Source organism: Ercella succinigenes, assembly GCF_900002895.1.
On sequence record NZ_CDHP01000072.1, the window covers coordinates 1 to 57671 of the forward strand.

General features: G+C 36.7%; 40 protein-coding genes (1 of these 40 running past the window's edge). 28 read left to right on the plus strand and 12 right to left on the minus strand.

Annotated features, from left to right (window positions below; all coding sequences use genetic code 11):
* Positions 1-177: 177 nt before the first annotated feature.
* The 5 genes from AC0KSB_RS14645 to AC0KSB_RS14665 all read left to right on the plus strand — a co-directional run bounded on the left by AC0KSB_RS14645 (position 178) and on the right by AC0KSB_RS14665 (position 5732).
* A complete protein-coding gene (locus AC0KSB_RS14645; RefSeq protein ID WP_472310498.1) occupies positions 178-483 on the plus strand; it encodes a Dabb family protein in 306 nt (101 codons plus the stop codon).
* 85 nt (positions 484-568) lie between these two features.
* Positions 569-1684 carry an FIST signal transduction protein gene (locus tag AC0KSB_RS14650; RefSeq protein ID WP_472310499.1) on the plus strand — a complete coding sequence of 372 codons (1116 nt, stop codon included), beginning with the start codon at positions 569-571 and terminating at the stop codon, positions 1682-1684.
* A gap of 3 nt (positions 1685-1687) precedes the next feature.
* Positions 1688-1846, plus strand: a complete 159-nt coding sequence (locus tag AC0KSB_RS14655; RefSeq protein WP_472310500.1) for a hypothetical protein — start codon at positions 1688-1690, stop codon at positions 1844-1846.
* A 143-nt stretch (positions 1847-1989) separates the two neighbouring features.
* On the plus strand, positions 1990-4683 hold the full coding sequence (locus AC0KSB_RS14660; protein WP_472310501.1) for a response regulator: 2694 nt from the start codon (positions 1990-1992) through the stop codon (positions 4681-4683).
* A gap of 26 nt (positions 4684-4709) precedes the next feature.
* Positions 4710-5732, plus strand: a complete 1023-nt coding sequence (locus AC0KSB_RS14665; protein WP_472310502.1) for a response regulator — start codon at positions 4710-4712, stop codon at positions 5730-5732.
* Positions 5733-5738: 6 nt separating this feature from the next.
* Here the strand turns inward: AC0KSB_RS14665 and AC0KSB_RS14670 are convergent, their stop codons facing one another.
* Entirely contained in the window at positions 5739-8138 is a 2400-nt protein-coding gene (locus AC0KSB_RS14670) for a glycoside hydrolase family 3 C-terminal domain-containing protein (RefSeq protein ID WP_472310503.1), read from the minus strand.
* 18 nt (positions 8139-8156) lie between these two features.
* Positions 8157-10895, minus strand: coding sequence for a glycoside hydrolase family 3 protein (locus AC0KSB_RS14675; RefSeq protein WP_472310504.1), 2739 nt, complete (start codon positions 10893-10895; stop codon positions 8157-8159).
* A 184-nt stretch (positions 10896-11079) separates the two neighbouring features.
* On the opposite strand from AC0KSB_RS14675, the gene AC0KSB_RS14680 reads away from it, so the two are divergent.
* Positions 11080-11850, plus strand: coding sequence for an AraC family transcriptional regulator (locus tag AC0KSB_RS14680; RefSeq protein ID WP_472310505.1), 771 nt, complete (start codon positions 11080-11082; stop codon positions 11848-11850).
* Here AC0KSB_RS14680 and melA read toward each other — a convergent pair.
* Complete coding sequence (gene melA / locus AC0KSB_RS14685; protein ID WP_472310506.1) at positions 11847-13340, minus strand: alpha-galactosidase; 1494 nt, start codon at positions 13338-13340, stop codon at positions 11847-11849. The genes AC0KSB_RS14680 and melA overlap by 4 nt on opposite strands.
* Positions 13341-13598: 258 nt before the next feature.
* On the opposite strand from melA, the gene AC0KSB_RS14690 reads away from it, so the two are divergent.
* Complete coding sequence (locus AC0KSB_RS14690; RefSeq protein ID WP_472310507.1) at positions 13599-14567, plus strand: AraC family transcriptional regulator; 969 nt, start codon at positions 13599-13601, stop codon at positions 14565-14567.
* Here AC0KSB_RS14690 and AC0KSB_RS14695 read toward each other — a convergent pair.
* The gene (locus AC0KSB_RS14695; protein WP_472310508.1) at positions 14560-16056 is read right to left on the minus strand and encodes a glycoside hydrolase family 32 protein; all 1497 of its coding nucleotides are present in this window, start codon (positions 16054-16056) and stop codon (positions 14560-14562) included. The genes AC0KSB_RS14690 and AC0KSB_RS14695 overlap by 8 nt on opposite strands.
* 279 nt (positions 16057-16335) lie before the next feature.
* On the opposite strand from AC0KSB_RS14695, the gene AC0KSB_RS14700 reads away from it, so the two are divergent.
* The 16 genes from AC0KSB_RS14700 to AC0KSB_RS14775 all read left to right on the plus strand — a co-directional run bounded on the left by AC0KSB_RS14700 (position 16336) and on the right by AC0KSB_RS14775 (position 38042).
* Positions 16336-17676: an ABC transporter substrate-binding protein gene (locus AC0KSB_RS14700; protein WP_472310509.1), complete on the plus strand. Its 1341-nt coding sequence runs from the start codon at positions 16336-16338 to the stop codon at positions 17674-17676.
* Between the two features lie 45 nt (positions 17677-17721).
* A complete protein-coding gene (locus AC0KSB_RS14705) occupies positions 17722-18609 on the plus strand; it encodes a carbohydrate ABC transporter permease (RefSeq protein ID WP_472310510.1) in 888 nt (295 codons plus the stop codon).
* Positions 18606-19430: a carbohydrate ABC transporter permease gene (locus tag AC0KSB_RS14710; protein WP_472310511.1), complete on the plus strand. Its 825-nt coding sequence runs from the start codon at positions 18606-18608 to the stop codon at positions 19428-19430. Before AC0KSB_RS14705 ends, AC0KSB_RS14710 begins: the two co-directional genes overlap by 4 nt.
* A gap of 88 nt (positions 19431-19518) precedes the next feature.
* A complete protein-coding gene (locus tag AC0KSB_RS14715; protein WP_472310512.1) occupies positions 19519-20499 on the plus strand; it encodes a LacI family DNA-binding transcriptional regulator in 981 nt (326 codons plus the stop codon).
* A 34-nt stretch (positions 20500-20533) separates the two neighbouring features.
* On the plus strand, positions 20534-21943 hold the full coding sequence (gene gtfA, locus AC0KSB_RS14720; protein ID WP_472310513.1) for a sucrose phosphorylase: 1410 nt from the start codon (positions 20534-20536) through the stop codon (positions 21941-21943).
* 114 nt (positions 21944-22057) lie between these two features.
* A complete protein-coding gene (locus AC0KSB_RS14725) occupies positions 22058-23740 on the plus strand; it encodes a glycoside hydrolase family 13 protein (protein WP_472310514.1) in 1683 nt (560 codons plus the stop codon).
* A 95-nt stretch (positions 23741-23835) separates the two neighbouring features.
* Positions 23836-25656: a sensor histidine kinase gene (locus AC0KSB_RS14730; RefSeq protein WP_472310515.1), complete on the plus strand. Its 1821-nt coding sequence runs from the start codon at positions 23836-23838 to the stop codon at positions 25654-25656.
* 57 nt (positions 25657-25713) lie between these two features.
* Entirely contained in the window at positions 25714-27129 is a 1416-nt protein-coding gene (locus tag AC0KSB_RS14735; protein ID WP_472310516.1) for a response regulator transcription factor, read from the plus strand.
* A 108-nt stretch (positions 27130-27237) separates the two neighbouring features.
* Positions 27238-28638: an extracellular solute-binding protein gene (locus AC0KSB_RS14740; RefSeq protein WP_472310517.1), complete on the plus strand. Its 1401-nt coding sequence runs from the start codon at positions 27238-27240 to the stop codon at positions 28636-28638.
* A gap of 139 nt (positions 28639-28777) precedes the next feature.
* Positions 28778-29875, plus strand: coding sequence for a galactose ABC transporter substrate-binding protein (locus AC0KSB_RS14745; RefSeq protein ID WP_472310518.1), 1098 nt, complete (start codon positions 28778-28780; stop codon positions 29873-29875).
* Positions 29876-29982: 107 nt separating this feature from the next.
* Positions 29983-31485, plus strand: a complete 1503-nt coding sequence (gene mglA / locus AC0KSB_RS14750) for a galactose/methyl galactoside ABC transporter ATP-binding protein MglA (protein WP_472310519.1) — start codon at positions 29983-29985, stop codon at positions 31483-31485.
* 24 nt (positions 31486-31509) lie between these two features.
* Positions 31510-32532: a galactose/methyl galactoside ABC transporter permease MglC gene (mglC, locus tag AC0KSB_RS14755; RefSeq protein ID WP_472310520.1), complete on the plus strand. Its 1023-nt coding sequence runs from the start codon at positions 31510-31512 to the stop codon at positions 32530-32532.
* Between the two features lie 15 nt (positions 32533-32547).
* On the plus strand, positions 32548-34170 hold the full coding sequence (locus tag AC0KSB_RS14760) for a response regulator (protein WP_472310521.1): 1623 nt from the start codon (positions 32548-32550) through the stop codon (positions 34168-34170).
* Entirely contained in the window at positions 34151-35965 is a 1815-nt protein-coding gene (locus tag AC0KSB_RS14765) for a sensor histidine kinase (RefSeq protein WP_472310522.1), read from the plus strand. Before AC0KSB_RS14760 ends, AC0KSB_RS14765 begins: the two co-directional genes overlap by 20 nt.
* Complete coding sequence (locus AC0KSB_RS14770) at positions 35965-36930, plus strand: substrate-binding domain-containing protein (RefSeq protein ID WP_472310523.1); 966 nt, start codon at positions 35965-35967, stop codon at positions 36928-36930. Before AC0KSB_RS14765 ends, AC0KSB_RS14770 begins: the two co-directional genes overlap by 1 nt.
* Positions 36931-36983: 53 nt before the next feature.
* The gene (locus tag AC0KSB_RS14775) at positions 36984-38042 is read left to right on the plus strand and encodes a galactose ABC transporter substrate-binding protein (RefSeq protein ID WP_472310524.1); all 1059 of its coding nucleotides are present in this window, start codon (positions 36984-36986) and stop codon (positions 38040-38042) included.
* A gap of 184 nt (positions 38043-38226) precedes the next feature.
* Here AC0KSB_RS14775 and AC0KSB_RS14780 read toward each other — a convergent pair whose 3' ends face one another.
* Positions 38227-41871, minus strand: coding sequence for a glycoside hydrolase family 3 protein (locus tag AC0KSB_RS14780; RefSeq protein ID WP_472310525.1), 3645 nt, complete (start codon positions 41869-41871; stop codon positions 38227-38229).
* A 309-nt stretch (positions 41872-42180) separates the two neighbouring features.
* Here AC0KSB_RS14780 and AC0KSB_RS14785 point away from each other — a divergent pair, with 309 nt between their 5' ends.
* On the plus strand, positions 42181-44655 hold the full coding sequence (locus tag AC0KSB_RS14785; protein WP_472310526.1) for a preprotein translocase subunit SecA: 2475 nt from the start codon (positions 42181-42183) through the stop codon (positions 44653-44655).
* On the opposite strand, the gene AC0KSB_RS14790 is transcribed toward AC0KSB_RS14785, so the two are convergent.
* Positions 44624-45274 carry a zinc dependent phospholipase C family protein gene (locus tag AC0KSB_RS14790; RefSeq protein ID WP_472310527.1) on the minus strand — a complete coding sequence of 217 codons (651 nt, stop codon included), beginning with the start codon at positions 45272-45274 and terminating at the stop codon, positions 44624-44626. The two genes, AC0KSB_RS14785 and AC0KSB_RS14790, sit on opposite strands and share 32 nt — an antisense overlap.
* Before the next feature lie 328 nt (positions 45275-45602).
* Here AC0KSB_RS14790 and AC0KSB_RS14795 point away from each other — a divergent pair, with 328 nt between their 5' ends.
* The 4 genes from AC0KSB_RS14795 to AC0KSB_RS14810 are packed head-to-tail and all read left to right on the plus strand — an operon-like array spanning position 45603 to position 52548.
* Positions 45603-47090, plus strand: coding sequence for a Wadjet anti-phage system protein JetA family protein (locus tag AC0KSB_RS14795; protein WP_472310528.1), 1488 nt, complete (start codon positions 45603-45605; stop codon positions 47088-47090).
* The gene (locus AC0KSB_RS14800) at positions 47080-47763 is read left to right on the plus strand and encodes a DUF4194 domain-containing protein (protein ID WP_472310529.1); all 684 of its coding nucleotides are present in this window, start codon (positions 47080-47082) and stop codon (positions 47761-47763) included. Before AC0KSB_RS14795 ends, AC0KSB_RS14800 begins: the two co-directional genes overlap by 11 nt.
* A gap of 23 nt (positions 47764-47786) precedes the next feature.
* Positions 47787-51206, plus strand: coding sequence for an ATP-binding protein (locus AC0KSB_RS14805; protein WP_472310530.1), 3420 nt, complete (start codon positions 47787-47789; stop codon positions 51204-51206).
* A 10-nt stretch (positions 51207-51216) separates the two neighbouring features.
* Complete coding sequence (locus tag AC0KSB_RS14810; protein ID WP_472310531.1) at positions 51217-52548, plus strand: Wadjet anti-phage system protein JetD domain-containing protein; 1332 nt, start codon at positions 51217-51219, stop codon at positions 52546-52548.
* A gap of 34 nt (positions 52549-52582) precedes the next feature.
* On the opposite strand, the gene AC0KSB_RS14815 is transcribed toward AC0KSB_RS14810, so the two are convergent.
* The 6 genes from AC0KSB_RS14815 to AC0KSB_RS14840 form a co-directional block, all read right to left on the minus strand.
* Positions 52583-53674, minus strand: coding sequence for an ATP-binding protein (locus AC0KSB_RS14815; protein ID WP_472310532.1), 1092 nt, complete (start codon positions 53672-53674; stop codon positions 52583-52585).
* Between the two features lie 182 nt (positions 53675-53856).
* Positions 53857-54333 (minus strand): chemotaxis protein CheX, encoded by a 477-nt coding sequence (locus AC0KSB_RS14820; protein ID WP_472310533.1) that lies wholly within the window; start codon positions 54331-54333, stop codon positions 53857-53859.
* Positions 54334-54399: 66 nt separating this feature from the next.
* Positions 54400-56370 (minus strand): ATP-binding protein, encoded by a 1971-nt coding sequence (locus AC0KSB_RS14825; RefSeq protein WP_472310534.1) that lies wholly within the window; start codon positions 56368-56370, stop codon positions 54400-54402.
* Complete coding sequence (locus tag AC0KSB_RS14830; protein WP_472310535.1) at positions 56351-56749, minus strand: response regulator; 399 nt, start codon at positions 56747-56749, stop codon at positions 56351-56353. Before AC0KSB_RS14830 ends, AC0KSB_RS14825 begins: the two co-directional genes overlap by 20 nt.
* Positions 56750-56847: 98 nt before the next feature.
* A complete protein-coding gene (locus AC0KSB_RS14835; protein WP_472310536.1) occupies positions 56848-57585 on the minus strand; it encodes an ABC transporter permease in 738 nt (245 codons plus the stop codon).
* Positions 57582-57671: the final stretch of an ABC transporter ATP-binding protein gene (locus AC0KSB_RS14840; protein ID WP_472310537.1), read on the minus strand. 849 nt of this gene lie beyond the right edge of the window; the window shows 90 of its 939 coding nt (coding positions 850-939); its start codon lies off the right edge, out of view; its stop codon occupies positions 57582-57584. The genes AC0KSB_RS14835 and AC0KSB_RS14840 overlap by 4 nt, the downstream gene beginning before the upstream one ends.

Genomic DNA, 57671 nt, shown 5'->3' on the forward strand with positions numbered 1-57671 from the left:
TAATTTAACTATAATAATTAAATTAATTTTTCAAAAAGAGGTTCTTATGATTTTTAAATGTAAAGATTACAGAGTTTCTTTCGTTTTCTGATATACTACTAAAAAATACAAAATTATCGGTGTATACTTATTACAAACAATATTTGACAATTAGAAATGAAAGGATTGATTACAGATATGATTAAACATGTTGTTATGTGGAAATTTCATGATCAGGCAGAGGGTAATAATAAAAAAGATAATATCAATAAGGTGCAGGAAATTCTTATGGCACTTAAAGATAAAATACCGGAGCTGATTAGCATTGAAACTGGTAAAGATATAGGTGTGGGGAGAAACACTTTCGATTTGGTACTTATTACCACTTTTAATACAATTCAGGATTTGGATACTTATCAGAATCATCCGGATCACAAGCAGGTAGCACAGTTTGTAGGTAAAGTAGTTTCAGATAGGGCTTGTGTAGATTTTGAGATGGTATGACTAATGTTATAAATTGATTTTAATATGGCAGATCATTTAACCACAATCTGGCTTTAGATAGTCAAGTGAGAGGATTTATAGTTATATGATTGTTAGGTCTGGTTTTGAAGGTACTATAAAAGAACTTTCGGAAATGCTTAAAGAACTTGATTCTGACCACAGTGTTCAGGGAATAATGGTGCTGACTTGTGATGAGAATCAGTTTACCTCATCAGAGCTTGATCCCGTATTAAAGCGATGCAAAAAAAAACTATGGGGTGGGATTTTCCCGCAGGTTCTTTTGGGGGAAAACAATTATCTTAAAGGTAGTATTGTTATAGGTATAAGGCAGCAGGTTAAAATATCTGTGCTAAGGAATATCAGTAAAATAAATTCTGATATGAGTGAAGAGCTGAATATTTTTAAGGATGAACCTTGCTGTAACAAGACTATGTTTGTTTTTGTTGATGGTCTTAGTTCAGGTATAGTAGCCGTAAAGGATAGCTTATTTAACAATCTAGGGCTGATGCCAAATTATATAGGTGGCGGTGCAGGTTCTCTTTCCTTTCAAAAAAAACCTTGTATTCTAACTAATGAAGGGCTGCTGGAAGATGCTGCTGTTTTGGCTTTAGCTGAAATTGGCAGCAGTATAGGCGTTGCTCATGGCTGGAAACCGATTTCTGAAGCTCTTAAAATAACTGAAGTTGATCGTAATCGTATTATTTCTATTAACTGGCGACCTGCATTTGAAGTTTATCGTGAGACTGTTGAGAAATTGAGCGGAGAATCTTTTGCAGGCAAAAGCTTTTTTGATATTGCTAAGGGGTATCCATTCGGAATAATTAAAATGGCCGATGAAATGATTGTACGTGACCCTATTTCGGTAAACAGTGATCAAGAGATTATATGTATAGGCGAAATTCCTAAAAATTCATTTGTTTATATCTTGAACGGCAATAAAGCCTCTTTGATTGCTGGAGCAGCAGAAGCGCTAAAGTTAGCAGAAGATTCCGTCGATAATAAAAGAGATGGTGGGATTTTATTTATAGACTGCATATCAAGAGTCCTCTTTTTAGAAGATGATTTTCAGGAAGAACTGACAACAGTCCATCAGCATGAACTCCTGGTTGGAGCCCTTTCTCTGGGTGAAATAGCCAATACCGGCAAATCATATCTGGAGTTTTATAATAAAACCGCAGTGGTGGGGATGCTGGAGGCGTGATTAATGAATTATATGGTATGGAGCCAGATCCTTTATGAACTGGCTTTGGCTGTTAGTGGTGAGCAGGATTTAGATAAATTACTTAAAAAGTCTTTGCCGGTTTTTATGATGAAGCTGGACTGTACCTTTGCCACTGTGTTGCAGGAAAAAAAGAAGAGTTAAAGCCGGTACATTCAGTTCCTGAAATTTTCTTTGATGCAGCTGAAGCGCAAGAGGCAATCCAGTATTTTTTTTCAGAATCAAAACGCAATCCCGACAGAAAAATAATTTCATTAAAGATAGATAATTTTTACTATGGCTTTAAAATGCCTGATTTTGGTTTGCTGATTCTGGCGCGTGGTAGTAGTTTTGATGAGGCATTGATCATGGATTTGTGCCCGATTGTAGATATGCTGGCGCAAAATTGCAGCGGCTGTCTTGAAATCATGCGCAGGAAAAAAGTAGAGAAGAAGCTGGAAAAGAAAATGGCCTTTCAGGCAATAACTACTAGTCTCGCTGCTACTTTCATAAATATAACTAGATATGAAATGGATCAGGCAATCCAGCAGGCGCTTAGTACAGCAGGTCTTTTTGTAGGGGTAGATAGAACATATATATTTGCCTATGATTTTGAGAATAAACTGATGCATAACACTTTTGAGTGGTGTGATCAGGGCATAACTCCAGAGATCCAGAATTTGCAGAATATACCTTTTGACGGATTAGATGACTGGATAAATAATCATCAGAGAGGTGAACCTCTTTATATACCAGAAGTTGAAAAACTAGATAAAAATTCCAATGTGTATAAAATATTGAGCAGCCAGGGAATTAAATCTCTGTTAACTTTACCGATGATGTACGGCAAAGATTGCTTGGGATTTATAGGTTTTGATTCTGTGCACCAGATTAAAAAATGGGGCGAAGATGATGTTGTTTTGCTCAAAGTTATGGCTGAACTTTTTACCAATGCGGAAATGAAAAAACGTCATGAAAGAGAGCTTATAGATGCCCGCAGACAAGCTGAAGCTGCTAATAAAGCCAAAAGTGAATTTCTTGCGAATATGAGTCATGAGATTAGAACTCCTCTAAATGGTATAGTAGGAATGATGTATTTGCTTCAGGGCACAACTCTTAGTGATGAACAGCAAGAGTATGTAGATGTAACCAATGATTCTGTAGATTCTTTGCTAATGGTTATAAACAATGTGCTTGATTATTCCAAAATAGAAGCAGGCCGCATGGAACTAAATGAAGAACACTTTTCGTTGGAGGAAGAAATATATCGTGTTGCTGGCATTGTTGGCGGCAAGATATCAGATAAAAAATTAGAAGTAATCGTAGATTATGATAACAATATGCATAAGAATTTCATCGGTGACCGACTAAGAATAAGACAGATTTTGATGAATCTGATTAGTAATGCGGTTAAATTTACTGATGAAGGACATGTTATGATCAGAGCACATGAAAAAAATAAAGAAACAGCAAAATCTGAAATGTCGGAAATTGTTGTTGAAGTTACTGATACAGGAAAAGGGATTTCCGAATCTTTTCAGAAGGAAATTTTTAGCCAGTTCACACAGGAGGATGCTTCTTCTTCTAAAAAACATAGTGGTACAGGCCTAGGACTTGCTATTTCCAGACAGCTTGCTGAGCTTATGGGAGGATCCATACATCTAAAAAGCCAATTAGGAAAAGGGTCAACTTTTTCTTTGCATCTTCAACTAAAAAGAACGAATAGTGTAGATAAATATAATTTCCAGAATAAGAATTGCTTTCCTCGAGATGAGGAAGTCCGAATTCTTGTTGTGGACGATGACGCAGTTAATTTAAAAATTATTCAAAAAATGCTTGATGGTTGGCAAGTTTCATATGATGCTGTTAATTCAGGCAAAAAGGCTCTGAAGCTGATTGAAAAGCATTACAGGAAAACATCAAGTTATAATCTTGTTTTGATTGATTATGTGATGCCGGAAATGGATGGAATTTTACTAGGCGAAACAATCAGACGGAAATATCCTCAATATCCTGTAAAGCTTGTACTCTTGTCATCTATTGCTGGTGCTCTGAATGCAGGTCAGATGCAAAAGAAAGGTTTTGATGCAGTTTTGACAAAGCCTTTTTCCAGCAATCGTTTGTATAAACAATTATGTGAACTGGTAGGAACAAAAGATAATCCTAGAGAAAGTGTTTCTAGTCTGCATCAGGTGGAAAATTTAAAAATGCATGATCAGGCTCTGGGAATGAAGGTAATGGTTGTTGATGATCATGCCATAAACAGAATGGCAACAAGAATGATTCTGGAAAAAAGCGGATATGATGTACTAGAAGCTAAAAGTGGATTTGAAGCTTTGGATATTATTCAGAAAAACAAAGTAGACATTGTGTTAATGGATATACAGATGCCCGATATGGATGGCTATAAAACAACCATGAAAATACGTGATCTGGGAAGTGAGTATCGCAATATACCTATAGTGGCTCTTACGGCAAATGCTATGGAGCAAGACCGGCAGCGTAGTATCGAAGCCGGTATGAACGGACATATTGCCAAGCCTTTCAAATTGCAGGAGCTTACAAAGCTGCATGAACTTGTCTGGTCTGAAGAATCTGATTTTACAAAAAAAAGAAAGTCTGCTTCAGAGAAAAAAGAAGGTAGAAATATTCATATATTTAATCGTACTGAGTTTATTGAGCGTTATGGGAAAGATCTTGCTGTGGCTAAAGAAATAATGAAGGCTTTTCAAGAAGATATGCCGCTCCAGATTGCTAAAATAAAAACTTTGGTTGATGCAAAAGATATGTCGGGTATAAGGGCAGAAGCGCACAGTTTAAAGGGAGCTTGTGGTTATGCCAGTGCAAATGAGATGTGGAATCTATGCATAAACATGATGAAAGAGGCAGATAAACAAGATATTTCTTCTTGTGAATCTATCTTGCAAAAATTACAGACTGCATACGAAATTTTTGAAAAAGAAGTTAAATGCTGGCAGCAAGATTGCCGCCAAGAAACCTAATCTGAAGAATGTTGGAGGATTAGACCATGAGAGTGCTGATTGCAGAAGATAACAAAGTAAGCAGGATGGTTTTGTGTGCATTTGTTAAGCAAATGGGTTACGATTTGCTTGTAGCTGAGAATGGCCGTGAAGCCATCGATATGTGGGAAAAAGAGATGCCTGATGTTGTGCTTACCGATTGGAATATGCCTGAAATAAACGGTTTGGATTTCATTCGTTATATCAGGGAGAATGAAACAGATCATTACACATATTGCATAATAATCACCAGTCATGATGAGCCTGATGATCTGCTGGAAGGTTTTGAAAGCGGCGCTGATGATTATCTTACCAAACCTGTTAATCAACAGGAACTTATACTTAGAATGCGAGCCGGTGAAAGAATGCTTAATTTGCATTCTAAAGGAACTCTTATATTTGCGCTTGCTAAGCTGACTGAAACCAGAGACAATGAAACAGGCGAACATCTTGACCGTATACGTGTTTTTAGTCGTTTGCTGGCCGAGCAATTATTTGCAATGGGTGTTTATACAGACAAAATTAATCGCCGCTTTATCCAAAGTGTTTATGAAACCAGTCCCCTTCATGATGTAGGTAAAGTAGGTATTCCCGATGCCATTTTGCTAAAAAAAGGTAAATTAACTACAGATGAATTTGAAATTGTCAAACAGCATACTCTGATCGGTTACAATACCCTCATAAGTGTCACCCGCCAAGGCAAAAAAAGCAAATATCTTGAAATGGCTGCAGAGATTGCCTGCAGCCATCATGAAAAATGGGACGGCAGTGGCTACCCTAAAGGGCTTTCTGGCGTAGACATACCTCTTGCAGCCAGAATAGTGGCAATGGCTGATGTTTATGACGCTCTTCGCAGTCAACGGGTATATAAACCTGCTTATTCACACGAAGAGGCCAGAAAAATAATTCTTTTTAAATCTAAAGGTCATTTTGATCCTAATGTTATAGAAGCTTTCATAAAACTTGACAGTGTATTCAGGGAAATCAGCAGCCGCAAATTTAATCCCAAAAAATTTGGATCGGCAGATTGATTAGTTTTAGCCCCTGAATCTACATGTCTTTAACATGTGTTTTAAGCCATACCAAAAACGACCATTTATCATATATAGTAAACCGTCTAACATATGCGTGTTAAATTTACCGCCTGACATTCTTGGCATGGATCGGAAAGGTAAATGCATAGCGAACATAACATTATTGGCGGCAGTAGGTTTGCCCAAAAGCAAACAACACCTTCGAACAAATTTTATTAGATTATAAAGAAAGTGTGCAAAACCTTTTTTGTGCTGTGCTTGACCTATTGTGTCGTTATAACCCAGTGGTTTTGATTTATCCCATTTAGCTGGAGGCAACTTAAAACCAAGTAGGTGCTCAAATTCTTTATCACTTACCTGATTTATTTCTGCTTTGAAATATGATTTAATAAGATTTTTGTCATATGGCTGTGGAAAAGTAAGATCTTCAGTAGTTTTGCTAGTTCGAAACAATGTTTTTTCCAAAACAATATCACGAGAAGAAGTTCCAATCATTATGCTATATTCACCTGTTTCCTCTAACCAAGTGTTTGCTGCTACATTAAAATACTTAAAAGTATGAGTATCAAATTGGATTTCGATTTCTCTGCTTTCGCCTGGATTAAGCAATACTTTTGCAAAACCTTTTAACTCTTTGTTTGCACGAAATACTTGGCTATCTGCCTTTGACACATATAGCTGTGCGATTTCTGCACCTGCTACCTGTCCCGTGTTTTTAATAATAAAGCGGATTGATTCGTCAGCGATACAAAGATTGCTGTATGCAAAAGTTGTGTATGAAAGACCATAGCCAAAAGGCCATTTAACGGATTTTTTTGCGGTATCATAATAGCGATAACCTACATATATGCTTTCCCTATGCTCAGAACTTAATTGTTTGCCTGGATATAAATTAGAGCACGGCACATCCTGATACAAAAAAGGATAGCTTTCGGCCAGTTTGCCTGATGGGCTAAGTTTGCCTAAAAGTATATCGGCTATTGCACCAGCCCCTGCCTGCCCACCAAGATAACCATGCAGGATAGCAGACACTTTATCAGACCACGGCATTTCTATTGGTGAGCCACCTGAAAGTATAACAATTATATTTTTGGCTACTAATGAAATTGAGTTTAATAAATTTATTTGGTTTTCTGGAAGTCTCATGTGTGGACGGTCTATGCCCTCTGCTTCGCTTCCTTCATCAAGACCAAGAAACAACAGCACAATGTCTGATTTTTGTGCCAACTTTATAGCTTTCCTTTGCTTGATTTTGTCTGAACCACCCAGTCTTTTGAATCCTGGCTGAAAGCCTGTTATCTGTAAATTTTCTTCTTTTATGATGTCCACAAAACTATCCAGTTTTGTAGGATTGATAAGAGAGCTGCCAGCACCTTGATAGCGAGGTGTGTGGGCAAAATCACCAATAATAGCTACTTTGCTCTTGTTGGAAATCGGTAGAATCCTATTTGTGTTTTTCAAAAGAACAATCGATTGTGCGGCGGCCTCACGTGCTATTTGGTGATGATCTTCAGTGTTAGATTCCCTGACATAGTTGGGTCTGGTTTCATAAAGTAAAGACAAAAAACTATTGACTCGTTTATTCAGCAAATTTTCATCTAGGCGTCCTTCTTTTACCGCCATCACAATTTCTTTGTCAGTAACTCCGCCAGAAGATGGCATTTCCAATTGGTTTCCTGCTATCAAACCTTTTACACGATCATTTTCACCGCCCCAGTCTGTAATAGCAACACCATCAAATCCCCATTCGCCATAGAGTATATCCTGCATCAGATGCATATTTTCATTTGCATAGCAAGAATTAACCTGATTATAGGCAGTCATGATAGATTTTGCTTTGCCTTTCTGAATAGCATATCTAAAGCCCTCAAGGTATATCTCGCGTAGAGCCCTCTCATCGACTACCTCGTTCATAACCATTCGGCGTTCTTCCTGACTATTAACGGCAAAATGTTTAGGACAGGCGGCAACTTTTTGCGATTGTATGCCTTGTATCATGGCCGCTGCCAATGTGCCTGAGAGATATGGATCTTCAGAAAAATATTCAAAATTGCGACCACAAAGAGGATTTCTTTTTATATTTAGGCCTGGGCCGCAAATAACGCTTACTTGCTGATTAGAAGCCTCTTTGCCCAAGCAGTTGCCGATTTTTTCTAACAGATCAGGATCCCAGCTGTTTGCTAGTGTTGCCGCAGTAGGAAAACATGTTGCGGGCAGACTTTTGTGTAATCCCAGATGATCTGCTTTTCCGCCTTGCTTGCGCAGACCGTGTGGTCCGTCTGTTATCATCATGGATGGGATGCCAAGGCGAGAAATTTCTTTAGTATTCCAAAAATTCTGCCCTGACATCAGTGATGCTTTTTCTTCTAAAGACATTTTATTGATTATCTTTTCATATTGCATAATATTTCCCAAAATCCTTTAATCAAACAAATTTGTATAATTAACAAGAGAATAACAGATATTATGTATACGGTCGCGAACTGCATGCGCCATACCAGCAGGATCTTGCTTATAATAATTATCGAAGCTTTTTCGGCTGGCAGATGGTAATGCTGCTAGCATCAGATCATTGCCATATCTTGCTGCCAGACTGACATCCATAAAACTTCCCAAAACAGCGTCTGTTGTAACTGTGCCAACAAATCCCCATTCATTACGCAATACGTTTTGCAGCAATTCAGGATTTCCACCACTCCATTTATGTCCTATCAAGATAAAACTCGACATGACACCGGTAACATCGGCCTCTTTTACCGTTATTTCAAAAGGTTTAAGATATATTTCTCTAATGGCCTGCTCATTAGCCCAAACGGATACTCCTGTACGAGCATTAACTTCTTGTTCATTGAGAGCAAAATGTTTCATAAACACCATAATATCTCTACTTTGAGCACCTCTGGTTATACCTGCGCTCATTTTCCCAGAAAGAAGAGGATCTTCAGAAAAATATTCGAAATTGCGTCCTCCCATAGCTGTACGGTGGAGATTCATACCAGGTGCATACCAGCCATGTACGTTGTAGGCATTTGCTTCCATTCCTACAGCTTCTCCCATTTTATACGCCAAATCATCGTTCCAGGTTGAAGCAATAACAATTTCAGTAGGATATGAAGCAGCGGTTATATTACCAAAAAAGAAGCTTATTCCGGCCGGCCCGTCAAGTAATGTTGCTTGTGGAATGCCAAGACGTTCAATTGCATGAGTGCTGTAACCGCCCTCAACAAAAAGATCTCGCATCTCTTCTACAGTAAACTGATCGAGAAATAATTGCCATTTTGGGTCTTCATAGTCGAGATCTTTAAGATCTTCTAACTTCAAATTATTTTCCGCACCCATTAAAGGTAAGTTGACCAAAGGTTTTTCTGGTTCAGAATTGAAAGCCGTCAGTATTTCCTGGGAAGCCTCAAAATTTGTATTTGAAATATTAGGCCATGTTCCTGTCCAGTCAGATCGTGAAAGATAGGTCAAGTCTCCATTAGCATAATCAAACTGATTCAGTATTTCTGTGCCTGTTACATTGTCTGATTTATATACTATTGTCTGCTCGACATTAAAAGTTATAAAATCAACAATATCGTGTACATTTTTTCCGACTTTTATCTCATATGATCCTTCTTCTAAAACGTAAGCCTGTTCTTTGAGCATGTCATAAGAAGCCATATCGCGAATAGGGAATTCAATATTAATGGTTTGCTCTGCTCCTGGGAGAATCAAATCAGTTTTTTGGTAAGATATTAACTCTATGGCGGACTTCTCTATTCCGCCAGGTGTGTACGGAGCAGAATAATAAACTTGAACCACATCCTTACCAGCGATATCTCCTTTGTTTTCAATTTTGATCTCAATTGATACATCGCTTTCCGTTATATTTGAGTCTATTATTTTCCAATCAAAGTCTGTATAACTAAGTCCGTAGCCGAAAGGAAACTGCACGGCTTCTTTGTACGCTGATTCGTTTCCTTCATAATAAGTTTCATAAAAGCGATAACCTATATAGATACCTTCTTCATAATTTATAAAACCCATATTATCGATGTTGTCGAATTTATAATTTCCAAAATTCGCACTGGCTGGATTTGCTGTTGCATCGTAAGCATATGTGTTGACGAGACGACCTGAGGGATTAATATTTCCAGCAAGAATATTCCCTAAAGACTGGCAACCTCTTGGGCCGGGATTGCCAATCCATAATGCACCGTTTATAGTTTCATAATCTTCCAGAAAACCAAGCTCCATAGCGTTTCCGGCATTTATAATAATAATAACATTTTTAAAATTTTCTGTGATTTTATCAATTAGCGCAACTCTGTTTGGTGTAAGTTTTAATTCTTCTGGTGTAAAATCAGATGCTTCCACACCTGCACTTGAAATGACTATAAGGGCATTTTCGGAGAAATCTTTTGCAGTATTAATAATATCATCCGAGAGATAATCAACTGGTGGTTCGTCAAAAGCATCCTGCATAAGTGATCCTATTACCTGGAAAAGTCCGGTTGAGCCTTCTTGTAGAGTATTATCTTCATGTGATGCTGTTACTTCATAAAGGCTTTGGTTATATTCAATGCCTGCATTTTTCAGTCCTTGATAAAGATTTACTGCACGTGATTGATCGGCGGCTCCTGAGCCACCGCCACCATAACGAATATGAAAAGATGATAAGCCAAAGACATTTACTTTTTTATCTTCTAGCGGCAACGAATTATCGGTGTTTTTTAGAAGGACAATACCCTCATCGGAAATAATTTCTGCAATCTCCTCTCCATGTGCCCTTGCCGATGCACCTTGCTCTGAACTTGTATCTATGTCTATGCTTAATAAACGAGCAACATCCCCTATTACAGGAGCGATATTGTAGATACCAAAAGAAAGGATCAAAAGAACAGCAGTCCAGACAACTGCGCGGCGCGGTCGTGCTTTTACTTTGCGATATATTTTATCGTGCCTTTTTGCTTGTCGCTTCTCAATTTTGGGCATTTGTTTTATCTGTTGCTTACGCAATTTTTTTGCGATTTTTCGTTTTGTACGTTCTTTTGCTTTAAGAGTACGTCTTTGATTACGTGGCAATGCGGCAATTTCCTCTGCACGAATACGGGACTGTTTTTTATCTGCAGCTATCTCTTGTACGATTTCCTTCTTTAAATCTTTTCGTGTTTTCATAAGAACGGCCTCCCCTTGCTTTTTCAATTTCATCTTAAAGAAATGAAAATAGTATTCATACAAGGATTTTGCCAAAAATATAAGAAATCAGATATTTGCACAGTTATTATGCCTCAATATGCTATACTAAAATAGAAAAAAATTCGTAACAGTTTTGTCGAATTCGACATGTTTTGCACAAAGGGTGATAATAATAGAGAGAGATCTTTTTGGTTTGCTAAATGTACTTGATTTTGAGGGCGGCAATATTTTGTTTCAGCAGCGTGAAACTAATGAACCGCGTACTTCTTTTCAAATGGAGCAGGAAGCTCTTTCTTTTGTTGCTGCCGGTAAGCCAGATGAAATGGTAGCTCATTATAAAGATATATTTTTGTCGGATCCTAAAATCAAAATTTCTGTTGGTAAATTATCCCGTGATGAAATCAGGCATCTAAAATATATGGCTGTTTCAGCTATTGCTATTGTATGTCGTGTTGCTATACAAAATGGTGTAGCTGAAGCAGTTGCCTATAGTATGAGTGATGATGCAATACAGAAAATTGATAAAATGATTCGACCTGAGAGCATACTTCTTCTTCTGATTAAAATGGTTTATCGATACACCGAACTTGTAGGTGAAAGCAAAGCTGCTGCTTCTCTTTCTAGGTCTGTTAGAGATGCAGTTGAATATATTGTGGCACACTTACACAGCAAAATAAGCTTAGATGACTTGATTCAAAAGTGTTCCTACAATAAAGAATATTTTTCTAAATTATTCAAAAAAGAGGTAGGAGTTTCCATAACAGACTATATTCTTGACCTGCGTATACAGGAAGCAAAAAAGCTTCTCCAGGAAGGTAAATCAAGCAGAGAAATAGCTTATCTGCTTCAATTTTCTTCCCAGAGTTATTTTATTCAACAATTCAAAAAAGTATCAGGTATAACTCCTAAAGAATATAAAATGCTGCACTATTAATGCCCCTTGTCTGTTTTGCCGGCATTTTCGCTTGCTGCTTTACGGTCAGCGGCCATCTCTTCGACTGTTTTAACTTTCAAACGATTGCTGCCTTGGAAATTGTCTCTCACAGATAAATATGTACCATTTTGCTGGGCGATCTCAATTCTGGTTTTTGCCTGTGATATTTCATTTTGATACTGTGGTAGCCATTGTTCCTGAGCAATAATCATTTCGTCAACGAGCTGCCATATTTCCGGAGGGTTACAAACTGCACCCACAAGAGGATCAAGTATCATAGCTTGTCTAAGCAAATCGATATCACCAGTGACCGCTGCTTCTACAGATAATTTTTGCACCCATATGGAGCTGCTGCATACCGCTGCACAACCTAGAGGTAACTCTCCTATCTGGGGGATGTTTATGCCGTTATAATCAACGTATCCTGGAACTTCTACCACGCACTCGTCCGGCAAATTTGTGATACAGCCATTATTCATGATGTTAAAATGTCCCCTGTATAAACGACCTGTTTCCAGTCCTTCGACGATATATGATCCATGTTCCTGACTTCTTGAGGCAGAAATATATTTTTTAGGTTCTTCTTTCAACCAATTTGGAAAATCTGTCTCAAACCAATTTCTGCTTTCTGTACATACTCTCAGATATCCTCCTGTTTCGCCGTTAATCCAGTTATCAAGACTGATCCATTCACTTATTTCATCAAGTCTTTTGCGATACCAAGGGACATATTCGGACAGATGACCATTTGATTCCGTTGAATAATAACCGAAGCGTCTGAGCATATCTATTCTGACTTTTTCCGTCATGCTTAGATTCTCGTTGCTTTCGTAAGCCGCCAGAATATTATCTGTGAGATCCTTTCCCTGATGCTTGACGCTAATATACCAGGTCTGATGATTTATACCGGCACAGATGATATCTATCTCATCTTGTTTGTATCCAAGTGCTTCTGCGATTTGAGCATGTCCGCCCTGTACACCATGACATAACCCTATTGTCCGTACTTGTCCATATTTATTACATGCCCAGGTTATCATTGCATTAGGATTAGCATAATTGAGCATGATGCAATCCGGACTTGAGACTTCACGGATGTCACGGCAAAAGTCCAACACTGCTGCGATTCCTCTTTGCCCATACATGATGCCTCCTGCGCAAAGTGTGTCGCCAACACATTGGTCAATTCCATATTTTAAGGGTATTTCTATATCGCCCTTAAAAGCTTCTAGTCCACCGATTCTAACCGCATTGATAACATAATCAGCATTTTTTAATGCTTCTCGCCTGTTTGTTGTAGAATGAATTTTAATTTTCAAACCGTTGCTATCAATGTCTCTTTGGCACAATGATGTAACCATTTCCAGGTTTTTTTCATTGATGTCAGTAAATGCTACATCAATTGAGTGAAATTCAGGTACGCACAATAAATCTGTTAACAAAGTCCTTGTGAACCCGACGCCACCTGCACCAATAAATGTTATTTTCATGTGTTTTTCCTCCTTTAGTAAGAAAATAATAGAATTATTTACTTTTGCATAGGTAATATGTAAACTAATATCTACTTTTAACAATTTCAGCAAGTTATGAAATTCTTAGCACTTTATAACACATTTTATGATGATTATTTCATTGTGGTGACAATAATTTTGATATCTGCTTTGGGAAAATGCAAACTTTTATGATATGATTTTCCCCAGGGGTTACATGCACATATGATGCCGTATACGAGAGAGGTATTAAAAATTATGAATTTGAGCAATTTTTATGACCAGAAAATATGGAATCAAAAATATTCTACAAATATAGCTGGTTTTTATTCGCAAAAACGAAACTTTTTTGACATGAAAATGCATGCACATCCTAGAGTCGAAATAATGTATATTGCTGGAGGGAAGGCCAATTTATTTGTGCAAAAAACAACCTTGCCAGGCAAGAAAGAACAAAAAATAAATTCCATTAAAAAATTTGTGTTAAAAAAGAACGATTTGATATTCTTGAATTCCGGAGTAAAACACCGTCTGTTTATAAATGATGATTGTAAAATATACAATGTTGAATTTGATTTCAGAATGAATACAGATGATAATAGTGACGCTCTTCAGGGATTGTATGACTCCAGCCGCGGGCTTAGGGATTTTGTGGACGGGGGGCAGCAGTTTACGGTGCTTAAGGATGCAGATGGGCGCATTTCAGGTTTGTTTAGTTTCCTGATGCACGAGCTTGCAGGTTACTTAAAAGATGACGGAACAGCCTTGCCTGAAATATCTGGCATAAGTGGTGATGTGATTGACAATATAATGAAAATAATTATTTTGCTTATAGCTCGCAGCAATCATGAAATCAAATCGGAGGCAGGAGAGCTTCATGTAAAAAAGGCTCTCGATATTATTAGCAGGCAATTTGACACAGAAATAAAAATTGAAGATATCTGTAAAGAGATAGGCATAAGTCAGGCTTATCTCCATAGATTAAGCAAACAGCATTTGAAGATGACGCTACATGATCATATTAACCACTTGCGTCTTAATAAAGCTAGAAAATATTTGGAAAGCTCTGCTCTGCCTATAACAGAAATCGCTTTTCACTGCGGCTTCAATTCAAGACAGAGTTTTTATAAAGCTTTTTGCAAGCACGCCGGGATGAGTGCCAGAGATTATCGCAAAAAGTATTCATCTGAGCAAAATAAGCTGGTGTATGGATATGATTTCAGCTGATTTCCAGAGACCATGTTTTTATGTATCTCACCGTAATAAATCCATCTGAAGAATATATATAAGATTTTTGTTTGCTGTTTTTAGGATAAATTCTGCTGGAAATACAGGTTTTACCATTTTCTGTGAATATTTCTATTGAAGTAGTGTCAGATAAAATAATAATATCCAACAATTCTTGATCAAGATGTAGTTTAGCCTGGCATATGCCGTGCGAATAATTATCATCACTTTTATTTCTGTCGAATAGGATTTGTGCTTCAGAAAGATCAAATTCAATTTTTGTTAACCTATCATTACTGGAGCGAAGTATTATCGCAAATTTAGAAGCTGTAGATTTATAGATATCTATGCCGATTCTCATTTCAAAATGTATATTGTTTTTGCAATTTATATAATGTTTTTGTGTGTCTATAGATAAATCTGCTTCGCACTGAAAATCTGATCTGTATTTCTCGAGTTCTTCAACCGGTTGTGAAATTATGTTGCCATCATTATCAAGGTCGATTACTCTCGGAAAGGTCATGTTTCCGCACCAGCCATCTTTGCCGGTAGGGCCGAAGTTTTTCCAATCATTCATCCACTCCCAGCCGTTTTGCCATGCTATCTGAATGATTCTTCCTCTAGCATCTTTCATTGTTTGTGGGGCATAATAATCAAAACCAAAATCTAACTCACCCCACTGCGACCATTTGAATTCTGTTTCCTCAAAATTCATATCGCCAATAAGATAAATAGCTTTTTTGCTTCCGCAAAACATGGGTGAAAAAGTCAGGATCCATTTGCCGTTTATTTGGAAAAAATCTGGACATTCCCACATTGAACCAAAACAACCATTTGACTTGGCAATAATTCCTCTATATGACCAATCGGTAAGGTTCTCTGATGCATACATTAGAGCGCAACCATCGCCACCTGCCTCTGCTCCGGCTCCGGCGGAAGCCCCAACAAGCATATACCATTTATCTTTATGCATAAAAACTTTAGGATCTCTAAAATCAGTAGATATGCCTTCGGGAGGCTTAGATATTACAGGATTATTGCTATATTTCTTATAGGTTACGCCGCCATCTGTGCTTATAGCCAGGCACTGAGTCTGTTTAGGCTTGTTGTCGCACATGCTTCCGGCTGTATAAAAAGCATATAATTTATTATTATGTTCTATAGAGGTTCCTGAAAAAATCCCGCCTTTTTCGTGATTGTCATATGGATGACTGGGTGCAATTGCTATGGGCAGATGCTCCCATTTGATTAAGTCCTTGCTTTGAGCATGTCCCCAATACATTTGAGACCAATTTACTCCGTAAGGATTATGTTGATAAAACAAATGATACATATAATTAAAATAAATTAATCCATTTGGATCATTTAACCAGCCGCCAGGTGGCATAAAATGAAATTTCTGGAGCCAAGGACTTTTTCTTGACGCCTCTTCCAATCCAGATCTTTCTGACATAGCGAGTTTGATTAAATCAAAATCCTTTGATTTCATTACTGAGTTCCTCCGAAAATATTTTGTAGCAATAATTAAAATATCAGCTAAGTATGTAACAATCGTTTACACTATTATAAAATAAAAAAAGCCATTTGAAAAGAATAAACTAAATTTTATTGTGCTTAATGCAATAAAATAAGAGTTTTGTATTGTGTAAATATGACAAAAAGACTGTAAATATGTATGTAAACGATTGACACATAGGTTTAAGCGTTCTATATTTAGAGTATAGATGCATCTTATATTGTTGAAATTAGATTAAACAGGAGGTAATTTATGAAAAAGGTACTATCAATTGTTCTGGCATTTATGTTAATTATCAGCTTGGCTGCTTGTGGTTCGACTGATAATCAAACCGAGACAACAAAAGGCGATGAAAATGGCAATGAGCAAACAACAACAACCGCTGATGACGATATCGATACATCAGATGTTTCGATTACAATTTTAATGGGCAAACCCGAGGTGGGCAGTCAATTTGAAAACATGCTGTCCGAATATTCTGCCAACACAGGAGTTAATGTAACAATGATTCCTTTGGCAGGACAAGATGCATACGAAAAAATGACATCTCTATACGCATCAGGTAACGCACCGTCCATCCTGATGGTAGGACAAGAATTCGAAGAGTTCCAGGATAAATTTCTCGATTTGTCAAATACTGATTTTATAGCCAAAGCAGGAGAAGGTACTCTGGACTTTGTCACAGTAGATGGAAAAATATTTGGCACACCTACAACTGTAGAAGCTTATGGCATTATTTACAACCCTGCTGTTGTTGAAGCAGCTCTTGGGGCTGGTTTTGATTCTTCTGAAATCAAAACTATTGACGGTTTGAAAAACTTTTTTGAAAGCTTAAAAAATGCAGGCGCAGGACCATTTACTCTATCACCAATGGACTGGTCATTAGGTGCACATTTATCAAATACGGTTTATGCTGCTCAAAGTGATAGCCACGAAGAAAGACATGAATTTATTGAAAAATTAAAAGCAGGAGAAGTATCACTTGCGGAGAATGATGTGTTTAACGGCTGGGTGGATGTTTTCGATTTGATGCTTGAATATAATATTCATTCTGCTTCACCGCTTGCACCTGTATACGAGGACGGATCTCTTGATTTGGCTGCTGGAGATGCTGCCTCATGGTTTATGGGTAACTGGGCATATCCTGAATTGGTCGCTATAGATGATCAAGACTATAGATTTATTGCTATTCCTGTAAGTAATAACGAACAAGATTACGCAAATGGTAAAATAGCAATAGGAGTTCCTAGTTACTGGTGTGTTGATGCTTCAGGAAATAATGAGGCTCAGCAGAAAGCTTCACTGGATTTTTTAAGCTGGTTCATAACTACTGCAGAAGGACAAAAATATTATGTTGAAGAACTTAATTTTATTCCGGCATACAGTGGATTTGAAATTGAACCTTCCGATGCTATGAGTGTTCAGATCGCAGAAATGTTAAATTCCGGTGATAGCCTGGAATGGATGAATACATATTATCCGGCAGGTGGTTTCCAGGCGATGGGGGCTGCGATGCAAAAATATGTAGATGGAGTTATAGATCGCGCAGAATTGGCACAGGAATTTGAAGAATATTGGAAATCTGTAAAATAACAATACGAAGATGATACCCTGTTAATGAAGGAGGCGTCAGGTCAAATGTATAATGAGAAATCTATTTTGAAACGACTAGGAGTTTTTTTTACTTTCGGTTTTATTCCTCTCGCAGCATTTTCCCTGGTAGTAATGATTCCATTTTTGTTTGGCCTGTTCGTCACCTTTACTGACTGGACAGGGACGCAATCAACTGTCCAGTTTATGGGTCTGCAAAATTATATTGAAGCATTTACAGATAATCAGTTCTGGATTTCCATGGGGATTACTTTTCAATACGTAATATGGGTTTTAATACTAACTAACGTACTTGCATTAATTCTTGCAATACTGGTAACCAGTGGGTTCAAAGGACAAAATGGATTCCGGGCGGCCTTTTTTACCCCTAATCTGATTGGAGGGGTAATACTCGGATTTATTTGGAGTTTTATTTTCTCAAGAGTTTTTGTATATGTAGGAAGAACTTTTGGTATAGAAGCTTTAGCAGGATCTTGGTTGGGTGATTCTGAAAAAGCTTTATGGGCGCTAATAGTTGTCGGTGTGTGGCAAATGTCTGGCTACATGATGTTGATTTATATTGCTGGCTTAAATGGCGTGCCTGATTCTGTTTCCGAAGCGGCTAGAATTGACGGAGCAAATGGCTGGCAAGCTTTCTTTAGAATTAAACTGCCTTTAATGATACCTTCTTTTACCATAAGTATTTTTTTAACACTGCAAAAAAGCTTTATGACATTTGACACGAACTTATCTTTAACAAACGGAGGTCCGTATCGATCCACTGAGCTTGTTGCGATGCACATATATAACGAAGCATTTAAATTCCGCAACTATGGATCAGGTCAGGCAAAAGCATTCTTGTTTTTTGCAATTGTAGCTGTTCTTGCTTTAATCCAGGTTGTTGTACTTAAGCGTAAAGAGGTGGATGCATTATGAAAACAAACAAAATAACCAGGATAGTTGTTTTTCTGTTTTGTCTAATAGTTGTTGTCATAATGATGTTTCCGTTTTTGATGGTTTTGCTTAATTCTTTTAAGGAAAAAATAAATATAGTGAGAGATCCTCTTGCTTTTACCGGGTTGATTGGGTTTGAGAACTATATTCATGCTTTCCAAACTATGAATTTTATCTCTGCCATCAAAAACTCATTTATTATAACGGTGATTTCATTATTTCTCATTGTTGTATTTTCTTCTATGCTGGCATATTTTCTCGAAAGATGGAAATGGAAAATAAATAAAGTTATCTTTTTGATAATTGTGGCTTCGATGATTATTCCTTTTCAGACACTGATGATACCTCTTGTAAGTATTTATGGGCGCATCGGGATATTGAATTCAATGGGAGCACTGGCATTCTTTTACATGGGGTTTGGCATGGCTTTGGCTACATTTATGTATCATGGATTTATCAAGGGTGTGCCCAAAGAACTTGAAGAAGCTGCAGTGATTGACGGCTGTAGCAGATTTGGTGTCTTTAGAAGAGTCGTTTTTCCGATTCTTGCACCTATAACTTCTACCATACTTATACTTGATTTGCTTTGGATATGGAATGACTATCTATTGCCATCATTGGTTCTTGTCCATGAGAAGCAAAGAACATTGCCTTTATCAACTTTCTATTTTTTCGGCAATTATACTTCAGAATTCGGATATGGTATGGCCGCACTTGTTATGAGTATTCTGCCTATTCTTATCCTATATTTATTATTACAAAAACAAATAATAAAAGGTGTCATGGATGGATCTGTTAAATAAAAAAATCTTAGACATCTTGCAATAGACGTGCCAGGTAACAAATGATAAAATTTTAACTTGACGGGGTAATAGGAAGGGGGATCTGCGAATGGCAACTATCAAAGACGTAGCAAAAGTAGCTGGTGTTTCTGTGGCAACCGTATCGCGGGTCATAAACAACCGAGGATACTTAAGTGATGATGTTAAACAAAAAGTAGCACAGGCAATGAAAAAACTGGATTATCTTCCCAATGATCTTGCCAGATCTTTGCATAATCAGAAATCAAATATTATAGGCCTTATTGTTCCAGCCTTATCTCATCCTTTTTTTGGCGAGATAGCGCAAATGATAGAAACAATGGCTTATGATAGAGGTTATAAGCTTCTTGTTTGTAATTCTTTAAGAAACCGGACTAAAGAACGGGAATATATAGATATGCTTAAAAGGAGTCAGGTTGATGGCATAATCATGGGAAGTCATATTTTGGATGCTGATGACTATATGGGTCTTAATCTCCCTGTTATAAGTTTGGATAGACAATTAAGTCCTAATATCCCCTATATTTGCAGTGACAATTACCTGGGTGGTCAAATTGCTACCGAACATCTGATAGCTAACGGTTGTAAAAAACTTCTTCATATTAGTGGCAGTCTTGAAGTGAAAATGTTATCAAATAAAAGAACAGATGCATTTATTGATACATGCAACAAAGCAGGTATTGAATTCTTAGCATACGAACTGCCAGATAGCTCGATTACTCACTTCCATGAAGAAACAATTTTACTGGATATTTTAGAAAAACATTCTGATTGCGATGGAATTTTTGCAACAAGCGATGTTACTGCTGCCGCATTGATAGGCATTGCCTGTCAATTAGGTAAAAAGGTGCCTCAAGATATTCAAATCGTTGGTTTTGATGGTAGTCTAACGGCTCTACTTACAACCCCAAGAATAACAAGTATAAAACAGCCTATGGAAGATATAGCGAGATATGCTGTTGATTACCTTATAAAGATAATGGACGGAGAAACTGTGCCGACCAAAAATATTTTACCTGTAAAATTATTAAAACAAGGTTCAACTAATTGAATTTCTACTTCGTTTATATAAAGAGGATACCATGATGATAAAAAATAAAATTATGCTTATTACCTATGCTGACAGTATGGGTAATAATCTAAGTGATCTTTCTTATGTTCTTAATAAATATTTTCAGAAAGAAATAGGTGGACTGCATATATTGCCGTTTTACCCGTCTTCTGCCGATAGAGGTTTTGCACCTTTAACTTACAAAGAGGTTGATCCTGAATTTGGTAGCTGGCAAGATATTCAAAAGCTAAAAGAAAAACATTATCTTATGTTTGATTATATGATTAATCACATATCAAAAAGCAGCCAATATTTTCAAGATTTTTTGCATAAAAAAGAAAAATCAGAGTATAAGGATCTTTTTATACTTTACAAAGACTTTTGGGAAAATGGTATGCCTACGGCAGAACAAACCGATAAAATATATAAGAGAAAACCAAGAGCGCCTTATATTGATGTCGAATTTGATGACGGTACAAATGAAAAAATTTGGTGCACTTTTGATGAGGAACAAATTGACCTTAATTGCTATCATCCTTACACAAAAAGCTGGAATCAGGAAAATTTAAGATTTCTTGTAGATCAGGGGGCTTCAATTATTCGACTTGATGCCTTTGCATATGCTACTAAAAAAGCAGATACAAATTGTTTTTTTGTAGAACCAGATGTATGGGATCTTCTTTCTGAAACTTCTGAAACATTACAAGAAAAAAACTGCTTATTATTACCAGAGATCCATGAACATTACAGTATGCAGCTTCGTGTGGCAGAAAAAGGATACTATGTTTATGATTTTGCCTTGCCCATGCTGGTTTTACATGCTATTTATACAGGAAGAAGTGACAGGCTTTTACACTGGTTGAGTATATGCCCGCGTAAACAATTCACTACTTTAGATACACATGATGGAATCGGTGTTGTAGATGCTCGCGACCTGATGAGTCAAGAAGAAATTGATCAAACAAGAGAGATATTATATAAGCAAGGTGGAAGTGTGAAAAAAATATACAGTTCTACTGCATATAATAACTTGGACATTTATCAGATAAATTGCACATACTATTCTGCTTTAGGTGAAAATGACGATGCTTATCTACTTGCACGAGCGATACAGTTTTTTGCACCAGGCATTCCACAAGTTTATTATGTTGGACTTATGGCGGGGAAAAATGACATTGATCTTGTAGAAAAAACAAAAATAGGAAGGGATATAAATCGCCATTATTATTCCATAGAAGAAATTGACAAAGAAGTGCAGCGTCCTGTATTACAGAAATTATATGAGTTAATGAGATTTCGTAACAGCCATCCTGCTTTTGATGGAGATTTGATTATTAATGACAAAGAAAACGGCAAATTCCAATTAACATGGGAAAAAGACTACCATAAAGCTTCGTTAGAAGTAGATTTGAAAAATAAAAACTTTAATATAAGCTATACGTAATATGGTACTGCAATTAGGCTAGAAATATGCTTTGTTCGCTAAAAAATGAGGCTGCAAACAGTTTTTTCAACTAAGAATGGAAAAAAGATATATAAAGTTTTGGGAGGAAATTTAATGCAAGAAAAACCTTGGTGGCAGGATGCAATTGTCTATCAAATTTATCCTCGAAGTTTTATGGACAGCAACAATGATGGTGTTGGAGATTTGCAGGGAATTATTCAAAAACTGGATTATCTTGAGACCCTTGGAATTAACACGATCTGGCTTTGTCCTATTTTTCAATCTCCTATGGCAGATAATGGTTATGACATTTCCAATTACAAAGAAATACACCATGAATTTGGGACTTTGCCCGATCTGGAAATGCTGATAAAAAAAGCAAAACAGAAAGGCATCAAAATACTGTTGGATCTGGTTTTGAACCATTCATCAGATAAACATCCTTGGTTTCAGGCTGCTTTGTCTGATCCGTCAAGCCCTTATAGGAATTATTACATAATCAGAAAAGGCAAAAACGGGAATCCCCCCAACAACTGGAGATCTCATTTCGGTGGTTCAGCCTGGCAAAAATTGCCAAATAGTGAAGATGAGTACTATTTACACCTTTTTGCCGTAGAACAACCTGATTTCAATTGGGAAAATCAAGCATTGAGAGACTCTCTGTTTAAAATGATAATCTGGTGGTTGAAAAAAGGGATTGCAGGTTTTAGGATAGATGCGATCAGCTTGATCAAAAAAAATCAGGATTTCCCTGACATTGAGACAAAAGACAGTGATGGACTTGCAAGCCCGCTTTCAGAATGCCTTAATTATCCTGGAATTGAGGATTTTCTAGGAGAAATGAGAGACAAGGTTTTTGCACCAAATCAGGCATATACTGTTGCTGAAGCAAACGGAATACCAGATGAGAAATTGGAAGATTTCATTGGTAAAGATGGTTTTTTCACCAATGTTTTTGATTTTTCTTACACAGATATTGATATCAAATCCGAATATTGGTTTGATAGAAATTATTTTAGCTGTGAAGATTTGAAACAAAAAATTTTTATTAGCCAGAAAAAGATTTGTGAAATAGGCTATGGAGCACCGTATTTAGAAAATCACGACCAAAACCGCAGTCCGAACAAATATCTAAATGACAATGACATCAGATATGAAAGCATTACTATGCTTGGAATGATGTATTTTTTCTTGCAGGGGATACCTTATATTTACCAAGGTCAAGAAATTGGTATGACAAATTATCCTTGGGAAAACATGGATCAGTTTAATGATGTTGCAGCCAAAGATCAATACAAGAAAGGACTGGAAGCTGGATTAAGCAAGGAAGAGGCTTTTGCAAGAGTAGCATGGCGGGTCAGGGATAATTCCCGTACACCTATGTTGTGGGATGACACTGGAAATGCTGGTTTTAGTCAGGCCAGGCCTTGGTTGCCCGTACATCCTGATTATGCAAAAATTAATGTTAAACTTCAACAATCCCCTGACTGTGAAAATTCTGTTCTGAATTTTTATAAACAGATGATAAAAACAAGAAAAACGTTTAGTCCTTTCTTTTTCCAAGCAGATTTACAACCAGCTTTTTTAGATCATAAAGATATTATTGCTTATTATCGCCAACAAGGTGAAAGAAAGTTTTTGATTATCTGTAATTTTTCAAATTCAGATCAAAAACTGGACTTGCCTGAATCAACTGTTGTATTATCAAACTATAAAAGATCCGAAGGAACCAATAATATTAAAAGCAATACCATAATTAGACCTTTTGAAGGAGTATTGTTGGAAGTGGGCTGTTGAAAAAACGCTTCGTTGCTTGAACTTTAATGCACTCCGGTTCTGATATGATCGGAGTGTTTTTTTGTTTTAAATAAGAACTGATGCAGGCGGTAAATATGATAAGTAAATTTTCAAAAAAAACAGCAAAAGGACTCATCAAAAACCGCAAAAAATTTAAACCTATCAGCCGCAAATTGATTATATATATAATCCTGGCATCTTTCATTCCGATAGCAACAATAAGTTTGGGATTAACATGGTTTACTACTAATTCAATTAAAAATAGTTACATTGATGAACGAGCCAGATCTGTAGGCTATATTATGAATAATATCGATAAAAAAGTCGAATGGGCAGATAATTTATCCCGGCAGCTTTTTGTTGATGAGCAGCTAAAAAATGTTTTAAGACAACCATCATCAGAGCCGGCAAATTATAACGAGCAAATTGAGTTGTTGATGCAGGATATTCGGAATAGATACAGATATACTCCTTTGTACGAGAAAATGCTGGCTCTGGTTATTTGGGGCAACAATGGGACAGATTTGAGATTCGGACCGTATGCAGGCCTTCTAACAAAAAGTGAAGTTGAGAAAACAGAATGGTTTTTAGAGTCATCTGATAAACCTTATACTAATTGGGGAGGGTTAGAAGCAAACACGTGGCAGTATTTGCCTGTCGAATCCTATATTCCGTTATATATAAACCTAACGGAATCGAATCACTCTGAATCATTAGGTTACGCTTTTATTTTATTTGATCAAAGTCTTTTTGAAGATGCTTTTATGGTACAGTCTGATTCGGAAGGTTTTTTTCTTTTTAATGGGAGCAATCAGCTTTTAGCTCAAAATGACGAGTTTAAATTAGAAAATACATCGTTGTTATACGAAGCTCTTTTGACATCTGAGGCAATAGATCAAAGTGGCTATAACTATTTATCCTGGGATGATTATCTGATTAGTTGGAATCGTTCAGCTAGTACTGATTGGTTTTTAATAGATGCATATCCTCTGGTAATTATAAGTCAGCAAAGAATCTTATTTACATGGATTATTCTTTTAGTCTTTATTTTCTTAATGATAATATCTGGTATATTGTCAATTTTAATTAGTCGCAAATTCACTAAACCAGTAGAGCTTTTAGTTAAACAGGTTGAGCAGATCGGGTTAGGAGAATTAAATCAGGAGCCTGCCTGTCAGGAAGAAAATGAAATTGGAATATTAAGCCATAGTATTCACGATATGCAAACAGGCTTAAAACAGCTTATTGATCACCAGCTTAGACAAGAAAAAGAAAAGCATGAACTAGAAATAAAAATGCTGCAAAATCAGATAAATCCGCATTTTCTCTACAATACCCTAAATACGATTAAACTTATGGCTCAGCTGCAAGGTGTTATTGGAATTGAAAAAATGACTGTCTCATTAGGAAGTTTATTAAGGTATGCTATAAGAGAACCGTCTGAAAAGGTAACGCTTAGGCAAGAATTGAAAGCTCTCGAAGCCTTTATGTACATCCAAAATATAAGATACAAAGGAAGTATAATATTTTCGTGTGCTATAGCGGATCAAAAGTTAGAGGATGCAATAATTCCCAAGATGATATTACAACCTATAGTGGAAAACGCTATTCAGCATGGTCTGTCGCTTGAAGATAATAATGGCAGAATAAGTATTGAGATAAGTTCCAGGCAAGAAGAATTACAAGTATATGTAATGGATAATGGCAAAGGTTTTTCTGAAATTGAAAGAATAAATATGCAAAATAGTTTGAATGAAAAAGAAAAAAATTTGAATGATTTCAGTGAGCATATCGGCTTGATCAATGTTCATCAGAGAATCGTTTTGCAGGATGGCCCTGAATATGGAATTAATATCCACAGTGATCAGAAAAAAGAAACCTGCATTTCTATAAAAATGAAACTGAGATACACATAGTTTTTTGTAATTGCTATAATGTGCAAAAAATATGATTAAGGTGATCGAGAATAAGCAATGATAGAAAAAAAAGAAAAAATACCTGCATTTAAAAATGATGATAATTATCTGCTAAAAGTATTGATTGTGGATGATGATTCGCTGGTGCGAATAGCTTTAAAGACTTTGGTTAATTGGCGAGTGAATGGTTTTTATATTGCGGGTGAAGCAGGTGATGGAAATCAGGCTCTAGAATTGATCAGAGCGGTGAAACCAGATATTGTGTTATTGGATATAAAAATGCCCGTTCTTGATGGCTTGAAAGTGTTAGAGATACTAAAAAACTCGCCAGCAGCACCAATTGTAATTGTTCTTAGTGGTTATGATGACTTTGATACGGTTCGTAAAGCTATGCGATTGGGAGCTTTTGATTATTTGCTGAAATTAGACATGCAGCCTGAAACACTTTTGCCCGTTTTAAAAGAAGCCAGTCGCGAGATATCACATATAAAGACATGTTCACATAGAAAAGAATTTATTGCAGGCAATGCGGATAAAACTTTTAAACAGCAAGTCAAATCCCTTACGCAGTCTTTTTACCGAGCACTGATATTTCGCGATAATTCATTTTATCAAAAGGCATCTGATGATAAAAGGCATTTAATTACTGCTGATGCCAATATTGCATGTTTATACATAAAAATAAAATTTGCCGGCAGGGAAGCAGAAGAAAAAGATTTGCCCGTTGGCGCTTTGATACATATTATCGAAGAAATAGCAGGTAAAAGATTTTTTTGTGATAGCTTTCCTTGGCAAAAGGAGTCTTTACTTTTATTTTTATCACATGTTGATCCGTTAGATACTTTCAATGAACAAGACATGGAAATTTTTATTAATAGAGTTGAGGATATGGCGCTATCTTACCTTAATTTGGATATAAAGATAAAATTTGGAATCAACAAGATTTCTTTAGAAGGTATTGCAGCAGCCTATGATAAGGTAATGGCAGAAACCAATGAATACCTAAGTTATTTGCCTTTGTCAGATGAACTGTCAGGGAAGAAAGAAGGGGCTGAGTCCCCCAAAGACTTTCATATAAAAACTCAAAATCCACGTGAATTAACTGCAGTAAAAAAAGAAAGCTTAGCTATAAAAAAGAATATACTGCCAGTGCCACTTTATAAAGCAATAAAATACATAGATAACAATTTCAAAGAAGAAATGAGTCTACAGGATGTGGCAGAAGAAGTAAAATTGAATCCTTCGTATTTGAGTAATTTATTCAAAAAAGAGTTAGGCCAGGGATACTCGGATTATTTAACTGATTTGAGAATTGAAGAGGCAAAAAAACTTCTAAAAGGCAGTAATATGAAAATGTATGAAATCAGTGAGCATATTGGCTATCAGAATATTTATTATCTTTCGAGAATATTTAAAAAGAAAACTGGTATGACTCCTGGCGATTATCGTTTAAGGAATTCTGAATTAGAGTAAATGCATAACCTAAAAAAAGTGCAATGTTATCAAATAACTGTCCATTTTTTATAGTTTATCAAAACTGTAGAATAAACACAGCAAAAAACCTTGCAAGGAGAAATTACTTTGAAGATTGGTGTAAGCAGTGCAATAACCGATGGTTACAGGAAAAAAAAAGAGTTTGCAAGAATTAAGAAATCAAGGCGTTTTGGCCTGAGAATAGTAATGATTTTATGTGTTGCTTTTTTTCTTGTTTCACTTGCCGGTTGTGATCTGTCTGCACTAAAAGGAGTTGAATACAAATGGCATCAAAGCAATAATTCGGGAAAAACTGACAATGATAATAAAGAGACTGTTACGATTGCTTTGTGGGATTATGGGGTTGTTTCTTATGATCAGGCTCTTATTGAAGAATTTGAAAGACAGAATCCTGATTTGAAAGTTGATGTTCTGAGTTTTCCTAATCAGGATTATGATCAACAATTAACAGTCAGTATTGCAGGACAGGAAGATATCGATATCATGTATTTTCGCTCGCCTTGGCAATATTATACTTTTGCTTTCAACAATTATATATATGCATTAGATGAATTTCTAGACGAAAGTCTGCATGATCTTGAAAAATCATCAGTCTGGGTTCGAGAGTCACAAGAGATAAATGGTAAAATCTATGGTTTACCCTACAGATATGACACCCTGGTTCTATATTATAATAAAACCATTTTTGATGACTGTGGACTTGATTATCCTGACATGAATCTAACCTGGCAGAATTTAGAAATGCTGGCAAAAGAGTTAAGCAAAGGTAGTAGTGATGAATCTCGGATATATGGATTGGGGTTGGTCAGTTATAATTATTTGTTAAATGATTTTTGGAAACAATATACAAAACTTGATCTTGCAAATTATGATATAGATTATTTAAGAGAACCCCTGTCAATTTATTATAGAATGCAAAATGAAGATCATTCGGTTACCGATTATGCACAAATTAAAGCAAGAGGAATAGATCAGCTTGGTTTTATTAAAGGTAACTGGGCAATGATGATAAACGGTAGTTGGTTTGTAGAGATGTTGCTCAATTATCAGGATTCATATGATTTTGAATGGGGAATTGTGCGAATGCCGGTATGGGAAAATACACAATTAGAGTCTTACATGATGCCGACTCCAGTCTCAATGGCTTCCTATTCAAATAATAAAACTAATGCCTGGCGACTATTAAGTTATATATCAAGCAAGGAAGCTGCAGAAATACTTTCTGCGCATGGGGTTATGCCTGCTTATCGTGATAAGAGTATCTATAATATCTATGAAAATGCAACAAATCTTGACAACAATAGCCTTGAAGCCATTTTTGAGATATCTACTGCTAGGGAACGGATTGTTGCGGATAATAATCATTTAATTAGCAACATTATAAACTCAGAAGTGGACTATCTTTTTCTTAATTATCAAACTTTGGATGAAACTCTGGAAAATATCATGTCTAGAAGAGAAAAGCTTTTGGACATAGAAAAACAGTAAAAACCTCCTGTCTGATTTTGCTATAACTGTGCAGGATTTTATCTGTAACCAGTTTTTGTGTTCGGCTATACTGGCACAAGAATTGACAGATAGACACAGTTTTGCTGTGTAATCTGCTAAAAAAACAGGAGGAAAGAAAATGAAAAAAATCGCTGCAATTTTATTGGCCGCACTCATGCTGACATCTCTTGCAGGATGTGGAGGCAATGAAACAACTACAACAACAGCAACGGCTGAGACATCAGCCACTGCACAGGACGAGACATCAGATGCTGATTCTAACGACGATCAAGCTGCTGATACCAAGGTGACCTTAGGTGTTCTGATTTATAAATATGATGACACCTATATTTCAACAGTTCGCCAGGCTTTAGAAGCTGCTGCTGGTGATTTGGGCGCAGATCAGGTTGAGTTGATTCTTAATGATGGTAAAGGTGATCAGGGAACACAAAATGATCAGATTGACGGTTTGATTCAGCAAGGTGTTGATGCACTGATCGTAAACATTGTTGATATCGGAGCTGCTCCTACAGTAATTGATAAGGCTAAAGCTGCTGATCTTCCAATTATATTCTTCAATCGTGAGCCTGATGCAGATGTAATCGCATCATATGATCTGGCACGCTTTATCGGTACGACACCATCAGAAGCTGGTGTAATACAAGGTGAAATGATGGCTGATATCTGGGAAAATAATGCTGATCTTGACAAAAATGGAGATGGCATTATGCAGTATGTTATGCTTCAGGGCGATCCTGATAATCCGGAAGCAATTGCCAGAACAGAATTTTCTATCAGCACAGTTGAAGCAAATGGAATTGAAACAGAGCGTCTTGATCTGCAGGTTGCAAACTGGGATACAGAAAAAGCCAATACTGCTACATCTGCTTGGATTTCAAGCTTTGGCGATAAAATAGAATTTATAGTTGCCAACAATGATGGTATGGCCGCAGGAGCAATTTCTGCTCTCCAGGCTGCAGGTTATAACACAGGTGAAGAAGGTGCCAATCATATTCCTGTAGTTGGTGTTGATGCTACAGATATGGCTCAGGATCTTATTTCAAAAGGCCAGATGGACGGTACTGTTCTTCAGGATGGACCTGCAATGGCACAAGCAGTTCTGGCTGTAGCAATGAATGCAGCAAAGGGAGAAGATTTCTTAGCAGGAACTAGCTACAAATATGACGATTCAGGACTGTCAGTTCGTATTCCTTATCAGCCTTGGACAGGCAACTGATAGTTGTAAATTCTAAAGTAAATAGTTATCAGTAAGACCAAGAGAACCGCACAATGTTAATATTTATCATTGTGCGGTTCATATCAAGTGTGAAAGTGGTGAAGCAAATGACTTCAGAGAAGAAATATCTTCTCGAAATGACACATATCAGTAAAACTTTTCCCGGAGTTAAGGCACTAGATGATGTCAAACTGCAGGTCAGACCGGGTACCGTACATGCTCTTATGGGAGAGAATGGAGCCGGCAAGTCAACGCTGATGAAATGTCTTTTTGGAATTTATAAAATGGATTCCGGCGAGATAAAAATAAATAACGAACCAATTCAATTTGATAACCCTAGACAAGCGCTTGACTACGGTGTTTCAATGGTGCATCAGGAATTAAATCAGGTGCTTCAGCGCAGTGTCATGGATAATATTTGGCTTGGCAGATATCCTGCCAAAGGGCCTATGATAGATCATCAGAAAATGTACAATGACACGATGGCAATTTTTGAAGACCTGGAGATAAAAGTATCGCCAAGGGATAAAATAGGCAAATTATCTGTGTCACAAAGGCAAATGGTAGAGATATCTAAAGCTGTTTCATATCATGCCAAAATTCTGGTTCTAGACGAACCAACATCTTCTTTGACAGAACAAGAAGTTCAGCATCTGTTCAGAATTATAAACAGACTGCGTGAACAGGGCTGCTCGATAATTTATATATCTCATAAAATGGAAGAAATATTGCAAATATCGGATGACGTAACAGTTATGAGAGATGGTAAGTGGATTGATACTCTGTCGGCTTCTGAGCTCACAACAGATAAAATAATTAAATTGATGGTGGGTCGCGATCTTACCAATAGGTTTCCACCTAAAAACCATACAACTGGTGAAGTTATTCTTGAAATAAAAAATCTTACTGGATTGTATCAACCATCGGTAAAAAACGTATCCTTTGAAGTGCGAAAAGGCGAGGTTATGGGTGTTGCAGGACTTGTTGGTTCGAGACGTACAGAACTCCTTGAGACTATATTTGGCACAGCACAAAAAAGTGAAGGTGAAATTTATCTCAATGGCAAGCTGGTAAAAAACAAAAATTCGCGTACGGCAATCAAAAACGGTTTTGCACTTCTCACAGAGGAAAGAAGATCTACCGGTATTTTTGCCGGTTTGAGTGTAAGATTCAATGCCATGATTGCGAATATTGATAAATATTGCCGATTTGGTGTTTTAAATAATAAAAAAATTCAAGAAGATGCAAAGTGGGTAATTGACAGTATGAAAGTCAAAACCCCAAAACAAAAAACTCTTATCAGATCTTTGTCTGGAGGAAATCAGCAGAAAGTAATTATAGGCCGCTGGTTATTAACGGATCCAGACGTCCTGTTACTTGATGAACCGACCAGAGGAATAGATGTTGGTGCTAAGTATGAAATATATCAATTAATTCAAAATCTGGCCCAAAAAGGCAAGAGTATTATTGTTGTATCTTCTGAAATGCCTGAATTGCTTGGCATAACCGATCGTATTCTGGTTATGTCCAATGGGCGGGTTGCCGGAATTACCGATACGCCTGAACTTGATCAGGAAGAAATAATGCGGCAGGCCGCAATGTATGTATAAAAATATTATACAAGGAGAAGATAAATGAAAAACACAAAAATCAAAAAAATAAATTTGAGTGATTTTTTACTTAATTATTCACTTTATATTGTTTTGGGAATTATGATACTGATTGTTATAATTATGCGTCCTGATTTCCTATCGATAAATAATTTTACTCTTATTCTTAGTCAGGCTTCAACCAGAGCAATTCTTGCATTAGGTGTAGCAGGGTTGATTGTATTACAGGGAACGGATCTATCGGTTGGCCGTGTTCTGGGCTTGACTGCTGCTGTTTCTGCTTCTCTCTTGCAGTCAACAACATATGCTTCAAGAATGTATCCTAATTTGCCTGCTCTGCCACTGATACTTCCTTTTATTGTGGCAATTGGCATCGGTGCCTGTTTTGGTGCTATTAATGGTTTTGGTGTTGCTAAACTTAAGGTACACGCATTTATTATCACTCTAGGTACACAATTAATTGCTTATGGAATAAATTGTATATATATTGATAGACCACCAAGAGGTGCTCAACCAATAGGTTCTTTAGATAGTAGATATACTAATTTTGTTTTAGGTCATTTTAGTATAGGCAGCATAAAAATACCTTATTTGATTTTATATGCAACTGTTGTAGCCATTTTAATGTGGTTCATCTGGAATAAAACAAAATTAGGTAAGAATATGTTTGCGATCGGTGGTAATCCTGAAGCTGCAGCGGTTTCAGGTGTAAGTGTTGCGAAAAACATGATGATAATATTTATTATGTCAGGAGTTCTTTATGGTATCGGAGGCTTTCTTGAAGCTGCACGTATCGGATCTGCCACAAGTAATACCGGACTTAACTATGAGCTTGATGCAATTGCCGCCTGTGTTGTTGGAGGTGTTTCTTTTACCGGTGGTGTAGGAACAATACCAGGTGTAATAATTGGTACTGTTATTTTGCAGTTTATAAATTACGGCCTTACATATATAGGAGTAAGTCCATATTATCAGTATATTATTAAGGGCTTAATTATTATTCTTGCTGTTTCACTTGATGTTAGAAAATACCAGGTAAGAAAATAAAACAGGAGAAATCTGATGGCATATTACAGAATCTTGATTGTAGATGATGAAGAAGAAGTCAGACAAGGGATTATTGATAGAATTGATTGGGATGCATTGAATTTTGAAGTGGTAGGTGCGGCAGAAAATGGTCAGGAAGCTTTAGAGATGGCAGAAAACCTTCAGCCGGATCTGATTCTGACAGATATTAAGATGCCGTTTATGGATGGACTTACTTTATGTAGTTTGATTACCGAAAAAATGCCCCAGATCAAACTTATTATTTTTACTGGATTCGATGATTTTGAATATGCAAAACAAGCTATACAGCTAAATGTTGTAGAGTACATACTTAAACCTGTTAATGCAAATGAGCTTATGCAGGTATTATGCAGAGTTAAAGAAAATCTTGACCAAGATTACAGTGATCGCTGTAATATTGAACATTTAAGACAGTACTATCAAAAAAGCATACCGATTCTCAGGCAGCAGTTTTTAATCAGTCTGCTTGAGGGTCGGGTTGCTCCTGATAGAATTAGCGAGCAAGTAAATGAATTTAATCTGAGTTTAAATGCTAAATGTTATCATGTTGCAGTACTCCAAGCAGAATACTATTCAGAAAACAGTAATTTTTCTGCAGACTTTGAACCTCAATTATTATTGGTAAAAACAAAAGCTCTTGTTGAGCAAAGGCTTGAATCCTTTTGCGACAATAACTGTTTTTTATATGAAGACAGAATTATAATTTTATTCAAAAACCAGACGGAAAATCAGGCAGTCTTTTTTACTGCCATGTTAAATGATCTTTGCCGTGCCATAAGATTAAAAGATAAAGTAATTGTTACGGCAGGCATAGGCACAGAGTGCCAATCGCTTACAGACTTATCATTTTCTTACAAAGGAGCACTTTCTGCTCTCAATTACAGGCTCATTCTCGGATCGGGAAAAGCAATCTATATCAAGGATGTTGAATCTGACTATAGTGCTGATTTAGAGTTGAATAGTCAGGATGAGCAAGAATTAATTAATGCGATAAAATTTGGCAGTTCAAAAGAAATAAATCAAGTTGTTGGCAAAATGGTAGAAAATATGACCTTCAGTTTTTTGCCAATTAAAAATTATCAAATTTATTATATGGAGATCATTGCAACATTATTAAAAGCTGCTAGAGCATATTCTCTATCTCAGGATCATATTTTTGATAATGAATTGCCTTTTTATAATAGTGTGAATGATTTTGAGTCGCTTGAAGAAATAAAATGGTTTATAACCGAATTAAGTCTTAGAATAAGTAACCTTATTAGCAATCAGAGGAAAGATTATTCAAAACTTTTGGTCGAAAGGGCAAAGCAGTACATTTCTGAAAATTTTGCCAACAGTAAATTGACTGTAGATGATTTGTGTGAATATCTCCATATAAGCGCTACATATCTCTCTGTTAATTTTAAAAAAGAAATGGGTATGAGCTTCGTTCAATACCTGACTAAAATTCGACTTGAAGAAGCTGTTTATTTACTCAACAATACTGATTATAAGACTTATATAATAGCGGAAAAAGTTGGATATTCAGAAGCAAATTATTTTAGTTATGTTTTCAAGAGACACTATGGTGTAACTCCATCAAAATACAGGAGCAAGCATGTTCAGAAATTGTGTTGATGGAAGATTAAAACGACAGCTTACAAATATTATAAAAAAAAGACGGCACTGGAGTTTTCAGATGGTGCTGTCTTTGTCGTTTACTGTCATAGCTATTTTTGCAATGCTTTTTGTTGGCTTGTCTTTATATTTTCAATTTACTGATACATCCAGAAGAATGGTTGAAGAAGATAATAGAAGAGTAATAGATCAGGTAAATTTAAATCTAGACTGGTATCTAAGAAATTTAATGCGTATATCGGATACCATGTACTACAATGTTATAAAAAATCATGATATTTCAGACGATGCATTGAACATTCCTCTGAATCTTCTTTATGAGAGCAGCAGAGAGCCTTTGGTAAGCATAGCTCTTTTTGATCAGGAAGGAAACCTTATTGCCTCATCTCCGTATTCAAAACTGAAGCCAGAGTTACAGATAACCAGACAAAACTGGTACAGACAGGCGATATATAAAATCGAAGATTTTGCTTTTACAGGTCCTCATGTACAAAATATTTTTGCCGACCCTGATGACCGTTATAGGTGGGTTATATCCTTAAGTAGATATGTAGAACTGACTGAAAACGGATCGGTTAAACACGGTGTTTTACTTGTTGATATGAATTACAGCATGATAGAACAAATTTGCAGAAATGTTAATCTTGGTGAATCGGGATATATGTATCTTATCAGCAATGAAGGGGAGCTTATTTACCATCCTAGATCTCATTTGCTAATGGAAAACATTGAAAAAGAAAATAATTATCAGGCCGCAACTTATGAAGATGGAAGTCATTTCGAAGTATTTAACAATCAGCAGCGTCTCGTTACAGTAAAAACAGCTGGCTATACGGGGTGGAAACTGATCGGGGTGACCCCTATGGAATCTGTTACGGCCGATTACAGACAGGTATCAATGCTCGCAATAATAAGCATGTTTTTTGCAGCTGTTTTGCTGGCTGGAACTAATGCATTTGTTTCAAAAAAAATTGCGAACCCAATTAAAAAACTGGAAAACAGTGTAAGAAAACTGGAGAATGGGGAGAAAGAAATAGTTATACCTATCAGTGGATCGCATGAGGTAAGGCATTTAGGACAGGCAATAGAAGCTATGGTTGACCAAATGCACAAACTGATGGATGAAATAATTATTGAGCAGGAAGCAAAGAAAAAAAGTGAGCTTGATGCCCTGCAGTCTCAAATTAATCCTCATTTTCTTTATAATACACTGGATTCAATTATCTGGATGATTGAAAACAGAAAATACGAAGGTTCGATTATTATGGTCTCAGCTATGGCAAGATTATTCAGAATAAGTATTAGTAGAGGGCAAAATGTGATTACTGTTGCAAATGAGCTTGAACATGCCAGAAGTTATCTGATAATTCAACAGACAAGATATAAGAATCGTTTTACATTTAATATTACAGCCGATCCCGAAGTATATAATCTCGCAGTTATAAAACTAATCGTACAGCCTTTGATTGAAAACAGTATCTATCATGGCATGGAATTTATGAGTGGTGACGGAGAAATAGATGTTAAGGCTTATTTAAGCAATGGGAATCTTTGTATAGATGTCACTGATAATGGTCTTGGCATTCCTGATGAAGATCTTAAAAATCTGCTGACTGATCAAACAAGAGAAAGAGGTAAAGGCTCAGGTATCGGTCTGGCAAATGTAAATGAAAGGATTCAGTTGTATTTTGGTTCTGAATATGGATTAAGCATTATTAGTGAACCTGATATAGGAACAACTATTAAGCTAAAAATGCCACAGATTAAATACACGGACTGGAAGGAGAAAAAATAATGACGTCAAAGAAATTACCTTACGTTATTTTGCTTACGATTCTAGTTTCATTAATAATTTGTATTTGGGCTATTAAAAATCGTGATAATCAAGACTTTTATGAAATTTCTGTGATTATAAGGGGTAATAATCATGAAACATGGAGTGCTGTCAGATCAGGTATGGAACAGGCAGCCAGAGAATTAAATGTCGATCTTAGTTTTGTTGCGCTATCAATTGAAAACGATCCTCAAGAACAAGTCGGCTTAATAGAAAGAGAATTATATTATGGAGCAGATGCACTTATAATAGCACCGGCAGACAGCACTTATCTACTACCAACCCTTTTGAAGCCGGAGGTAATTATTCCGATTGTTACTATAGAATCTCCTCTAGAAAATGATTTAGCCGTTTGTCATATTTCAGCTGATAATTGCTTGATGGGAGAACAATTGGCGACGGCTATAAACATAAATCATCCTGGAGCTAAAATAATTCTGCTTAGCAATAATTCCGAATCTCTTAGTTTCAGACAAAGAGAAGTTGGGCTGGTAAGAGCTCTTAGCAATGCCGGTTTTATGCTGGAAATATGGCCGGTAGATAAAGATACATCAAAAGCAGATATTTATTTGAGACAAAGACTTTCTATTTTCAAGAGTCTGGACAAAAATAATATAATGGTTGCTTTGGATGCGTCTATGCTTGAGATTGCAGTCCAAGCTTTATCAGATGCAAATATGCAAGATCAGATTAAACTTTACGGGATAGGAACAAGCACTAAAATAGCATCTTATTTAGATAAAGGTCATATACAGTCGACGGTTGTTCAAAATGATTATAGTATGGGATATCTTGCGGTAAGCTGTGCAATAGAAGCTTTAAATAAACAAAAAGTATCTGACTATACTTTAAAATCTGTTCTTATAGATTCAGAAAATATGTACAGCAAAGATAATCAGCTGCTGGTCTTTCCACTTGTAAAATAAAGCAGTTATAAATTTTAAGTTAACAGAGCAAAATTATAAGGGAGGAGTTCTTTATGAAAAAAACAGTTTCTGTTTTAATACTGACTGTTCAATTGGCTTTATTGGCAACCGGCTGCAGTTTGCTTAGTCTGAATAGTTCAGACCCATTACCAGAAGATAAACCAGATAGAATCAAAATCGGAGTAGCTTTATATAAGCAAGACGATACTTTTATTTCTGCGATCATGTCTTCAATGGAAAAATATGTTAAGGAAAAAGAAGATGTAGAACAAATTAAAATAAGTATGAATATTGCAGATGCAGGGGGGTCTCAATCTTTGCAAAATGATCAGGTAAATGATTATATAACTCAGAAATACGACGTGCTTTGCATTAATATAGTTGATAGAACTGCAGCTGCACAATTGATTGATAAAGCAAAATCTGCGAATATACCGATAGTTTTCTTTAACAGACAACCAGTAGAAAAAGACATAGAGCGTTGGGATAAAGTTTATTATGTTGGAGGATTAGCAAAAGAATCCGGTATAATGCAGGCCCAGATTTTAATGGATTTGCTTGCGAAAGATTATTCTCTGGTGGATAAGAATAATGATGGCATAATTCAATATGTTATGCTGGAGGGAGAGCAGGGTCATCAAGACGCTCTTTTAAGAACTGAATATGCAATAACTACATTAACAGACAAGGGTTACAATTTAGAAAAGATCGCCAATGCTTCCGCTAATTGGCAGAGAGCACAGGCAAGCGCTAAAATGACACAATGGATCAATGAATATAAAGATAAAATAGAAGTGGTTTTTGCAAATAATGATGATATGGCTCTTGGAGCAATTGACGCCTATAAAGAATTAAACATGAGTGATATACCGGTCATTATTGGTGTCGATGCTACGATAGAAGCACTAAAAGCGATGAAAGATGGCTATCTTGAAGGAACGGTTGTTAATGACACAAATGTACAGGCAAAAGCGATTTTTGATTTATCATTTTCTTTGGCTCTCGGAAATCAGAAAACAGACTCGTCTATGCAAAATAAATTTATAGATGGTCAATATGTTTGGTTGCCATATAGAAAAGCGAATATAAATGATCTTGTAGATATTGAATAACTTTTTACTAAATATTTGCTAAGTAACTAAAGAATAAAGATGTTCCTCGAAACATTAGCTTACAAGAGCTTCTCGAGATATTGGTATTGCTGAAAAGGGGCTGTCTCTCAAGTTCTTACGAACTATTTTGAGACAGCCCTTTTAGTGATAGTTACGAGTTAATGTACATGGTAATAATCAAAACTTATTTGTTGAAGTTTTCGACTGCAGTCATCTTCTGCTTGCGAACTACATATAGCTTGTAGCCCAAAGATATCATCAGAAGTGTTCCCAGTAATATCAGGTATATATTAGACGTGCTGTTTTCACCTGTTTTTACTATTTCGCCTGGTGCCGGCACACTTTCTGCTGCTGCTATTTCCATAATTGCAAAAGTTGAGAAGCTGTCGGTAATAAATGTAATCATACCGTCTTTTACTGTTGCTTTTAAGATTTCTACCACCCCGTTTGATTTGATATGTGCCACTGCTATTCTGGCAGGATCAAATCCTTCAGGTACGGGCATTGTGATGCTTACTGTCTTACCATCTATAGGTTGTACCGAAGCCCCTGATGCTGTTATTGCCTGAATGTCAAGTAATAACAATTGCTCTATACCGCTGATCGCTGAATTAAGCTTTGCTATCGCTGATCTGCCTTCTTCACTGTCATTGCTTATTTTGCGGATTTTTAGAGTTACATCTTCACTGAATGCATCATTGTCCATTTTGGCAACTGCCTGTAATCCATCCTCTGTGTCTACTACCATTGCTACTTCGTTTTCGCCAATTTCCTGAGTAGGAGACGATGTTGAAGGAGTAGTAGGCTGTGTTGTAGTCTCGGTTGGAGTAGTAGGCTTAGTTGTAGGATCAGTTGGTTTTGTTGTTTCTGTAGGATCTGTTGTTTCTGTAGGATCTGTAGGTTTTGTTGGTTCTGTAGGTTTTGTTGGTTCTGTAGGTTTTGAGGGTTCCGTTGTTGCTGAAGTTACGGCACTTTTGCTAACAGCCAGGAAAGTATCCATTGAATAACCAGCACTATATGCTGCCACTTCAACTCCCGCAAATTTTTCCCATGAACTTGATTCGAGAATGACGTTTAATATAGCAATTGCACTTTTTTGCACATCACCACGTGTTATGTATTCGTCAGATGTCATTTCGCCTTCGTAAGTAATATAACCAGTGTCTGTATCGACGTTAAATACATATTTAGCATCAAGGTATTCTGCTACGGAAGAATAGTTATTAGGGTTATAATTACCACCGGTAAAATCAGAATTTACTACCGGGACAAAATCTCCCCATTTTTCAGTATATGTAGTTCCTCCCCATATTCCTGCTACAGCACTGATTACAACTCTGCCGTTTTCGTCAAATGTTGGATCAACAATTTCTACACCATCTACGATAGCTGCAACGTTTTCTGGGCTTCCTGGCATTATTAGATCATTTCCGGCGTGCATTGTTAAGCACACATCTGCACGAGTGAGCCAGTCAGTCATTACTAATCCGTCAAAGCCCCATTCTCCACGGAGAATATCGGTGTTCAGATCATAGTTTGCAGCTGCATATGTTCCGTTAATTAAGTTATAGGAAGTCATTATTGCCATAGGCCTAGATGCTTTGACAGCTATTTCAAAACCTTTGAGATAGATTTCGCGAAGCGCACGTTCTGAAACTACGCTATCAGAAGTGTTACGATCTGTTTCCTGATTGTTAGCCGCAAAGTGTTTTAAAGTAACACCAATACCTGGATGTGATTGAACACCGAGTGTTGCGGCAGCTGCGGAAACTCCTGTTACGAGAGGATCTTCTGAATAATATTCAAAGTTACGTCCGCAAAGAGGGTTACGATGAATGTTTAAAGCAGGAGCCAGCCAGATTGTGACGCCAAACTCTATCATTTCTTCACCTACTGCTTTGCCAACTTCTTCTATCAATTCTGTATCCCAACTCATGGCCAGCAATGTGCCTATTGGGAATGCTGTGGCAAATTGATAATATGTTGCAAGTTCTCCGTCTGTGTTTTTGCCTTCGAATTCCTGAGTAAGTCTTAATCCTGCTGGACCATCAGCCAGAATCATATTAGGAATACCATATGTTTCTTCGTATTCTAGTGTTGTTTCACCAGCTGCTCCAGGGGCTGAAATTGACCCAGCTCCAACAACAGGTGTATTTACAGGACCAAAGAAACCTGCCATTCCAATACCATTAGCAATAGTTGCTAATTCTTCAGTAGACATTTGAGCAATGAATTCTTGTATAGTAACATCTCCATTGTAGACATCTAGAAGTAAAGATCCGGTTTTATTTGCGACCTCTTCAATAACTTCATAGGAAATGCCACTAGGTTCATAGACAGAACCTTCTTGAATATAGGTTGTTACTTCCTCACTATCATATATGGAAGCATTATTTACTGTTGCTATAGAAGAAGCAGATAAATTGATTATGGTCGCTGCTGCTATTTGTGAAGATTCTGCAGCATAACTATATGGTCTCACAGAACCTTTGCTAATTTCATTAATTGTTCTTACAGGCACAAGCTGATTGCTGAGTTGTTCAACAACTTTGGTTGAATTGAGCTTAATTATGGCTTCAACTTCAGTATTTCTTGAGCTGTTTCCGACTCTTATGATATAGTCGCCGCCTTCCATTACATAAGCCGCACTATTTTCGCTGTAAGATGCCATATCTGTAGTTGAATAGCTAATGGTAAGTGTTTGTTTGTGACCTGGTTTAATCAAATCAGTTTTACCAAAAGCAACTAATTCCTGATATGGTTTTTCGATCAATCCATCAGGGGCAGAATAATAAATTTGAACTACTTCTTTACCTGCTGTGTCACCGGTATTCTCAACTGTAACTTTTACTGTTACTTTCTCTGCATTTGCTTCGATATTATCTACTGTAATATCAAAATCTGTATATGATAAACCATATCCAAATTCATAAGCAGGATTTACATTAAAGGTATCAAAATAACGATATCCAACATATATTCCTTCTTCATAGAATTCGTTCAAGGAATCTCCATCATGCTTTGCAAATGTTGCTGAAGACGGATAGTCGTTGTAATTAACTGCCCAGGTATCAACCAGCTTTCCTGAAAAATTAACTTCGCCTGTTAAAACATCGATTAAGGCTCGGCCGCCCTCCATACCTGCCTGAGACATTAGTACAAGCGCATCAATACCAGTTATTTCTTTAAAGAATTTTGTATCAATAACACCACCTACATTAAGAACAACGATAACATCGTCAAAATTTCTGGTAAGTTTTCTGATATTTTCATATTCTACATCGGTAAGATAGTAGTCACCAGCAGTTGCTGTTCTGTCATCAAATTCACCGGAGTTTCTGCCAATAACATAAATAGCTGTATCAGCAGCAGCGGCATTTTCTATATTTGAATTTGTTATTGCTGGTTCAGGAAGTTCATAAACTGCTCCGAACATACCGCCTGGATTAGCTGCCGCACCTGCATTATAGGCTACAATATAATCATCTATCCAGTCTTGGGAAGTGATATTATAACCAGCTTCTTCAAAGGCCTCATAGACCGTTACGATGTCTCTTTGATTTACGTCTCCTGAACCTGTTCCACCTTTAACTGTTTTTACTACACCTCGACCATAAAGTGCTACTGTATCAGTAGACATAGGAAGAGCACTTCCATTGTCTTCCAGTAGGACCATCCCCTGGGTTGCGGCATAACGTGATAAAGCACTATTCCTGATTTCTCTTTCACTGACCTCATTACTGGTTGTAGTAGCCGATACTGCTGCCACTGAGCCGATCAATAAAACGCTCGCCAGTAAGACCGATAGACCTTTTTTGATTCTTAGCATAATATCCTCCTTATTGGAAACTGTTTTAAGCTGATTTTAGGCTTCTGTTAATGATTACGATACCTCCTGTTTTGATATAGCCATCTGGTCAGCTTTGTACATAATTAACAATAAGAAAGTTCTTAAATTGGTTACAGATAATATTCTGCACAGTTCTAGCAAAATCAGACACAAATAAATGTCTAAAATTATGATTGCTTTTGCGTTTTATGCTGTGAAATTTACACATGGTTTCGTCTGCACATTGTAAAGGTTTGATATAATGAGTTCACGTCAACATATTTCATGCAAACAAACAAAGGAGCAAAAATGTCATTTTCTGAACGCAGACAAGCAGAACATAACCTTAAGGCATACAAAAAACTTATTGCCAAAAGCAGGCGGTACGATTATGTGGATGCAAATTCTGAAAATATAAATACACGTATTACTGAATTGAGAGAACAGGTTATTGCTGAGCAGTCAAAAACACAAAATAATCAGATAAGTATAAATAAAGACATTATTGCAGAATCTTTCGCCATTGTTACGGCCGTTGTTAAACAAACTTTTGGCTGGGATGTTTTTGAAAGTCAGTTGTTGGCTGCAGCGGCTATGCAGAGAGGTAGAATCATAGAGCTTGATACAGGTGAAGGCAAGACCCTGGTTGCTGTTTTCGTAGCTTTTTTGCGTTATCTTGCCGGGCAAAATGTACATGTCCTAACTTTCAATGATTATCTGGCAGAGCGTGATGCTAACTGGATGAAACCTTTATATGATCGTCTTGGTATGAAATCAGCTTATATTAAACAAAGCACCGATAAGGAAGTCAGAAGACAGGCATATAAGTCTGATGTTCTTTATATAACGGCAAAAGAGGCAGGTTTCGATTTTTTGCGAGGATTTTTAATTGGCAGGAAGGAGGATCTTATTCAGACAGACTTCGGTTGTGCGATTGTAGATGAAGCTGATTCTATTCTTATTGATGAGGCTAGAATACCACTGGTACTGGCTTCTGCCGAAAGCGGTACGGGAACTATGGATCCGGCGTTATTCAGCTTGGTAAAAAAAATGAGAAGTGGAATGCATTTTCGGACAGATAAACGCGCACAACAAGTTCTGCTTACGGAAAAAGGTCAGCTTTGGCTGGAAAAATGTCTGGGCATTGAAAACATTTATGAATCAGATAATTCGGGATATGTTTTCCAAATAAGAAATATGCTGCAGGCACTGCACATTCTTCGTAAAGATATAGATTATATTATTAGAGATGAAAAAATTGAGCTGGTAGATGAATTTACCGGCAGAGTAATTAAGGACAGGCAATTACCAGAAGGGCTGCATGAAGCTGTTGAACTAAAAGAAGGACTGACAACCAAAGGAGGCGGCAATATTCTTAACAGAATAACACTCCGTGATTTCCTTGGTCTTTATCCGTTCATGTGTGGTATGACGGGAACCGCAGTATCATCTGCACGTGAATTTAGATTGTTTTTTGATTTAGGAGTTACCAGAATACCACCACATATACCTTGCTGCAGGATCGATCATCCTGATCTGATTTATACAGGAATAAAAGAAAAGGAACAAGCGCTTTTAAAAGAAATCCAAGATAGGCATCAGATAGGCCAACCGATACTTATAGGTACCGCTAGTGTGGAAGAGTCTGAGCGCTTGGCCAAAAAAGTAAAAGAACTAGGGTTAAAATGCGAAGTTCTAAATGCAAGACATGATGATATAGAAGCAGAAATAATTGCGCGCGCTGGCTGTATAGGAGCCATCACTATATCCACCAATATGGCAGGCAGAGGAGTAGATATTATTCCAGAAGATAAAAATGGATCAGGGCTGTATGTCATAGGTACAAATAAACATCGTAGCGTTCGTATTGATAAGCAGCTTCGTGGCCGTGCAGGCAGGCAAGGAGACCCCGGTGAAAGCAAGTTTTTTCTTTCGTTGGAAGATGATCTGATAGAAAGATATAGAATTCGCAGTGTTTTGCCACCGGAGTTCAAGGATATAAAAACTGATCAGCCAATTACAGATAAAAGAGTTCAGCTGGCGATAGATCATACACAAAGAGTAGTAGAAGGTCAGCTTTTTCAGCAGCGTCAGAACCTGTTGCGTTATGCTATGTTGGTCGAAGAACAACGACAGATTATTTATAAACTGCATTATGACATTTTGACAGGCGCTAAAAAACTAACGATCTGGCAGGATATACTTGGTCAGGAAGAGACAGAAGGTCTGGATAATATAGAAGGTCTGGATAATACAGAGGATATTGCAAAGCAAGAAAGCATTGTAAATCAAGAGAGCCAAGATAAAGCAGCCTTGTCAAATCAGCAGAGAATTCAAAGACTAAACAGTTTAATGGCTGAGATAACATCAGAAGAACTGGAAAAAACCCAGCAGCAGGCCGGAGCAATGATACTTGGACTATGCTGGGCAGATTATCTTGAATTTGTCGATCAGCTGCTTGATCATATTTCATTGATGAAAAACGGTCCTACTGATTCCCTGACCATTTTCAATCGACAAATTATTGAGGCATATACACATTTGCTGGATGAATTTGAAGCCAAGCATATAGCTTTAATTGACTCGCTTGAAGTGAAGGATGGTAAAATTGACCTTCATGCAGCCGGTCTTGGTAATCCACCTTCTACAAGGTCTTATCTAATAGATGATGGCAGCGACTCCCTTGACAAAATTCTAGGTATCAGCGATATGGTTGCCGCTGCAGCCAATCCTGGTTTCTTTCTGTTATCTCTCACACAGCGCTGGAATAAAAAGCAGGAATAGTTTCAATATCAGTGATTTGATCCACCTGAGTTTCTGCCAGAATATAACTGCAGACACTGCAGGCGTTTAAGAAGGCCATTTCCAGATCATCACCACTACAGTTTAGATAGGTCTGCTGATTTTCAAGGATAAACTCCTTCATCTTATCATGGCAAAAGATTGAGCTGCAATGTTTGGCTGTTTTATTGCTAAAGTATTTGTTTGCAAATATTTCGTCAGTTTGATCAAATAAGTCTCGAAGAATATTCTGCCCAGATAATTTTTTATAAGAAAACTTAAGGTATTGGGCTACTTCATAGAAAAAATGCTTTAAATGCTTAGTATATTTTGCTTCATCTGCATGATACAGGCAAAAATAGTCGCAAATGAGGTGACATATCTCCCCGTAAAGTACAGAACGTGCTTCATCAGTGATCTCGTCAGACATAATCAGTAGAGACTTTGCTTTAACTTTATCTAGAGTACAGGTAGATGTATGGGGTGATTTTTCGCCAACAAACATCAGATCTGGCTTGATATTACCATATATAAATAACTGTTCTTCGATTCCTGTATCATATCCGGCAAAAATCTCCTGATAGATAGCTTTTGCCAGTTCAATATGCATGAAAAAGAGCATTCTTTTTCCCCCTACCAGAATAATATAAGTACCCTCTACCTTAATCGTTTTTTTACTCTTATAAATTATTAAAAAATCTACAGTCCTAAATGTTTTGTTTGACTTCACACTTAAATATTTAACATGCTCGGATTTTTGAGACCATCACAATATTGTTAATTTTTGGTTTTAGTTGTGAAAATTATCAGATCTAAACTTCAGGATGCTACAGGTCGTATGTAAAAATATGTGGTTAAGTTGAATGAATAATATATCAAGATATCATAATAAATTTCTGAACGTATAGATTGACTTGCTCCCTACAGCTGTGGTGATATAATACACAGTTATGAAGCTTTTTGAAATTGTACCAGCTGAGTTTTTTCGTTTGCTGACTGGCAGTAACAGGGAAGTCTATGTTGAATCCCTGCTTATTTTGCACGATGTTTTTAAGCAGTCCATGCATATTCAAAGAGAGGAATATCTGACCAGACTAACAGAGATGCTGGTCGAATTGGAAGTGTTCCTGGAAGAAGATGTGGAAGAAGGAAGCGATGTGGTTGGCACAACAAATGAAAATCAAAGAGCCAATGAAACTACTCTTTCATCTGTTCAATCTATAAATTCAGATAAAGAACAGTCCTGGTCTTCAATGGCACACTATATATTAAGAAGACTGATACAGACCGGATGGGTTGAACAGGAAACCAGACCAAATAGTTTTGAGATACTTTTAACTTTGCCGCAATATACAATTGATATGCTTAAGCTTATTCAGAATATTACCAGTCAGGATACACAGGCTTATAAAAATTTTGCTTTTGCTACATACTCAGCGCTAAAAACTTTAATTGATGAAGACGCCGCCGAATATCGTCTGGCAGCTTTTTCTTCTGCCCGTGAAAATTCGAATAACTTGATGACTGCTCTTAAATCCCTTTTGAACAATATCCGCAGATATCACCGGATGCTGGGAGAACTGATCAGTGCAAATGATATTTTGCAGGGGCATTTTGAAGGATATCATATACTTGTAAATGAGCGTATTTTCCATCCGATGGTTACACGTGACTCAGTATTACGTTTCAAGCAACCTGTACTTAGCATCATAAGCAAAGTGATGGAATCTGATGATATATTAGAGCAGATTGCGGTTCAGGCAGTCGCAGAAAAAAGTTATTCTGACGTTGATACGGCTATTATTGCAATATTACCTGAACTTCAGGAGATGGCAGATATATTTGACAGTATTGATGAGGTAATGACAGAAATTCAGTTAAAAAATCACAGCTATACTAAAGCTTCCACAGATAAGCTTATATATCTGTTGAATCAGGATCGTAGCATAAAAGAGCAACTGGCAAAAATTATCATGAACTATGGTAGTTTAAGCAGTGATGCAAGACAAGATCTCGCTGATAATATTGCTATTTTCAAACAGGCGACAGTTGATGATAAGTCTATTTATGCCCGCAGCAGCCGCAAAATACGGTCACAGGAAGAGCCTGTTAAAACTAAGCCTGTTATTATAAAAGAAGACGATTTAACAGATTTCATTAACAGCACCAGTAATCGTTACAGCCATGCCCATGTTATGAAGTTTGTTCATGACTGTTTTGGTGCAGCAGATATTTTTGATAGTCGTGACCTAAATCTTCAAAGTGATGATCAATTTGTTATGCTGCTTTTGGCAGCCCTCAAAGATGGAGACAAGGGTTTGTTTTATAATGTAGAATATCTTTCGGACAATATTAGTTATGATAGATACACTTATCCTCATATGCGTTTTATAAAAAAAGAAATTTTGGAAGCAGGTGTTAAGAATCGTGATAAATGAAATGTGGCTTGAAACATATGATAAAATGCCTTCTTCTGATAGGAATCAAATGATTCGTTGTACAAATCAATTGCTTGCCAGAACATATCTTTTGAGTGAGTCCTATGATGATTCTGCCGGCATGATGAAGAGCAATAGTGATTACAGACTGATTGATCGATATTTCAACTGGCTTCATGACTATCTTGAGTTATCTGGTTGGAATTTGGTGAAAGATCGTGCGCTTGGAGTCATTTATGTAGAGAGTATTTATAATTATAATCGCCAGCCTTTAAATAGTGTAACAACTATGATTCTTCTTACACTGAAGCTTTTATATGATGAGGAACGGGAAAAGCTTACTTTGCAAAATGCCGTTAGCATCACTACATCACAGGTAGTAGACAGACTGATTCATTTTAATGCGGTTAAACGTAAACCTTCAGATAAAGATCTAACAGAATCGCTAAGGCTTTTGAGTAGATACAATATTATCCAGAGGCTCAGTGGAGAATGGGCTTCTGCGGATTGTCAGTTTCTAATTATGCCAAGTGTTTCGCTTCTTTTGTCTGGGGACGCTATAGGCCGTATTTATAAAAGCCTTGAAGATGAAAATAGTAGTGATATTAGTGATAATAATTATGCTGACGATGAGATGGAAATTGATGATCTTTTTATCGATTCAGAAGAATAAAAATTAAAACGGAGGGACAGGCCTTGAAAAAACTGACCAGAATGCTGCTGATAAACTGGCATTATTACACTGTGGAGTGGATTAATTTTGAGAATATAAATTTCCTTACTGGTAAAACAGGTGCAGGCAAGTCTACTCTGATAGATGCTATGCAGATTGTATTATTAGGTGATACAAACGGACAGCATTTCTTTAACAAGGCAGCCAATGATCGTTCCCGCCGTAGTCTTAAAGGATACTTGCGTGGAGAATATGGTGATGATGGGGGCAGTGGATATTTATATTTGCGTAATCAGCCGTTTTCAACCTATATAGCTTGTGAGTTTCACGATACAGTCAAGCAAAAATATCTGACCATAGGGGTAGTTTTTGACTGCAATTATACAGCAACAGATGAAAGTTGTTTTTTTATAGTCAAAGATAAAATTCCAGATAAAGGTTATATCAGAGAAGATATAGCGCTTGAAATCCGTGAACTAAAGCAATACCTGCGGCAAAATTATAAACGTGATAGTTTCGATATTTGTACAACAGCACGTGAATATCGCAGTAAATTGACAGGTAATCTTGGCGGGTTTAAACCAGAACGTTATTTTACCTTGATGAAAAAAGCTGTTTCTTTTACCCCTATTATAGATATTGAAGAATTTATTACCGAACACATCTGCGATAGCCGCAGACCGCCAGATCTTTCTGGAATGCAGGATAATTTGCGTCAATATAGACGTCTGGAACAGGAAGCGGAGCAAATGCGGGCAAGAATTGAAGACCTGAACAAAATTCAAGAATTATTCAAATTGTTGCAACAGGAAATTGGCAAAAGAAAACTCTATCGTTTTCTGATTGATCGCTGCGAATTGGAAAATGCAATTAATTTTTTGCGAGGAATTGATAATGAGCTTGCAGATGCAACGAAAAAACTTGACGAGAGTATTCGAAGAGAACAGGAGTTAAGTAATAAACAAGAAAAATTGCAAACTGAATATGATAGTCTTGTTGAACAAAGAGGCCAGAATGATATCTATCAGCAGCAACAAAGTTTGCAGAAAATCCGTGAGCAGCTTGAAAAACAGATAGAAAAATATGAAGAGTCTTTGTCTGCCATGATCAATCAGCTTAATATTTACGGTTTGAGTTGGCGCAAAGCTGTTGATGAAACAAAGAGTGTTCTGAAAAAAGCAGAGAATATTTTTGCCGAGTTGCCACCGGCACTAATAGATATGCAAAATTCATTGCCTGGACTTAAAGATCAATCAGAATTTTTATTAAATATTCGCCAGATATCTCAGGATCTTCTTAGTTCGGAGAGTTTTGAGGATTTTAGAAAAATCGGTGATTCTTTCCGTTCCCGACAAACTTTGATGCGAAGCGAGCTTCTAAAGGAAAAGCAAGAAGCTCTACAGGAATTTGAAGATTGCGAGGATAGAATATCTGATCTTGAGCAAAATATAAAATACTTTAATCCTAGGATAACCAGATTCAGGCAGGAGCTGGAGCAGCATCTTTTGGCTGTGGCTGGCAAAAAAGTTGAGGTAGGAATACTGGCTGATTTGATTGAAATTACTGATCAGCGCTGGGTTAATGTAATTGAAGGTTATCTGCATCGGCAGAAACAGTTTATTCTGGTTGAAAGTGAATGGTATGAAGAGGCTATTGCTTTTTATGATAAAAATAGACACAAAAATCAGTATTACGATGTCAGCTTGATTGACGGTCAGAAGGTTCTGGCAAGTAATCCACGAAGATTGAAGGGCAGCCTTGCGGAAGAGGTAACTACAGATAATCGTGAGGCCGGAGCCTATATAGACTTCTTGTTAGGTAGTGTTATTAAATGCGATACAGTAGCAGCGCTTAGATTACATGATCGAGCTGTAACCGACAGTGGTTTGTTATATCAGAGTTATGTTGTCAGTTCAATCAACCCAAGACTCTGGGCAGATCACCTTATCGGCAAAAAATCTATTCAGCAGCAATTAGTCAAGCTAAGAAATCTTTTGCCGGATTTAAGGAAAAAGCATGTTGCAATTAAGTCGCTTTCTGATGATTTTGCAAATTTGCCGGATATAGCTGTCATGAGTGAAAATGAAATTGCTGACAGGCTGGAACTGCTGAATGAAAGCCAGATTCTACCTGATCTCAGGCAAAAAAAGAATGAAACTGTTGAGCAGCTATCCAGACTTGATTTATCCTGGATAATAGAACTAAATGCTCGTATAGAAAAAATTAAGCAGGAATTGCGTGAGGGGACTGAAAACCTTCGTAAGGCCAGTGCCTCCACAGGGGCATTGAACAATAAGAAAGAAGAGCTTCTGGAAAACAAAAAACCGGAGGCACAAAAGAAACTATTAAATACACAGCAAATGATAAAAGACAAATATGAACGAGGGTTCAGAGAAGGCGAAGGTGAGTTGAGATTCCAAAGTGAGCTTAGCGAAAAAAGTAGCGCTGACAGGGTTTCTTCTTCTTATCGTTCGCAGTTGGGAATTCGTGAAAGCGCAGTCATTTCTTGTGAAAGAGAACTCACCAATGCACGCTCGCTTTATAATCAAAATCATAACTATACTTTTGATGTTGCAGCTGCAACTAATGAGCGTTATGACCGGCAGTTTGACGAATTGAGTCAGCAGAAGCTGCCGGAATATAAAGAAAAAATAGAAGCTGCAAAAAATATGGCTTATGAGCAATTTGCTAACCAGTTCCTTGCAGAGATGAAAGCCAGTATTAACGATGTTAGAACAAGAATAAATGAATTAAACCGAGCGCTTAGGGATAATCGTTTCGGGACAGAGCGTTTTAGTTTTCAAATAACGGAGAATCAAGATTATAAGCGCTTTTATGATATGATCAATGACCCAATGCTGATGGAAGGATATTCTCTCACATCCCAGCTTTTTCTTGATAAGCATGGGGCTGCTATCGATGAACTTTTCTCTAGAATTGTTGATACGGGTGCCGATATGAGTAATGATGAGAGACAGGAACTGGAACGAAATATACGCCTTTTTACCAATTATAAAACATATTTGCGTTTTGATATGATATCTACTGATGAAAATGACAATAAACAAAGGTTATCAAGAACTCTTCTGAAAAAATCCGGTGGCGAGACCCAGACTCCCTTTTATATAGCGATGCTTGCTTCTTTTGCCCAGCTTTATCACATAAATGACAAAAAATGGAATTGCAGCCGTCTGATCATTTTTGACGAGGCTTTTAGTAAAATGGATGGAGAGAGAATCAGAGAAAGTATTCAACTGCTTAAGCAAACTGGTTTTCAGTGCATAATATCTGCACCTCCAGAAAAAATAGGAGATATTGCACCTCAAGTGGATCGCAATATCGCTGTTATAAAAAGAGGATTATCCTCTTTTACCAGAAGTTTTGCTGCACAACAGCTTGTTCAGGCCTATGCAGAATCTGACGATCTGCACGACGATCTTTAATGGTGAAAATATGTCAAAAGAAAGAAATTTAAATGTAGATTTTCTTGAGAGAAAAATGATTGAAAAGTTGATTGTAAAATACGAGAAAAGCAGCCATTATCTTAATTTTGGTGCTTCTTCAAGACGAATTATGTTGCGTCTAGGAGCTGATTCTAAAGATTTCAATTACTACAATATCGAAGATTATGAGCAAAAACAGGCAATTCATCAGTCTGTTATGCGGTTGACAGAGGCTTCTTTGATTAATTATGAATGGGAACGCTTCAATCAAGGGAATGTACTGAAAAATATCTGGCTAAATCTTGAAAATATCGATGCAGCTTATAAGCGTATAGGGCATGTACCAAAACAAGAAATAGTTTCTCTGCTAGTTAAAGAACTTTCCTCCCTGCTTATCGAATTTGATGAAAAAAAAGAAAAAACGTCAGATATTACTCCTGAATTAGCTGAGATAAGATCATGGCTGATTCCGGCGCTTAATGAGCAGATTGGGACTATGCAAAAAAATGGCAAAATCCCGGCTCTTCTTGGTTCTGATTATGATGTTGCCAAAGATTTGATAGTTGTTTTTAGACTTTTGCTCAAAGATAGTTTTAAGCCCTTGCAGATTAGAGTTTTCAGTTTAATATGCTTTAACGATTCAAAATATTTTGAGCAGAAAATGAAAAGCAGAATAACTTCATTTTTACGACGTTATCATCCTCAATTAAATAATCTTGATGATAATAAGAAACTTGCAGATGACGATGTTCTGGCACTGATAGGAATTAGAAAAAATCCGGAGATTCTTGAGTTTAGAGGGTCTGTCAGACTCTATATAAATGGCTCTTTAATAGATTTTTCTTCTTTGAGTGCAGGTGCTTGTTTTAAGACAGACAACTTTGATTTGTTGCAAAAAATAGAGATAGAGAATATTAAGAAGATAATTTTTATTGAAAACAGGACATCTTATGAAATTCAATTAAGCAAAGAACAAGACAATAGCGAACTGATAATATATCATGGCGGTTTTCACAGTCTCAAAAAACGTCGATTCCTGCAAATGTTGACTGAAGCTGCAAATCAGCAGGTAGAGATATATCACTGGGGAGATATAGACCTAGGAGGATTTAAGATATTTCTTCAGATAAAAAACAATATTTCGACCAAAGTAAAGCCTTGGCTGATGGACAGCGAAACTCTTCTTAAATATAAAAAAAAGGCAGGGTCTTTTGATGAAAATTACAGACAAAAACTTCAAAAAGCTCTGGAAGATCAGTACTATGTCTGTTTTCATGATGTGATTAGAACAATGTTAGAATATAATATCAGGCTTGAACAGGAAGCCATTTCTATTGATTAAAATTCTGCTGGAAACTTATTTTTGTGGTTTTTGCTCAAAACCAGTCCGCCAGTTTAAAAGAAAGATAAAGAGGTATGCTGTAAAGCGGAGGCTTTGCACCTGCATTTTTCATGGATAAGCGAATTGCAATATCAGGTTTGTATTTCTCTGTGTAAACTGAAAGGCTTCTGGATCTGACATTGTCCTCAGATTTTACTTCGATAGGTAAAATATTATTTCCGATACGGCATATAAAATCAATTTCTGCAGTTTGTTTTGATCTCCAGAAAAACGGCCTTATTTTCTTGGCGACCAGTTCTGTTAAAACGAAATTTTCTGTCAGAGCCCCACGGAATTCAGAAAAAATCGGATCTTTTTGTTTTATAGATAGAAGTGGAATATCTGCCATCGCTCTCATTAAACCAATATCACATAAATAAAGCTTAAAATAGCTGTCATCGGCATAAGCAGATAAAGGGCTGCTCGGTTTTTCTATTTTAGGAACCTTGTATACCAGACCAGCTGAAATAAGCCATTGAAGTGAATTTTCCAGATCCCTGCTTCTATAGCCGGTTTTAACGCGGTTAAAGATAAATTTCTGATTTTCCTGAGCAAGTTGAGCAGGTATTGCATGCCAGATAGATGATAATTTTTCAAATTCTCTGCTAGGCGCATGTTTGGCAAAGTCAAGTTCATAACTGTTAAGAATACTTTTTTGAATGCGCAAAATATCGTTGGGATCATGATTGTTTATCCAAGATTTAACCGCTTCAGGCATACCACCAACATAATAATAAGTGTATAACATTTCTGTAAGGCGAGGATGAACACTAGAAGGAACTGATTTACCCAGAGGGATCTCGTGCAAAGTTTTCATAAGAAGATCTTCGCCGCAAGCTATTAGAAATTCAGAAAATGACAAAGGATACAAGTCAAGAAAATCAACTTTGCCTACAGGAAAAGATAGCGGCTTAGATAAGGCAATGCCAAGAAGCGAGCCAGCTGCAATGATAGATACTTCTGGTTTGTTTTCATAAAAATATTTTAGACTGGTTAAAGCCTTATTACAAAATTGGATTTCGTCAAAAATGAGTAAGGTATCAGTTAGATTAATTTTCTTGTTTTGATGAATCTCTAAACACATCATGCTATCAGTCAGATTATAGCATAATTCCACGGTAAGTACTTAAAATGTGAAAAACTGCACGTTTTATGGTGGTAAAAACGTGCAGGATCTCTCGTTTTGTGGTTATATTGATAAAAATCTATCGAATATGCAGATTGTTTAGTATTTAAATGGCGAATCCTATAATAACTTCATTTGAAGCTTTAAGAACATATAGAAACATTAAAATCAATCTGACTGTCTTTTTTTAGCTTCAAGTCTATTCTGTATGCAGAATCTGCTTTTTCTGTCTGTATTGGTTGTTCTTCTTTAATTTGACACAAGACAGGTGGTGTAATATCTACATTTGTATTAAACTTACTGAAATCTGAACAGGCAGTTCCCATAACCATATTACAGAGTTCGCCTATTGCGCTTGGGATAATTTCGTCCATATTATCCATTTCTATTCCGCCAAGCATTAATGTTGCAAGCGTACGTCCGGTTGTTTCGTCCATTCCTAAAAGTATCTTGGCTTTAATATCTCCTGTCATCCCCATTGCAACACATATTTCTCTTTCTGATTTTGTAATCGGTTTTATATCTGCCTGCAACAGCTCTTGACCGGTTACATCAGCTAATATTGTATTCCAGGCTTTAACAAAAACCTCAGATGATTCTTTGTTCATTTTAATTATCATATGTATTTAGACTCCCTGTTTAATTTTTTAGTAAATAAATTATCTTCAAGATCTGATAGGTTAAAATTACATACAGCAGCTGTTCACGGGTAATGTAAAGACCACAGACGTACCTTTGTTCAATTGACTTTTAACCTCAATATCGCCTCCCAGGCATTCGCAGCTGGCACGAACTGCTGACATTCCAACGCCTCGCCCCGAGGTGCTGCTAACAGATTCACATGTTGAAAAACAATCGGTGAAAATTAGCCGGGCAAGATCTTGTTCTCTCATTTCAATGGCCTGCTGACTGTTTAGAATTCCTTGCTGTATCGCCTTTTTTCTAACTTTTTCTATATTTATACCCCGACCATCATCACGTATGGAAATTATGATATTATCTTGAGTTTTGCTTATAAGGCATTCGATTAATCCGCCAAGAGGTTTTCCTGCTTCCAGTCTTTCTTCGTCATTTTCAAGACCATGGTCAATAGAATTGCGAAAAACGTGAACAATAGTCTGCAAAAAATCTTTAACCGCTAAAGGGTCAACTTCTACATCGTCGCCGTCAACCACATAGGCAGGCATACTTTTATTTAATCTACCGGAGAGCCAACCTAGATAATCTCGATAATCTTCGAATAATTTTTTTAGGCTTTGACATTTCAGACTAGATATTAGTCGGATGATCTGTTGACGATTCAAAACATTATTCTCATCTTCGATTATTTTAATTATATTTTGGATTTTATTTTCATCTACTAATAGTTTTTCTTCTGTAGCAAACAAATCAGGCCCTGACATTTCTCGAATTGTGTTTAGATCTGCTTGCAAAACAGTATCTGCGGTATACTTATTCATAATGCTTTCAATCTGTGAATACTCTGCTTTTTCCTCAGACTGCAAAACTTGCATAAGATCGTCTTCGCATTTGTGAATAATATCAGATGACTGCATGAATCCGTATTGTGCTAGCTCGCCTTTATAGGTGTGAATTATGCGAAACAAGGAATTAAGACCTTCTAACCGATCATTACTATCTAAAATAAAATTTTTCCAGGCTCCATTTAGTGTCTCTTTTATATCATCAAGCAGTTGCCGGATCTGATTTTGTGAGCTAAAAGATTTAATGATCAATCGTTGTCGATAACGATCCTGTTCAAGTTCTTCCTGCATTTTTATTTTTTCTGTCTGATCACTTAGCATGATCATCAGAGCCTTTTTCCCTTTATGCTCTATCCTTCTATACTGTAATTTAATATGCTTTTGGTTGATTATGCAGACTTGTGGCAGCAGCATAAGGTAGACATTATCTGTCAGAGGTGAACTGTTTTCAAAATAACTGTTAAAGGTAAGACTGCATACTTCGATCTTTTCCTCACTAAAAAAAGGTTTGATTAACTCAAGATAATTTAATCCACCTATTTTCTGCTCAAAAATCTCACTGCATTTATAGCTGAAATCTTTTTTTATTTCCAGATCATGTCCGAACCACAAAAACCCCTGATCCGCATTGTCCAGCAAATTTCTGACTGCATCTGATTGATATTCTATTTTTTTTCGTAGTTTCTGCTCTTGCTCATTTAATCCAATTAATTTTCTGTGCTGATCCTTTAATAGGCTTATCTGAGCCTCGTTTAAGCGCGATAATTCTGCAAGAAACTGCTGAATGCTTATTACTCCTGCGTACCTGCGGTTTTCAAAAACCAGCGCATAATCATATTTTTTGCCGGCTTCACGAGACATTGCCATGGCACTAAAATCAGACAACTGATCATTTATGTCTGATGTCATATAGTGAGTATCCATGAGGATACTTATGGATCTCTTAAGATACAGTGAATTACCGTATAATGAGCCAAGCTTCTGGAAAAAACTACTGCGCATTATTATTCCAACAGGAGAAACTGCATCAGTAACAATTACTCCTTCATCATGTGGATTATTCTCAAAATGAGCTTTAATAGTTTCGCCGATAGATGAGATATCAAACATAGATGCCTGTCTGACAAATTGTTTAATTGTAGCAGTTGCAGGGTTATCTTGATGCAACAGCATTTAATCTGACCCCCTGCTCTGATCTTAAAACGTCCTCGACTTTTTTGATAACATCAATTTCCTGAAAAGGCTTTACTATAAAATGATTAGCACCTTTATTTACAGCTTCAAGAATTTTCAGCTCCTGTCCCAAAGCTGATATCATTACAATCGGTATATGTCTATCCATCTGCCTGATTTTTTCGAGCGCGCTTATTCCATCCATTTCAGGCATGGTAATATCCATTGTGATAATATCAGGTTGGAAAATTCTGAATTTTTCAATTGCTTCTCTACCATTGGCTGCTTCAGCAACGACTTCAAAACCATTTTTCTCAAAAAGTTTTTTGAGATTTATCCGGATAATTAGTGAATCATCCACAATCATAACTCTACGCATTTTGACCTCCGCCATTCTTTATCATATTAATATATGAGTCAAGAATAATCGGTAAAAGAATTCTTAGCCATCTAGCAGAGATAAAAAATAGATTAAAATCAGATTATGGAAAGCAAACGGCATCTTATCATAGTTGCTGTTAAAGCTATGAAACCTATACCCAAAGCAATGACTAGTGCTGGTATACTTTGCATATTTGTTGACATATTATAGGCAGAATTGCTAAATGCCTCAATAAGATATGTTGATGGTATAACATAACTAAAAGCCTGTAGCGGCGAGGGGAGTAAATCGGCAGGAAACATGATTCCGCCCAGCATCATAGTTGGCAAAAAAACTGCTTGTGACATAATGGTGGCAAAAGATTGGCTTTTGGCGATTGAACCGATTAACATTCCGATAGAAAGCATAGTAAAAAGAAGAATTATCAGAATAATTATGTATGAAAAGATATTAGTAGGCATTTGTGCGCCATAAAAAGCGGGAGATGCAAAAAATATAATTACAGAAACGATAGTTAGATGAATAGCTGCGCTTATTGCCTGAACAGCAAAAACCATTATTGATGATATTCCAGAAACGTGAAAACCTCTTAATACTCCGGATTCCCTCATTCTGACTAATGGCCCGGGCATGCCAATAACTGCACCCATTGTAACTGCAAAAATTGTCATACTTGCCGATAATGTTGCTTTCATTTCAGGATTAACTGAAGAAAAAACTGCGCTCATTACTGCATAAAAAATAAGTGGCACGAGATAATATGTTAAAAGTGTTCCTTTGTCGCGAATATCCATTTTAAGTTGAATCCATAAATGATTTAAAAAATATTTCATGATGCTGTACCTCCTTCAATCAGATCAAGAAAAGCTTCTTCAAGAGATGGTTTTGAAACACGAAGATCGACAACCTGATCATTGTT

What these genes read in the sequence shown, in the direction of transcription:
- AC0KSB_RS14795 (WP_472310528.1), top strand. Translation starts at nt 45,603, where the DNA reads ATGAAGCTTTTTGAAATTGTACCAGCTGAGTTTTTTCGTTTGCTGACT.
- AC0KSB_RS14700 (WP_472310509.1), top strand. Translation starts at nt 16,336, where the DNA reads ATGAAAAAGGTACTATCAATTGTTCTGGCATTTATGTTAATTATCAGC.
- AC0KSB_RS14770 (WP_472310523.1), top strand. Translation starts at nt 35,965, where the DNA reads ATGACGTCAAAGAAATTACCTTACGTTATTTTGCTTACGATTCTAGTT.
- AC0KSB_RS14665 (WP_472310502.1), top strand. Translation starts at nt 4,710, where the DNA reads ATGAGAGTGCTGATTGCAGAAGATAACAAAGTAAGCAGGATGGTTTTG.
- AC0KSB_RS14765 (WP_472310522.1), top strand. Translation starts at nt 34,151, where the DNA reads ATGTTCAGAAATTGTGTTGATGGAAGATTAAAACGACAGCTTACAAAT.
- AC0KSB_RS14670 (WP_472310503.1), bottom strand. Translation starts at nt 8,138, where the DNA reads ATGCAATATGAAAAGATAATCAATAAAATGTCTTTAGAAGAAAAAGCA.
- AC0KSB_RS14830 (WP_472310535.1), bottom strand. Translation starts at nt 56,749, where the DNA reads ATGCGTAGAGTTATGATTGTGGATGATTCACTAATTATCCGGATAAAT.
- AC0KSB_RS14825 (WP_472310534.1), bottom strand. Translation starts at nt 56,370, where the DNA reads ATGCTGTTGCATCAAGATAACCCTGCAACTGCTACAATTAAACAATTT.
- AC0KSB_RS14725 (WP_472310514.1), top strand. Translation starts at nt 22,058, where the DNA reads ATGCAAGAAAAACCTTGGTGGCAGGATGCAATTGTCTATCAAATTTAT.
- gtfA (WP_472310513.1), top strand. Translation starts at nt 20,534, where the DNA reads ATGATAAAAAATAAAATTATGCTTATTACCTATGCTGACAGTATGGGT.
- AC0KSB_RS14735 (WP_472310516.1), top strand. Translation starts at nt 25,714, where the DNA reads ATGATAGAAAAAAAAGAAAAAATACCTGCATTTAAAAATGATGATAAT.
- melA (WP_472310506.1), bottom strand. Translation starts at nt 13,340, where the DNA reads ATGAAAATAACATTTATTGGTGCAGGTGGCGTCGGGTTCACAAGGACT.
- mglC (WP_472310520.1), top strand. Translation starts at nt 31,510, where the DNA reads ATGAAAAACACAAAAATCAAAAAAATAAATTTGAGTGATTTTTTACTT.
- AC0KSB_RS14650 (WP_472310499.1), top strand. Translation starts at nt 569, where the DNA reads ATGATTGTTAGGTCTGGTTTTGAAGGTACTATAAAAGAACTTTCGGAA.
- AC0KSB_RS14790 (WP_472310527.1), bottom strand. Translation starts at nt 45,274, where the DNA reads ATGCTCTTTTTCATGCATATTGAACTGGCAAAAGCTATCTATCAGGAG.
- AC0KSB_RS14660 (WP_472310501.1), top strand. Translation starts at nt 1,990, where the DNA reads ATGCCTGATTTTGGTTTGCTGATTCTGGCGCGTGGTAGTAGTTTTGAT.
- AC0KSB_RS14705 (WP_472310510.1), top strand. Translation starts at nt 17,722, where the DNA reads ATGTATAATGAGAAATCTATTTTGAAACGACTAGGAGTTTTTTTTACT.
- AC0KSB_RS14785 (WP_472310526.1), top strand. Translation starts at nt 42,181, where the DNA reads ATGTCATTTTCTGAACGCAGACAAGCAGAACATAACCTTAAGGCATAC.
- AC0KSB_RS14775 (WP_472310524.1), top strand. Translation starts at nt 36,984, where the DNA reads ATGAAAAAAACAGTTTCTGTTTTAATACTGACTGTTCAATTGGCTTTA.
- AC0KSB_RS14710 (WP_472310511.1), top strand. Translation starts at nt 18,606, where the DNA reads ATGAAAACAAACAAAATAACCAGGATAGTTGTTTTTCTGTTTTGTCTA.
- mglA (WP_472310519.1), top strand. Translation starts at nt 29,983, where the DNA reads ATGACTTCAGAGAAGAAATATCTTCTCGAAATGACACATATCAGTAAA.
- AC0KSB_RS14820 (WP_472310533.1), bottom strand. Translation starts at nt 54,333, where the DNA reads ATGATAATTAAAATGAACAAAGAATCATCTGAGGTTTTTGTTAAAGCC.
- AC0KSB_RS14760 (WP_472310521.1), top strand. Translation starts at nt 32,548, where the DNA reads ATGGCATATTACAGAATCTTGATTGTAGATGATGAAGAAGAAGTCAGA.
- AC0KSB_RS14690 (WP_472310507.1), top strand. Translation starts at nt 13,599, where the DNA reads ATGAATTTGAGCAATTTTTATGACCAGAAAATATGGAATCAAAAATAT.
- AC0KSB_RS14730 (WP_472310515.1), top strand. Translation starts at nt 23,836, where the DNA reads ATGATAAGTAAATTTTCAAAAAAAACAGCAAAAGGACTCATCAAAAAC.
- AC0KSB_RS14645 (WP_472310498.1), top strand. Translation starts at nt 178, where the DNA reads ATGATTAAACATGTTGTTATGTGGAAATTTCATGATCAGGCAGAGGGT.
- AC0KSB_RS14780 (WP_472310525.1), bottom strand. Translation starts at nt 41,871, where the DNA reads ATGCTAAGAATCAAAAAAGGTCTATCGGTCTTACTGGCGAGCGTTTTA.
- AC0KSB_RS14715 (WP_472310512.1), top strand. Translation starts at nt 19,519, where the DNA reads ATGGCAACTATCAAAGACGTAGCAAAAGTAGCTGGTGTTTCTGTGGCA.
- AC0KSB_RS14810 (WP_472310531.1), top strand. Translation starts at nt 51,217, where the DNA reads ATGTCAAAAGAAAGAAATTTAAATGTAGATTTTCTTGAGAGAAAAATG.
- AC0KSB_RS14675 (WP_472310504.1), bottom strand. Translation starts at nt 10,895, where the DNA reads ATGAAAACACGAAAAGATTTAAAGAAGGAAATCGTACAAGAGATAGCT.
- AC0KSB_RS14695 (WP_472310508.1), bottom strand. Translation starts at nt 16,056, where the DNA reads ATGAAATCAAAGGATTTTGATTTAATCAAACTCGCTATGTCAGAAAGA.
- AC0KSB_RS14745 (WP_472310518.1), top strand. Translation starts at nt 28,778, where the DNA reads ATGAAAAAAATCGCTGCAATTTTATTGGCCGCACTCATGCTGACATCT.
- AC0KSB_RS14835 (WP_472310536.1), bottom strand. Translation starts at nt 57,585, where the DNA reads ATGAAATATTTTTTAAATCATTTATGGATTCAACTTAAAATGGATATT.
- AC0KSB_RS14655 (WP_472310500.1), top strand. Translation starts at nt 1,688, where the DNA reads ATGAATTATATGGTATGGAGCCAGATCCTTTATGAACTGGCTTTGGCT.
- AC0KSB_RS14815 (WP_472310532.1), bottom strand. Translation starts at nt 53,674, where the DNA reads ATGATGTGTTTAGAGATTCATCAAAACAAGAAAATTAATCTAACTGAT.